Raw genomic sequence first — 56,993 nt, 5'->3', positions numbered from 1 at the left:
GCCCGACGAGGTGCCTCTGTCTGTCGTAGAAGAGATCACCTGACGCACTCCCGGCTTTTCCGGTTGGCAGCAAGAGTCCTGGCTGTACCACTGCGGCGATGGCGCGGCCTTCCTCGGTCCTGCCGGGTATCGCGAGCTTGAGGCCCACCCAGAGGTCCTCCCCATGCTCCGAAAAGATCACCAGCGTGACGGCTGGGCGCCAGCAGAAACCGAATAGTTCTTGTGGGGATTGGACCGGATTGGCGAGCCGACCGCCTACCTGTTCCGCTGCTTGCATTGCAACACGATTCTGGCGTCTTGGGACATCGGCTGACAGCAGCTTATTCCGTGCCGATGATCACGGCCATCGTCGGTCGTTCCCCGATGCTTCAGTCCCATCTTGTGGTGTGCGGGTCGGGTGTAGGACTCGCCGGTGGCGAACACGCTTCCGACGTCGCAGCGGGTGGCCGGGGTGAGCAGGATCGCGGCGGGTGAGGACGTCCCGCAGCGCCGCCTCGCCCTCCGGGCGGATCCCCCCGCTTCGTCCAGCGGATGCGCGCCCTCCTCTCGGTCAAGGCGCTGTCCATGAGGGGCCGCGTAGGGAGGCGCGCCCGATCGAGGCACGTGATTTTCGCGGGGGTTCGCCGTGTGCCGACGGCAGCCGGCACGGGCTCCGTAAATGAGCGGCGGATTCCCGGGGGCCCTTGCTACGGTGACCGGCATGAAGCGCGCTGCCATGATGACGACGTTGGAGAGTGTCCCGGCGCGCTGATAGACGACCTGATGCGAAGCCCCCGGGCAGGTGCCCCGGGGCTTCGTCACAGGCCCGGTCTCCTGCTCCGCCACCAGCGAGGGAGACCCCGATGACCACCGTGCACGACCACCGCAGCCTCGGCCGGGAACTGAACCTGTTCGACACCGACCCGCTGATCGGCGCGGGCCTGCCGTACTGGCTGCCCGACGGCGCCGTCGTGCGGCACACCCTGGAGGAGTACATCCGCGCCGCCGAGCGGCGAGCGGGCTACCGGCACGTGTACTCGCCGGTGCTCGGCAAGCGGGAGCTGTACGAGATCTCCGGGCACTGGGCGCACTACGGCGACGACATGTTCCCGCCGATGGAACTCGGCGGTGATCAGGTCGTCCTGCGGCCGAGTCTCTGTCCTCACCATGCGGTGATCTACCGTTCCCGTTCCCAGAGCTACCGCGAACTGCCCCTGCGGATGGCCGAGCTCGGCGGCATGTACCGTGCCGAGCTCTCCGGTGTGCTCGGCGGGCTGACCCGGGTCCGGGCCATCCAGCTCAACGACGCGCACATCTTCTGCACCCTGGACCAGGTCGCCGGCGAGGCGCAGGCGGCGCTGGAAATGATCCGCCGGGCCTACCAGGCGCTCGGCATCACCGCGACCCGCTACCGGCTCTCCCTCCCGGGCCCCGGCGGCAAGTACGTGGCCGCGCCCGAGAAGTGGCGACGGTCCATCGCCCTGCTGACCGACGTCCTCGACCGTTGCGGCCTGCCCTACGAGGCGGCCGAGGGGGAGGCCGCGTTCTACGGCCCCAAGATCGACGTCCAGGTCACCGACGGAGCCGGCCGGGAGTCCACCCTGTCCACCGTCCAGGCCGACTTCCACCAGCCCGAGGAGTTCGACCTGCCCTACCAGGCCGTCATCGGCGCCAGGGAAGCCGCCGACGACCTCGTCGCACTGCGCCTGCGGGACGGACGCCGGCTCGACCCGCGGCCGGCCGGCGACGTCCTGACCGGTGTCAGCGCCCTCGTCGCCGGCCACAGCACCGACCTGTGGCACGGCGCCGACTCATAGTGGGCGAACGCGACCAGGACGGCACGGATGAAACGATGCGCCGGTGAACTACTTCTCGTACTCCCGCATCGGTCCCGGCCACGACCGGCCGCGGCTCCCGAAGCCCAGGCCGGCCGAGCCCGGTGAGTGGCCGAAGCTGGAGGCCGCGCTCTCCGTGGTCAACCGCGACCTGACGGCGACCGTGCCGGGGCAGGAGCCGCTGATACTGATGGTCGACCCGGGAGAGAGCCTGCCCCCGGGTGGGATCGACCGGGGGCGGGTCCACGTGGCGATGCCCGACGGCCGTTGGCAGGGCAACCAGGTGAACGCGTACGACCCCGAGGAGGGCGATCCGCTGGAGCCGGACGACGAGATGACGGTGCTGAGGGTGGTCGCGGACGCGGCGCAGGAGACCGTTGTGGAGCTGCTCTGGCAGGTCTGGCCGGTCTGCGGGGAGCACAAGCTCGGCATGCACGCGCGTCCCGCGGGGACCGACGACGACTGGTAACGGGGGTGCGACGGACGCGGCCGGTCCGCCGGTGTGGTGGTGCCGGGGCGGCCGGGACGGAGTCTGCCACGACGTCGCCCCGGTGGGGGAGTTGGCCGCCACGCTGCCGGGGAAGCAGCGGCGCGAGTTGCGGCGCGCACTGCGGCGCGGCGAGCGCGGACGGGACGGACGCGGGTGACCGTCCCGCTTGGGGCGCCGCGATGGGCCGTCTGCCGTCTGCGGCGCCGTCGTGGCTGGTCGCGCAGTTCCCCGCGCCCCTTTCGGGGCGCTGTCGTCGTCGCCGGTTACGGCCTGCCCCGCGATTGATCGCAGGTGCTGCGCGCTGAGGGCCGCGGGCTAGGCTCGTGGCGAATCATCTCTACCGAACAGGGGGCCGCGGGATGAGCGGGACGGTAACGGCAGTCAGCAGCAACAGCGAGTACTCGTTCACCAAGCCCAACCAGGCCAGCATCGTATTGCTCGCCGGGCTCGGGGTGGAGGGGGACGTGCATGCCGGCGTCACGGTCAAGCACCGCTCGCGTGTCGCGCAGGACCCCACCCAGCCGAACCTGCGCCAAGTCCACCTTATTCACGAGGAACTCTTTACTGAGGTCGGCGAAGAGGGGTTCGACGTGGCGCCCGGCGAACTCGGCGAGAACATCACTACGAGCGGCATCGACCTGCTCGGCCTGCCCGTCGGGACACTGCTGCGCATCGGCGGCGAGGCGATCGTGGAGGTCACCGGCCTGCGTAATCCCTGCCTGCAGATCGACAACTTCCAGGACGGGTTGCTGAAGAAGGTCGTCGGCCGTGACGAGGCCGGGAACGTCGTGCGTAAGGCCGGAATCATGAGCGTCGTCCAGGTGGGCGGCGTGGTGCGTCCCGGAGACACGATCACGGTGGAGCTTCCGGACGAGCCGCATCGGCCCCTCGACCGGGTCTGACCTCCTTCGCGGGCAGGCCATGGCTCATCATGCCTCCCAGCGCGGCGCGAGCCCTTCTATCCACCGAGCCATCGCCAGCCTGGTCTCCGACCGCGCCGTCCTACGGACCTCCCGCCACCGGTCGAGCACCGAGTTGGTACACGTCCGCGCGGCGGCCGGCTGAATCACCCACCAGCCGAACTGCTGCCAGGCCAGCACGCCCCACCTCAATCGCGGGTCAGCCCGTTGGTAGCCGCCCCATCGGGGTGCTGCCCTCCCTGCCCCAGGAAGATCGGGTTGGTCAGTGCCGCCAAAGCACCCGGGACGGGCCCCGCTGCCGTTTCGTGGCGGATCTCGGCGCGGACGTAGGCGGCGTAGGAGGGGGTGGTCTGCCATTCGACCGTGCCCGAGCCGGCCACGGGGAGCGGGTCGCTGGTGAGCAGGACGCCCTCGTCGGTGATGAAGCGGACCGTGCAGCGGGGGACGCCGGAGGCCTCCAGGCGGACGGTGACCGGGGTGTCGGCGGCGACGGCCAGGCGTTCGCCGATGCCCGCCCGCTCGCCGCGGCCGCCCGTCGCCGTGAAGCTCAGCGTCACGTTCTTCGACTCGGCGATGTAGGAGCGGCCCGCGCGCAGCCCCGCCTGGATCGCCTCGCGGCTCAGGTCGTCGGCGAGGACGACGGTCTGGGGTGAGCCGACGGCGTCGGGATCGCGATGGGCGTCGCTGTTGCCCATGCCGGGCAGCCACTGCCGGTTGTTCCGTACCGACGCGACGAGCGTGGCGTCCCAGGCGGCGAGGGCGACCTCGTCGTCGGGGGTGTACGGCCCGTTCCAGACCTCGACGGCGTCGGCGTCCCCGAAACCGAACTTCCAGGCGCAGCCCACGCACGTGGCGTGCGGGTGCGCGGGTACGACCAGGCCGCCGGCCTTGTGGATCTGCTGGGCGAAGTGGCCGAAGCGGTTGTCCCGGGCCCGGTAGCGCCAGTCGACGAAGGTGCCCGGGTCGGTGCCGAGGGCGACGACGTGGCCGTTGCGCGTCGTGATCTCCTCGCCGAGCATGATCAGCAGGTCGTCGCCGGCCTGGTCCGCCCAGTGCGGGTGCGAGGAGTGCGTGTTGTGGTCCGAGGAGTTGATGAAGTCCAGGCCGGCGGCACGGGCGAGGGCCGCGATCTCGGCGGGGGTGCGGCGGCCGTCGGAGTACCAGGAGTGCAGGTGGCAGTCGCCGCGGTACCAGTCCCGGCCGCGGCCCTTGGCACGGGAGGGCGGGTACACCGGGCGGACGGGGGTGCCGGGTTCGCCGTACGTGAGGGTGATCGTCAGCTCGTACGACAGGCCCTGCGGGGCCACCGTGTAGGGGCCGAGGGCGACGAACCAGGTGCCGGGGCGGACCGGGCCGGGGATGTAGCCGGGGGTCGCGTCGTCGGCGCGGACGAAGAACTCCGTGCGGGCCCCGCCGGACCAGCCCCGGAAGCCCTTGCCGCCCAGCTCGGTGCCGTGCTGGTCGAAGAGGCCGATGTCGAGCGCGTTGCCCGTGGTGCCGGCCGGGACGCTCGGCCTGTCGTAGGTGTAGGAGACCTTGATCTCTCGTACGCCGGCGGGTACTTCGACCGGTACGTACACGAAGTCCGGGCAGCCGGGCGGCAGGGTGCCGCTCACGGTCCGGGTTTCCTGGTCCTGACCGTCGTCCGCCGCTGCGAAGCTCACGGGTCCCAACGTAAGGGCTGCCGCCGCGCCCGTCACGAACAGCGCGCGCCTGCCGATGCCGTGCGTGTCCTCACACATGCCGCCCACTCTCCCCTCCGGACGTGAACTCCCACGGAAGGACAGGGAATCCACAGGCATCCGTCTGTCATGCGCATAGCCGCGTGAAAGGCGGGACGCGTGATGCCGACCAGTCGGTATGGACATATCGAGCCACCCCCGGTACAGATGGGGCATGCGCATAGCCGTCACGATCTTCCTCACCGACGAGACCATCGCCCCCGTCCGGCTCGCCCGTGAGCTGGAGGCTCGCGGGTTCGCCGGGCTGTACCTGCCCGAGCACACGCACATCCCCGTCGAGCGGACCACTCCGTACCCGGCGGGCGGTGACCTGCCCCGCGAGTACGGCCGTACCCTCGACCCCTTCGTCGCCCTCGGCCAGGCCGCCGCCGTCACCGAGGGTCTCGGTCTCGGCACCGGCATCACCCTGGTCGCCCAGCACGACCCGATCGACCTCGCCAAGCAGATCGCCACCCTCGACCACCTCTCCGGCGGCCGCCTCACGCTCGGCGTCGGCTTCGGCTGGAACGTGGAGGAGGCCGCGGACCACGGGGTGCGCTGGCGGTCGCGGCGGGAGCTGACCCGGGACCGGATGGCCCTGATGCGGGCGCTGTGGGCGGACGAACCGACGGCCTACGAAGGGGAGTTCGGAAGCGTACGGGCGTCGTCCGCGTACCCCAAGCCGGTCCAGAAGCCGCGCGGGCCGGTGGCCGGGCCGCGCACGCTGGTCGGCGGGGCGGCGGGGCCGAAGCTGTTCGCGCACATCGCCGAGTACGCGGACGGGTGGATGCCGATCGGGGGGCGCGGGCTCACCGAGTCGCTGCCGGTGCTCCGCTCGGTGTGGGCCGACGGGGGGCGTGACCCGCAGGCGCTCCAGGTGGTGCCCTACGCCGTCTTCCCGACCCCGGGCAAGCTCGCGCACTACGCCGAGCTGGGCATCGAGGAGGTCGTGGTGCAGCTGCCTCCGGCGGGGGAGGCCGAAGTGCTGGGGGCGCTGGACGCGTACGGGGAGTACCTGTGAAGGAAGGGGTGCGTCGACTCGTCTGCGGGGCTGGGGCGGTGGACGGCCGCGGGTGAGCAGGGGGTTCTCGCGCGTTCCCCGCGCCCCTAAAAGAAGGGCGCTGCGGCGAGCGCCCCTTTAGGGGCGCTGGGGGTCCCCCCGGCCGAAGGCTGGGGGAGGAACTGCGCGACCAGCCGCAGCGCACCGGCACCCGACAGCGCACCGTACCCCCACAGCCCCCACCGAACCCGAACGTATGCTCAAGGAATGACGACTTCCGCGACCCCCGGAACCGGCCCCACCGACCGCCCCGGCGGAACCGGCCCCACCGAGAACTCCATGCGTCGCGCCCTCAAACGCGCCCGGGACGGCGTCGCCCTCGACGTCTCCGAGGCCGCCGTCCTGCTCCAGGCGCGCGGTGCGGACCTGGACGGCCTCGCCGCGTCCGCCGCCCGGGTCCGCGACGCCGGACTGGCGGAGGCCGGCCGGCCCGGTGTCATCACGTACTCGAAGAGCGTCTTCATCCCCCTCACCCGCCTGTGCCGCGACAAGTGCCACTACTGCACGTTCGTCACCGTCCCCGGCAAGCTCCGCCGGGCCGGGCACGGGATGTTCATGTCCCCGGACGAGGTCCTCGACGTCGCCCGCAAGGGCGCGGCCCTCGGCTGCAAGGAAGCCCTGATCACCCTCGGCGACAAGCCCGAGGACCGCTGGCCGGAGGCGCGCGAGTGGCTCGACGCGCACGGTTACGACGACACGATCGCCTACGTCCGCGCCATCTCCATCCGGATCCTGGAGGAGACCGGTCTGCTGCCGCACCTCAACCCCGGTGTGATGTCCTGGACGGACTTCCAGCGGCTGAAGCCGGTCGCGCCGAGCATGGGGATGATGCTGGAGACCACCGCGACCCGGCTGTGGTCCGAGCCCGGCGGCCCGCACCACGGCTCTCCGGACAAGGAACCCGCCGTCCGGCTGCGGGTCCTGGAGGACGCGGGCCGTTCCTCCGTCCCCTTCACCTCCGGCATCCTGATCGGCATCGGCGAGACGTACGAGGAGCGGGCCGAGTCCCTCTTCGCGCTCCGGCGCGTGGCCCGGTCGTACCACGGTGTCCAGGAACTGATCATCCAGAACTTCCGCGCCAAGCCGGACACGGCGATGCGCGGCATGCCGGACGCCGAGCTGGACGAGCTGGTCGCGGCCGTGGCGGTGGCGCGGCTGGTGATGGGCCCGGCGGGCAACATCCAGGCGCCGCCCAACCTCGTCGACAGCGAGTACGAGCGGCTGATCGCGGCCGGTATCGACGACTGGGGCGGGGTGTCGCCGCTCACCATCGACCATGTCAACCCCGAGCGGCCCTGGCCGCAGATCGAGGAACTGGCCGAGAAGTCGGCGGCCGCCGGCTTCGAGCTGCGGGAACGTCTCTGTGTGTACCCGGAGTTCGTCCGCCGCGGCGAGCCCTGGCTGGACCCGCGGCTGCGCCCGCACGTGGCCGCGCTGGCCGACCCGGTCACGGGCCTCGCGGTGCCGGACGCGGTGGTCGAGGGGCACCCCTGGCAGGAGCCGGAGGAGGTCTTCGTCGCCTCCGGCCGTACCGATCTGCACACCGCCATCGATTCCGAGGGTCGTACGGCCGACCGGCGCGACGACTTCGACGAGGTGTACGGCGACTGGGGCGCGCTGCGGGAGGCGGCCGCCCCCGGGATGGCGCCGGAGCGCATCGACACGGACGTGCGCGCGGCCCTGGCGACCGCGGCCGACGATCCCACGAAGCTGACGGACGCCGAGGCCCTCGCCCTGTTCCACGCGGACGGCGCGGCGCTGGACGCGCTGACGGGGATCGCCGACGACGTGCGGAAGTCGGCCGTCGGCGACGACGTCACCTACATCGTCACCCGCAACATCAACTTCACCAACGTCTGCTACACCGGCTGCCGCTTCTGCGCCTTCGCGCAGCGCCGCACGGACGCGGACGCCTACACGCTCTCCCTGGACCAGGTCGCCGACCGGGCGCAGCAGGCGTGGGACGTCGGCGCGGTCGAGGTCTGCATGCAGGGCGGCATCCATCCCGACCTGCCCGGCACGGCGTACTTCGACATCGCGAGGGCGGTCAAGGAACGCGTCCCCGGCATGCACGTGCACGCCTTCTCGCCGATGGAGGTGGTCAACGGCGCGACCCGCACCGGCCTGTCGATCCGCGAGTGGCTGACCGCGGCGAAGGAGGCGGGCCTCGACACCGTCCCCGGGACGGCCGCCGAGATCCTGGACGACGAGGTGCGGTGGGTGCTGACCAAGGGCAAGCTGCCCGCCGCCACCTGGATCGAGGTGATCACCACCGCGCACGAACTGGGCATCCGGTCCTCGTCCACCATGATGTACGGCCACGTCGACCAGCCCCGGCACTGGCTGGGCCACCTGCGCACCCTGGCCGGCATCCAGCAGCGCACCGGCGGCTTCACGGAGTTCGTGACGCTGCCCTTCATCCACACCAACGCGCCCGTCTACCTGGCGGGCATCTCCCGGCCGGGCCCGACGATGCGCGACAACCGGGCGGTGACGGCGATGGCCCGTCTCCTCCTCCACCCCTACATCCCGAACATCCAGACGAGCTGGGTGAAACTGGGCACGGAGGGTGCGGCGGAGATGCTCCGCTCGGGCGCGAACGACCTGGGCGGCACCCTGATGGAGGAGACGATCTCGCGGATGGCGGGGTCGTCGTACGGCTCGTACAAGTCGGTCCGCGACCTGGTCGCCGTGGCCGAGGCCGCCGGGCGCCCGGCGAAGCCGCGTACGACGCTGTACGGGCCGGTCTCCGAGGAGCGGCAGCGGGCGGCAAAGGCCTCCGACGGGCACCTGCCGGAGCTGCTGCCGGTGCTGGACTGAGCCGTCGGGCGGCCGGGCGGCGCACAGTACGATGATCCGACCCCTGTGCGAACAGGCAGGGGGCCTCAGAGCGCTCACAGCGGAGGAGATGCGTACCCGTGGCTGCCCGACTGCTGCCCTCCTGGGTGTGGGTCACCGGCCTGACGGCGGGGGCGACGGTGGCCGTCGTCCTCCTCGCCGTCCAGGCCGACAAGGGGCCGCACCCCACGGCCGCCGCGGTCCGCCCGTCGGCGAGCGCGTCGGCGGGCGCCCACGCCTCCGCGTCACCGGCGCCGGCGAAGGCCCCCGACGTACCGGCGGCCTCCGGCACCGGCCGCCGCATCGTCTACTCGCTCGGCGCCAAGCGGGTGTGGACGGTCGACGCGAGCGACAAGGCGACCCGCACGTTCACGGTCTGGCCGGGGACGGTCTCGCCCGACCCCGGCACCTACACGATCTCCAGGACCCTGGCGGCCACGACCGGCTCGGACGGCGTCCAGATCGAGCACATCCTCTACTTCGCGTCCAAGTCGGGCCTGTCGGTCGCCTTCTCCAACGCCGTCGACGGCTCCTCGCCGCCGCCCGCCGCCGGCAAGCAGACCAGCGGCATCCGGATGCACACGGCGGACGGCGCGGCCCTGTGGACCTTCGGGACGGAGCCGAACACCAAGGTGACGGTCGTCAAGTAGCCGCCGGGGCGGCGGTGGCCGGGCAGCCGTCAGGAGATGGCGCGCAGTCCCTGGAGCCGCCGGAGCCGCTGGGGCCGCCGGAGCCGCTCGACGGCGTCGGCCGTGTCCTCGTCGGCGGGCAGCAGGACGACCAGCTGCTGGGCGTCCTCGGTGATGTCGAGCGTCTCGCGCCGAAGCCGCAGCTCGTCTCCCGAAGGATGGCGCAGCCGCAGCACCCCACGGGCCGGAACCCGGTGCCGGTTCACCCGCCGGGTGAAGTCGGCTCCGGCGACGGGCGCCAGCTCCGCCGTGAACCACTCGCTGTTCTCCACCGAGGGCCCGAGCCACAGGTCGAAGGCCTGCTCGTCGGCGACGGCGTCCCAGTCGGCGAAGAGCTCCCGCGCGCGTTGGTCGGTGAAGACGTACCGGGTGAGGTTGGGCGCCTCGGCGTCCAGGAGCCCGGTGTCGCCCAGCACCGCGTCGTACGCGCCGGTGCGGGCGAGGATGTCGCCGAGCCGGTTGGTGACCAGGGCGAGGCCGGGTTCGAGGAGACGGAGGGTCTCCAGCACGGCCGGCCGCACCTCGCGCCGCGGCGGCGCCGGCCGCGGGTGCGCCACGCACTCACCGCCGGTGATCTTCGCGAGATAGCGCAGATGGGCCCGCTCCGCGGGATCGAGGCCGAGGGCGTCCGCGAGGGCGTTGACGACGGCCACCGACGGGTTGCGGTCCCGGCCCTGCTCGATGCGGGTCAGGTACTCCACGCTCACCCCGGCCCGGTGGGCGAGGTCGAGCCGCCGCAGCCCCGGCGACCGGCGCCGCCCACGCTCCGGCAGCCCCAGCGCCTCCGGCTGGATACTGTCCCGCTTCGCCCGGACGAAGTCCCCCAGCGGTGTCCCCATACGGTCGAGGATAGGCGGACCGAGGTGCGCTCAGCGTGGCCCTGCGGGGGCCAGTCTGAGCACGGTCTGGCTGCTCCGGTGACGCGATCGCAGGCTGACGGTCATGGACCACGACACGCACAAGCTGGTGATTCTGGTGGGCAGCGTCCGGGAGGGCCGGTTCGGCCCGGTGGTCGCCGACTGGGTGGCCGAACAGGCCGCCGCGCACGGCGCCTTCGACGTGGAGGTCGTGGACCTGGTGGCGTACGACATCCCGTTGACGTTGCCGGCCGAGTCACCGAAGCACGAGGGCGCCGCCTACCCCCGCCCGGCCGGAATGAGCGCCCTGACGAGGGCCCTGGCGGCGGCGGACGCGTTCGTCATCGTCACCCCCGAGTACAACCACAGCTACCCGGCCTCGCTGAAGGCGGCCGTCGACTGGCACTTCACGCAGTGGACGGCGAAACCGGTCGCGTTCGTCAGCTACGGCGGCGCGGCCGGCGGCCGGCACGCGGTGCTGCACCTGGAGAACGTGCTCACGGAGTTGCACGCGGTCACCGTCCGGGACGGCCTGGCCTTCCCGAACTACTTCACCGCGTGGCAGGACGGCCGCCCCCTCGATCCCGGGGCCCCCGGCTACGCCAGGCCCCTCCTCGACCAGTTGTCCTGGTGGGCGGCCACCCTCCGCGCGGGCCGCGAGGCCGCTCCTTATCCCTCCTGACCCGAAGGGCTCAACTGGACGACGACCAGCGCGACTCCGGTGAGCACCAGGACCCGGGTCGCGGCGTCCAGGCCGTTCCAGGTCTTGGACTGCCACATGGAGAACCACTCGCCGCCGATCCCGATGAACCCGGCGCCGAAGAGCAGGACGAGCATCAGCAGACCGTAGGTGGAGACGCGCCGCGCGCGGACGTTGTCGCGGCGTGCCCAGAGCCAGGTACCGGCGATCAGCACGAGCGCGGCCAGCGTCTCCCACACGATGATGAGGACGTAGGCGGTGTTCTCCAGCCCCTTGTCGGTGATGGCCCGCCACATCAGGTCGTCGTCCTTGAACGTGGTGTCCATGGCCAGCACATGCTGGACGAAGGCCTGGTTGGTGCCGAAGTCGGTGATGTTCCCGAAGGCGACGAGGGCGATGTAGAGAGCGACCGTGCCGGTGAGAACGGCAGCGGCGAGTGAGAGCGCACGAGGCGCGTGGGAGGTGGACATGTCACCGTCCTTCCCCAACTTCGTTGTTTACACCCCCTGTTCAGCAGTGATCGGGCGCCCCGGCGTCGTGCCGCGGCGGTGACCCTCTGGTGCGCGGGTACCGTGGTCGAAGTTCTGTGCGAAGCGTGAAGGGGGCCTCGTGTACGCGGACGACTTCGCGGAGTTGCGGGCGCGCGAGTTCGGCTACCTCGACGAGGGCGGACACACCTACCTCGACCACACCGGCGCGGGGCTCCCCCCGCGGTCCCTCGTCACGGGCAGCGCCCGGCGGATCACCGGCGGACTGTTCGGCAACCCGCACTCCGAGAGCCCGGCCTCCCGCGCCTCCGGGCTCCTGCTGGCCGAGGCCCGGCGGGCGGTGCTCCGCCATTTCAACGCCGACCCCGGCGAGTACGCCGTGATCTTCACCCCCAACGCGACCGGTGCCCTGCGGCTGGTCGGCGAGGCATACCCCTTCACCCGTGACAGCAGGCTCGTGATGTCGCTCGACAACCACAACTCGGTCAACGGCCTCCGGGAGTACGCACGGGCGCGGGGTGCCGCGACCGTGTACGTACCGGGCCTGCACATCGACGAGCGGCGGCTGCTCGCCGCCCTGGACCCGCCCGGCTCGGGCGAAGGCGCCGGTGGCCTGCTCGCCTATCCGGCGCAGAGCAACTTCACCGGCGTCCAGCACTCACTGGACTGGATCGCCGCCGCGCAGGCCCACGGTTACGACGTCCTGCTCGACGCGGCGGCCTTCGCCCCGACCAACGTCCTGGACCTGAGCCGCCACCACCCGGACTTCACCGCCGTCAGCTGGTACAAGGTCTTCGGGCACCCCACCGGCGTCGGCAGCCTGATCGCCCGCCGCGCGGCCCTCGCCAGGCTGCGCCGCCCCTGGTTCTCGGGCGGCACCATCTACGCCGTCAGCGCGCAGGCCCAGTGGCACGTCCTCGCCGCCGACGAGGCCGCCTTCGAGGACGGCACGGTCAACTTCCTGTCCCTGCCTGACGTGACCGCCGGACTCGCCTGGATCGACGGCATCGGCATGGACCGCGTACATGCCCATGTCACCACCCTCACCGGCCAACTCCTCAGCGGTCTGGAGGCGTTGCGGCACAGCGACGGCTCACCGCTGGTGCGCGTGTACGGCACCGACCGCGCCGGCGGGGCCCGCGGCGGCACCGTCGCGCTGAACGTGCTCGGCGCGGACGGCCGTGTCGTCGACGAACGCGTCGTCACGCGTGACAGCGCCGCCCACGGCATATCCCTGCGCACGGGCTGCTTCTGCAATCCGGGCGCCGGAGAGGAGGCGTTCGGTCTGCCCCTGACCCGGCTGCGCTCGGCGGCCGACGCGCAGGTGGGGTCACTGGACGAGTACCTGGAGCTCCTGGAGCTGCCGTCGGCGGGCGCCGTCCGGGTCTCCCTGGGCATCTCGTCCCAGCCCAGGGACATCGAGACGTTCCTGGCGTTCGTGACCGCCACCTACCGGGACCGGGTACCGACGGCGGCCGGGCTGGCCGCACGGGAGAGCTGCTGAACCCGCCCCACCGGGAACGCCGCACCACGGTCACCGCGCCGCGGCCACCTGCGTCCGTGATCAGCGCCCCGCCCGGCTCCGCGCCGCGCCGTCCCGGCACTTGCGGACCAGAACCACCCACGTCCAGGCCAGGAACACCAGCGCGAAGCCCGCCAGGATCATCCACCCGCGGCTCGCCGGGTGCCCGAACGAGTCCCCGTACGAAGCCAGCAGGGGCGGACCGAGCCGCGAGCCGCCGTCCCGCCACAGCGACTCCAGGCCGACCCCGTTGCCCAGCGCCTCGAACGCCCAGCGGTTGGTCATCGCCCAGCTGATCGCCCTCCCGGCCGCCGTCATCCGCGGCACCGGCACGAAGGCGCCCGAGAACAGCACCTGGGGGAAGCAGAGCAACGGCAGCATCAGCGTCGCCTGCCCCGGCTCCGACACCGCCGCCGACGCGAGCAGCCCCAGCGCGAGGGCGGCGGCCGAGGCCAGCACACTCGACACGAACAGCGAGCCGTACGTGCCCCGGTCAGCTGCGGGCAGCCGGTCGAGGGCGCGCAACACCGCCAGCAGCAGCGCGTCCGCGACCGCGAGCACCGGCAGCATGGTCGTCAGCTTCGAGGCGACGTAGGGCCCGAGCCGCAGCCCGGCGAGCCACTCACGGCGCAGCACCGGCAGCTCGGTGCAGATCTGGAGCAGGCCGTACGTCAGCCCGAAGAAGAACGCGCCGAACGCGATCCAGAACATGATCATCGCCGACGACCCCGGATCCGGTGCCGCCGGATCGAAGGCGCCGGCCCGGAACAGCACCGCGAACATCGCCACGATCATCACCGGCGAGCCCGCGAGGACGGCGACCGAGAGCCGGTCGTGCAGCATCAGCGCGGTACCGCGCCGGGTCAGCAGCGCCCACTGTCGCAGGGCGCCGACCCGCCCTGTCCGCACGGCCGGTGAGGGAGCGTCAGCAGGCCCGTCGTCCGCGGGTACGGCCCGTTCGACGCGGGCGCCGCCCGCCACCGCCTCGTACACCTCCTCCACCGTGCCGACCCCGAAGGCCTCGAACAGGGCGGCCGGGGCGCCCGCGTACGCGACCCCGCCGGTGCCGGAGAGGAACACGACATGGTCGGCGCGGAGCAGATCGGCGAGGACGTGCGTGGTCAGCACGACGGTGGTGCCGTCCTCGGCGAGCGCCCGCAGGGTGCGCAGCAGGACCGCGCCGGTGACCGGGTCGAGCCCGGACGTCGGCTCGTCGAGGAAGAGCACCCGGGGGCGGGTGAGCAACTCGACCGCGATACTGGCCCGTTTGCGTTCACCGCCGCTCAGCGCGCGCACGGGGGTCTCGGCCCGCTCCGCCAGGCCGAGCGTGTCCAGCACCCGGTCGACGGTGTCCCGCACCGTCCCGGCAGCCGTGCCCGGAGGCATGCGCAGACCCGCCGCGTACACCAGCGTGCGGCGCAGCGGCAGCTCGCGGTGGATGATGTCCTCCTGCGGAACGAACCCGAAGTCCGGCCCCGGCGGACCGGGCCGCGCCCCGTCGTGCAGCACCTCGCCCCCGGTCGGCGCGCTCAGCCCGGCCAGCGTCTGCAGCAGCACGGTCTTGCCCGCCCCGCTGCTTCCGGCGATCATCGTGAGCTGCCCCGGAGCGACCTCGACGGATATGTCGTCCAGTATCCGCCCGCCCCCGCGCACCTCCCGGCTCACCCGACGCGCGCGCAGGCGAAGGCCGTTGACGGAGGGGCCGGGGGCCCCGACGGACGCGTGCGGGTGCGGGGTCGGTGTCGACATGGGGGCAGCATGTCAGGTGGGTCCGCTACAGGGAGGGGCTCGGCGCGGAGCCGTGCACCGGCCGTCGTCGGATGGTGAGCAACAGTGCGGGTCCGGCGCCGAGGACGAGCAGGCCGACGGCCAGCACCGGCCACGGGTCGAGCAGGCCCTCGGTGCAACTGCTGCCGCCGGCCGAGGTGGTGCAGTAGGTGCCGGGGCCGTGCCGATTGAGGTAGGCGAGCAGGAACAGCGGGAGGCTCGCGCCGGACAGCAGGCCGGGCAGGCCCCGGGAACCGTCCCGGCGCGTGGCCAGCACGACCGTCCCGGCCACGGCGATCGGCAGGACGAAGAGTCCGATCGACAGCACGGTGAGCAGGGCGAGCAGGTAGCAGGCTCCGGTCAGGAGCCATCCGGCGAAGAGCAGCCAGGCACGTCTGTTGCTGGTCATGCCGCCTTCTTTCGTTTGAGCAGTCGCTCAAAAAGTAGAAGCGGCAGGAGCCCCCCGGCAAGGGGCCAAAACCGGCCAGTGATCCACACCTCGTGGAGTCAGCCGCGGCGGTGGCTCCGTCCGGCCAGGTGGTCTCTGCCAGACTCACTGTGGGCCGACTGCGGGGGAGGCGCGGATGGGACCGACACGGCCGTCGATGCAGGAGCTGATCGGGCGGCGCCGGAGGGCCGGGTTCGTCGGGCGGGTCGAGGAGCGGGCCGCGTTCCGGCGGAACCTCCAGCTGGCGCCGGAGGACGAGCGGCACCGGTTCCTGTTCCATGTGCACGGTGCGGCGGGCGTCGGGAAGACCCGTCTGGTCAGGGAGTTGGAGCAGATCGCCCGGGAGGCCGGAGCGCTGACCGCGTACGTCGACGAGGGCGTGGCCGGGGTGCCCGAGGCGATGGCGGCCCTGGCCCGTCAGTTCGCGGCGCAGGGGCGGCGGGTCAAGGAACTGGAGCGGTTGCTGGCCGTCCACAGGGAGCGGCGGCACGAGGTGGAGTCCGCTCTGGTGCTGGGCGGCGCGGAGGAGCGGGAGGGGCCGTCGGCGGGGAGTCTGGCGGTGGCGCGGGCGGCACAGGTGGGGCTGGGGATGGTCCCGGTGGCCGGCGCGTTCGCCGTCGCCCTGGACGCCGACCGGCTCGCCCAGGGTGCCGACCGGCTCCGGGCCCGCTTCCGCAGCCAGGAGGACGTCCAGCTGGTGCTGTCCCCCGAGCGGGTGCTCACCCCCCTGCTGCTGACGGAACTGGCGGGCGTCGCCGACACCGCCCCCTGGATCGTCCTCCTCCTCGACACCTACGAGCGCACCGGCCCCTTCCTGGACCCCTGGCTGCACGACGTGATGACCACGGACCGGTACGGCGCCCTGCCCGCCAACGTCGTCGTGGTCACCTCCGGCCAGCGCCCCTTCGACACGGCCCGCTGGGGCAGCTTCGCGGACTTCAGGACCGACCTGCCGCTCCGCCCGTTCACGGAGGCGGAGGCCCGAGGGCTGCTCGCCGACAAGGGGGTGCGGGACGAGCCGGTGGTCGCGGAGGTGCTGCGGCTGACGGGCGGGCTGCCGGTGCTCGTCTCCACCCTGGCCGAGTCCGGGCCCGTCGGCCCCGCGGAGGTCGGCGATCCCAGCGCCACGGCGGTCGACCGCTTCCTCAAGTGGGAGCGGGACCCCGTACGCAGAGCCGCCGCGCTGGCGGGCGCGCTGCCCCGACAGCTCGACGAGGACCTGTTCCGCTCCGTCGTGGAAGGCTCCGAGGACCAGACCGACGCACTCTTCGCCTGGCTGAGGGGCATGCCGTTCGTCGACGAGCGCGGGGGCCGGATGCGCTACCACGGCGTCGTCCGGGCGCCGATGCTCCGGCTGCAGCGGCTGCGCTCGCCTAGGGGTTGGGCAGCACGGCACACCCGGCTCGCCGAGGCGTACGGCAGACGGCGCGCGGAGGCCGAAGCCGACGTGCGGCCCGAGGAGCCCTGGACGGACGAGGAATGGCGGGAGCTGCGGCTCGGCGAGTCGTACCACCTGCTGTGCGCGCGGCCGCGCTCCGCGCTGCCGACCGTCCTCGCGGACCTCGTCACCGCCTGCGCCCACGGCGACGACGCGGTACGGCCCTGGGTGCGGCTCCTGGCCGAGGCAGGCCAGGACGCGGACGCCGAGGCCGTACGGACCTGGGGCGCCGACCTCTCCGAGGCGCTCGCCGGGGGCGGGCTCGCCGGACTGCTCCGGCTGCTGCTCGACCGCACCCGGGGCGAGGAGCCGTGGCGGGCGACGGCCTGGGCGCTGCGCGCCGACGCGCTCGCCAGGGACGGCGCGCACGAGCAGGCCCTGGAGGACTACGGCCGCGCCCTCGCCCTGGACCCGGCCCTGGTGCGAGCCCACCGTGGCCGGGCCGTCACCCGGGGCGGGGCGGGCGACTACGAGGGCGCGCTCGCCGACCTCGACCGGGTTCTGGAACTGGAGCCGGACAACCCGTGGAACGTCATCCTGCGCGGCGAGCACCACCGGCTGGCCCGCCACCACGACGAAGCGGTCGCCGACCTCAGCGAGGGGGTCAGACGCAACCCCACCAGCGAGTTCGCCTGGGCCTCCCGCGGCGCCGCCCACGAACGCCACGGCGACCTCGACGCGGCCCTCGCCGACTTCGACCGCGCGCTGGCCCTCAAGCCGGACTACGCCTGGGCCCTGGCCCGCCGCTCCCGCGTCTGGCGCGGACTCGGCGACCCGGGCCGGCGCCTCGCCGACCTCGACCGCGCCCTCGCCCTGCAGCCCGCCTGGGCCTGGGGCCGCTGCGAGCGCGGCGACGCGCTGCGCCTCGCCGGCCGCGACGAGGAGGCCCTGGCCGACTACGACCGCGCCCTCGAACTCGACCCCGAGTACGCGTACGCCTACGCGAGCCGAGGCGTCTCCCTGTCCAACCTGGGCCGCCACGAAGAGGGCCTCGCCGACCTGGACCACGCCATCGCGCTGCAACCCGACTACCCCTGGGCCCTGGAACACCGGGCCGCGATCCGGCAGCGCATCATCCTTTGAACACCGGCCGGCTCCTGGAGCTCGTATCAATGGTCTTTGTGGGCAGGTCTGTTCCGCCCGGGCGCTGTGCATCCGTGGAAGCGCGCTGTGCCGTCCCGGTCATCGGCCGATGCCGTGTGCAAGGAGACTCTCGGCGGTCTCGGCGATGGTGTCCTCGATCGGACGGGCCCGCCACCCCAGGAGCCGCTCGGCCTTGGCGCTGGTGGCGTCGAGATCGCGGCCGAGCTGGTGCCTGAGCAGTCGCAGTTCCGGGTTCACGGCACCCAGCGCGCGGGTGAGCCAGACGGGCAGTTCGCGGGTCGGGGCCTTCGCGGCGCGCTCACCCAGGCGGTCACGCAGTATGCGGGCTATCTCGACGACGCGCAGGCTGTGCCCGGCGACGGCAAGGAAGCGCTCGCCGGCGGCTGCCGGATCGGTCATCGCGCGCACGTGCAGGTCGGCGACGTCGCGCACATCCACGTAGCCCATGGCGAAGGGCGGGCACGCCGGAACCCGTCCCTCGAGCATTCTGCGCACCAGACGCAGGGACGGCGGGTCGTCCGGGCCGAGCAGGGGGCCGAAGACGCCCACGGGATGCACCGCTGTCATCTCCAGACCATCACCTTCCTCTTCGACGAACTGCCAGGCGGCGCGCTCGGCCAGGGTCTTGGAGCGCTGGTAGGGCGGGATGTCGCTGTCGAGGTCGGTCCAGTCCTCCTCGGTGAACGGCGTCGAGCGCGGCGGGTGCCCGATCCCGATGGCGCCGAAGGCACTGGTGAGGACGACCCGGCGGACTTTGGCGTCACGGGCGGCGCGCAGCACTCGTACGACGCCCTCCCGTGCCGGGACGACCAGGTCGTCGTCGTTCGCCGGGGTGTGACGCAGGGTCGGGGAGGCGACGTGCAGGACGTGGTCGCAGTCGGCGACGGCGTCGTCCCAGTCCTCGGGGTGTTCGAGGTCGGCGCGTACGACCGTGAGGCGGTCGTCGTCGAACGGACCGGCCGCGTGGAGCCAGGAGCGCAGTGCCGGTTCCCGCCGCAGGTCGCGGACCGTGGTGCGTACGGTGTGTCCGGCTTCGAGCAGGGTCAGGACGCACCAGCTGCCGATGAATCCTGTTCCTCCGGTGACCAGTACCGGTGTCATCTGTGTCTCCTCAGCGCGCGACTTGCGCATCGAACGGGGGCAGCGGGCGCGTCGCGTGACGACGCGGGGCGGAAGCGGCCAGGCCGCTTCCGAGGAGGGCGTGGCCGATCATGATCGGGTAGATCACGGCACGCTCGAACATGCCGACGTTCCACATCCAGCCGGTGAGGACGTCGGCCATGAAGAGCGGGAACGCGATCAGTCCGAAGGTGCCGAGTGCGACGCTCGCGACCGACCGGCCCCTGCCGAGACCGGCGCGGGCTCCGTTGGCTCCGACGACGATCGCCATGGTGTTGCCGGCGATCATGACGGTCTGCGCGCCGAGGGTGTGGAACGCGATGAGGCCGTTGTCGACGTTGGCGTTGGAGCCCTGGACGGTGCCGACGAGTGCGACTCCGATGCCGGCGAGGACGGCGAGAGCCAGGACGACGACCGGGCGGGTGCCCCTGCGTGGGTCGAACACGAGGAACGAGCCGACGATCAGGAGGATGCCGTAGAGGACCCAGCCGGTGTCCATGACGGCTCCGAGGGGGGAGTTCGCGACCTGCCCGAACGCGGTCTGGGCCGGACCGGTCAGGCCGAGGTGACTGACCCAGTTGTAGAGGGGTGAGTACGGCGGGTCCTGCCAGGCGGCGGCGGTGACGAACTCGGCGAGCCAGGACACGAGCGGGCCGAGGAGGATGAGGAGTGCTCCGGCGTGGGCGGCGGTGTCGGAGCGGACGATGGGCTTCATGGGCTTCATGACAGGGCCATTCCGGGGACGCGCCGGCGGATGGCCTCCATCTCGTCCTCGTCCGAGACACCCTGCCAGTCGTACCGCGGCGTGTACGGGGCCTCCAGGGCGCGCACCTCGTCGTCGGTGAGCCCGACGTCCAGGGAGGCCACCGCCTCGTCGATCTGCCGGATCGAGCCGGCGCCGACCAGCGGTGCGGTGACGACCGGCTGACGTCGCAACCAGGCGAGTGCGACCTGCGCACGGGTGACGCCGCGCGCGTCCGCCACCTGCCCGACCGCGTCGACGATCGCCTTGTTGGATGCCTCCTGCTCGGGCGAGTAGAGCAGGTCCGCGTATGCTCCGTCCGTCTCTGCGCGCGCCGTGGCGCGGGCGTCGTCCCATGCGCGGGCCAGGCGTCCGCGCGCCAGGGGCGACCAGATGACCGTGCCGACACCCTCGTCCAGGCACAGCGGGATCATTTCGCGCTCCTCCTCGCGGGCGAGGAGGTTGTAGTGGTTCTGCATCGACACGAAGCGCGCCCAGCCGTGCTGCTTCTGCAGGTGCAGGGCCTTCGCGAACTCCCATGCGTGCATGGACGAGGCGCCGAGGTAGCGGAGCTTGCCGGCCTTCACGAGGTCGTTGAGCGCTTCGAGCGTCTCCTCCCAGGGGGTGGAGTGGTCGTTGCGGTGGATCTGGTAGAGGTCGATGTGGTCCGTTCCCAGGCGGCGCAGGGAGTGGTCGACCTCCGTCATGATCGCCTTGCGGGACAGTCCCCGCCCGTTCGGCCCGAGGCGCATCGGGTGGCGCAGCTTCGTGGCGATGACCACGGCGTCGCGGTCGGCGTAGTCCTTCAGCGCACGGCCGAGGATTTCCTCGCTGGAACCGTTGGAGTACATGTTCGCGGTGTCGAAGAAGTTGATCCCCGCCTCCACCGCGTGCCGGATGAGCGGCCGGGCCTCCTGCTCGCCCTTCGACCAGACGGGGTGTCCGCGGTCGGGCTCGCCGTAGGTCATCGCGCCGATCGCGATCGGTGACACGTCAAGGCCTGTGGTGCCGAGCTTGATGTAGTGCATGACGCCCCTCTAAAGTAAGTGGAGAGCTCTCCGAATAACGTAGTGGAGAGTTCTCCACTTAGCAAGGTGAGGTCCCGTGGTCCGTTCAGACGCTCGCGAGAACCGGGCACGCATCCTCGCGGCCGCCCGCGAGGCGTTCAGCGAGGACGGCAACGCCTCGATGAACCAGGTGGCCCAGCGCGCCGGAGTCGGGGCGGGCACGCTGTACCGCAACTTCCCCACCCGCGAGGCCCTGGTGCTGGCCGTCTACCAGGACGAGGTGGCACGCATCACCGGCACCGTGCCGGACCTGCTGGCCGAGATGCCGCCGCTGGAAGCGCTGCGCCGATGGACCACAGACCTCGTCGAAGCCATGCGCAAGAAGCACGGCCTGGGGGACGCCCTCAGCGCTGGAGCGCACCAGGCGATCGCCGAGGAGAGCTACGGCCCCGTCATCGCCGCCCTCACCCAGCTCCTGGACGCCGGCAAGAAGGACGGCACCATCCGCCAGGACGCCGACCCGGCCGATTTCCTCCAGCTCACCGGGGCACTCTGGCGTGCCGCGGCCACCCCTGAAGACCGGGCCCCCCGCATGCTCGGGCTCATCCTCGACGGCCTGAGCACGCACCGGTAGACACCTGAGCGCGCGGGTGCGGCGCGACAGGCCGCCGTTTTGCCGGACCGGCAACAGAAGTGGCAGACCAGGACCCCGCTGGGCGACGGTGGGCCCGTGGCCGACAACGACATCGCAGAAGAGTCACCCGCGTCCGACACCCCCGGGCCTGCCGACGGATACCTCGGGGACCCCTCGGTGCGGGCGGAATGGGACAACCGGTACTCCGAACGACAGCAGTTGTGGAGCGGCCGCCCCAACGGCGCGCTCGTGACCGAGGTCGCCGGGCTCACCCCCGGCCGGGTACTCGACGTGGGCTGCGGCGAGGGCGCGGACGCCATCTGGCTCGCGCGGCACGGCTGGGACGTGACCGCGCTGGAGGTCTCCGGCGTGGCACTGGAGCGGGCGGCAGGCCACGCGCGGGACGCCGGCCTCGCCATTGACTGGGTGCACGCCGCGCTGACCGACGCGATGCTCCCGCCGGCCTCCTTCGATCTGGTGTCGGCGCAGTACCCGGCCCTGCTGCGCACCCCCGACGCCGCGGCAGAGCGAGCGCTGCTCGCCGCCGTCGCGCCGGGCGGCATCCTGCTGGTCGTGCACCACGCGGGGATGGAGACCCGGCAGGCGCACGACAGCGACTTCGACCCGGCCGACTATGTGTGGCCCTCGACGGTCGTCGACCTCCTCGACGACGACTGGGAGGCAGAGGTGCACGAACAACGCCCCCGCGTGGCACCCGACGGCGGCGTCGGCGCCCACCACACAGACGACCTGGTACTGCGCGTACGCCGACTGCGCTGAGGGACGGTCCACCACGGCCGGGCCGTCAGCCGCGAGGGGCGCGTCGGGGCGGTCCGCCGTTCACCTGGTGTCCTGTGAGGAGGCCCCGGCGTTCACGCCGGGGAGAATCGCATCCCGTGACAGCGACGCGGAGCGTCGCCGTATCGGGCCTGTGGGCGCGGAGGAGCGCCTTGCAGCCGAGCCGGCTGCGCCGGGACAGGACTCCGTGAAGGTCGGCAGGCCCCTCGACCGAGAGGGAGGGCTGCGTGAGTTCGACATCCTGGGTGGTCGGGGGTTCATCAGCTTCCTGCCCGTGCCCCGCCACGAGTGCGTCTACGTCTGCGACGTCACCTGGTACGGCTGACCCCTTTCTCCGCGTCCGGCCTGGCCGAAAGCCGACCACTCGGGACCACACGACCCACACTTCGCATAGCTAACTGTCCCCTGAACGGACCGTTCCCGGTCGATTACAGTGCTGGGCGCGCGTATGTACGGACGGTACCCGTGAGGAGGTCATGGTGGTGAGTGCGACGTTGGGTGCCGTCTGGGGCCGGGTCGAGCAGCAGGACTTCCGGAGCCGGGTGCGCGGGACGCTCCTCGGTGCGGCCGTGGGGGACGCGCTCGGCGGGCCCGTGGACGGGCTGACGCTGGAGGAGATACGGGCCGCCTACGGGCCCGAGGGGCTGGTCGACCTCGGGTTCGGGTACGGGCGGCGCGGAACCGTCACCCATCACACGCAGCTGACCCTCTTCACCGTGGACGGGTTGATAAGAGCCCAGGTGCGGAGGGACACCGGGGCCTGGCATCCGCCCACCGACCTGCATCGGGCCTATCTGCGGTGGGCGGCCACCCAGCGGGACTGGGGGCCGGACGAGCGGCGGACGGAGGACGGGTGGCTGGCGCGGGAGGAGTGGCTGTACGCGCGGCGGGAGCCGACCCGGTCGCTGCTGCTCGGTCTCGGGGACGAGCGGATGGGGACGCTGGAGGCGCCCAAGAACCCGGATGACATGGGGCCCGAGGCCGTCGCCAGATCCGCCCCCTTCGGGCTGCTCGTCGGCTGGGAGCCGCAGCTCGTCGTACAGCTCGCCGTGGAGTGCTCGGCGCAGACGCACGGGCATCCGACCGCCTGCCTGTCGGCCGGCGCGTACGCGGTGATCGTGCACGGACTGGCGCGCGGCCAGTCCCTGGACGGGTCGGTCCAGCAGGCCCTCGCCCTGCTCGCCGCCCGGCCCGGCCACCAGTCCGTCTCCGATGCGCTCCAGCACGCGCTCGGTGCCGTACGGCAGGGCATGCCCACCCCGGCCCGGGTCGAGGAGCTGACCGGGGACGGGGCGGCGGACGGGATGCTGGCCGCGGCCGTGTACTGCGCGCTCGTGGGGGAGGACGTACGGCACGGCCTGACTCTCGCCGTCAACCAGGCCGGACCCTCCGCCGTCGCCGGCGCCCTCACCGGCGGCCTCCTCGGCGCCCTGCACGGCGAGACGGCCCTCCCGCCGGCCTGGGTGGCCGAACTGGAGGGCCGCCAGACCATCCTCGAACTCGCCGACGACTTCGCGATGGAGATGACCCAGGGGCCGGCGCTGCACAACCCGGCGGGTGCTGCTCCGGGGTGGCTCGCGCGGTATCCGAGGGGCGGCTGAGCCTCCCCCCGGTACCCCTACGGTGCCGGCACGCCCTCCCCGGCTCCCGCTCCGGCCCCGGCGGGCACCGCGGCGGCGGCCGCACCGTCCCCGTCCGTGTTCAGGCTCTCGATGATCGCGAGGCGTTCCGGGGTGTCCTCCGGCTTCAGGTAGCCGATGAGGATGTAGAGGAGCAGGGAGACGGCTAGCGGGACCGAGACCTGGTACTGGAGCGGGACGCCGCCGTCGACGTTCCAGTTGATCGGGTAGTTGACCAGCCAGAAGGCGAGCAGACCCGCCGCCCAGCTGGTGAGTGCGGCCGTCGGGCCGGAGCGCCGGAAGGGGCGGAGCAGGCCCAGCATCATCGGGATCGCGATCGGGCCCATCAGGCCGGCCACCCACTTGATGACGATGGTGATGATGTCCTTGAAGGTGGGGGAGTTGACCTGGGTGGCCACCGTCATGGACAGGCCGAGGAAGACGACCGTGGTGATGCGGGCCGCGACCAGGCCCGAGCGTTCGTTCCAGGCCCGCGCCCGCTGCGAGAGGACCGGGGCCACGTCACGGGTGAAGACGGCCGCGATCGCGTTGGCGTCGGAGGAGCACATCGCCATCGTGTGGGAGAAGAAGCCGACGACGACCAGGCCCAGCAGGCCGTGCGGGAGGAGCTGTTCGGTCATCAGGCCGTAGGAGTCGGAGCCGTCCGGCTTCTGGGCGTGGACCAGCAGGGGCGACATCCACATGGGGAAGAACAGGACCACCGGCCAGACCAGCCAGAGGGCGGCGGACAGGCGGGCGCCGCGCTCGGCCTCCCGCGGGCTGCCCGTCGCCATGTAGCGCTGGGCCTGGTTGAGCATGCCGCCGTTGTACTCGAAGAGCTTGATGAAGAGGAAGGCGAGCAGGAAGACGGTCCCGTAGGGGCCGACCAGCGGCTTGTCGTGGCCGTGCAGGGCGGGCTGGTTCCAGGCGTCGAAGAAGCCGATGCCCTTGTCGTTGAGCTTCAGCACGACGGCGACGAACATCGAGATGCCGGCCAGCAGCTGGATGGCGAACTGGCCCAGTTCGGTGAGCGCGTCCGCCCACAGGCCGCCGATCGTGCAGTAGACGGCGGTGATCGCGCCGGTGATCAGGATGCCCTGGTTCAGGGTCACCCCGGTGAAGACGGACAGCAGGGTCGCGATCGCCGCCCACTTCGCGGCCACGTCCACGATCTTCAGCAGCATGCCGGACCAGGCCAGCGCCTGCTGGGTGGAGAGGTTGTACCGGTTCTTCAGGTACTCCAGCGGGGACGCCACGTGCAGGCGGGAGCGGAGGCGGTTGATGCGCGGGGCGAAGAGTTTCGAGCCGATCGCGATGCCGAGCGCGATCGGGAAGGACCAGGTGATGAACGACGTCACGCCGTAGGTGTAGGCGATGCCCGCGTACCCGGTGAACATCACCGCGCTGTAGCCCGACATGTGGTGCGAGATGCCGGACAGCCACCAGGGCATCTTGCCGCCCGCGGTGAAGAAGTCACTGACGTTGTCCACGCGTTTGTGCGACCAGACGCCGATCGCGACCATCACACCGAAGTAGCCGATGAGCACGGCCCAGTCGAGCCCGTTCATGCGCCCCCCTTCCAGGGTCCGCCTACTGAACTCCGCTCAGCTGGCTGGCACTTCGCATAAGCGGAGTGGGGACGGGGAAGGCCGCGAAGTGCCCGCTCATCGTGGGTTCCGTTACGCGGGCACGACAAGCGGGCGTAAGGTCAAGGCGAAGTAAAATCGTTCGTCTTGCTGACCTTGATTCACGAGTATGAACGTTATGGCAGTCCGGAAACGGCCCCTCAGTGCATCAGCTCCCCCGCGTTGACCAGGAGCGACTGGCCCGTGATGGCCCGCGCCCGGTCCGACGCCAGGAACACCGCCGCGTCCGCCACGTCCCCGTCCGTCGCCAGCTCCGGCAGTGCCATCCGCCCGGTCAGCCGGCCCAGCACCTCGTCCTCCGGCACCCCTTCCGTGTGTGCGGTGAACTGGACGTAGGCCTGCACCGGCGGCCCCCACATCCAGCCCGGCAGCACGGTGTTGACGCGGATCCGGTACGGTCCCAGCTCCCGCGCCAGCGAGTACATCGCGCTGGTCAGGGCGCCCTTGGAGGCGGCGTACGCGGCCTGCTTCACCTGGGAGGGCGCGGCGACGGCGGACTGGGTGCCGATGAAGACGACCGAGCCGCCCCCCGCGGCCTTCAGCCCCGGCAGGCACGCCCGGGTCATCCGCAGCGTCCCCAGCAGGTTCACGTCGATCACCGAGGCCCAGGTCGCGAAGTCGGCGTCCTCGACCCCGCCGAAGTAGGAGTCCCAGGCGGCGACATGGACCACCGCGTCGATCCCGCCGAACCGCTCGCGGGCCAGCGCGGCCAGCGCCTCGCACTGGGCCTCGTCGGTGATGTCGGTGGGCAGGTACGCGGTCCGGGTGCCCTCCGGATCGATCCCGGCCGCGCTCTTCGCGAGGTTCGCCTCGGTCCGTGCACCCAGTACCGCGTTCCCGCCGTCCCGTACGACGGCCGCGGCGACCTGGTGCCCGAGCCCGGCGCCGACTCCCGAGACGACGACGGTCTTGCCCGTGAGCAGCGACATCGATGACCTCCGGTTCACCCACCTGTGTCTGACGGACCGTCAGCGTAAGGGCGGGGGCGGGAGGGTGGAAGGGGGCCGGGGCGGCGGGGCCGTAACGGCGACGGCTCCGCCCTGGGGGCGGAGCCGTCGGATGTTCAGGTGGCCTCGGGTGAGGCTCAGGACTTGCGGGTCCGGCGGGTGGCGAAGAGCGTGCCGGCGCCGAGCGCGATCACCAGGGCGGCGCCGCCGGCGATCAGGGGCGTCGAGGAACTGGCGCCGGTCTCGGCCAGCGGCGGGGTGCTGGTGCTGGGGGAGGGTGCCGGGGTGGTGGGCGGCGGCGTCTTCATCGGGGGGACGTGGGACGTGGTGGGCGGGGTGGAGGAGGAGGCCGGCGGGGTGGACGCGGGGGTGGAGGGCGTCGGGGTGGCCGGTGCGGAGCTCTCCGGGGCGGGCGGCTGGCTGGCCGGTGTCGACGCGGAGGGCGTGGGGGACTCCGGCTGGTCGGGGGTGCACGGCTTGTCGCCGCCGTTCCAGGCGGCTATGAGGTGGTACGGGGTGACGACGTTGCCGGGCTCGTAGGGTGCGGGGCCGTGCCCGTCCCCCGACTTGCCGTCATAGACGACGTCGTCGCCGTACAGGTCGATCTGCCCGTAGCAGTCGGGGCTCTTCACGGCCAGCTTCTGCCAGGTCCGCTTGGCGTCGTCGCTGCCCGCGACGTCGTCGGCGGTGAGGTACACCGTGGCGTGGTCGACGAGCGTCTGGTGGCCGGAGGTGTACCAGTTGGAGCCCTCGGTGGTGTACTCGGCCAGCGACACCGGGTACGTGCAGCCGGCGCCGACGTTCTGCCCGGGGGCGAGACGCACCTCGACCGTGCCAGGGGCGGAGTCCCACTGGTGGAAGCCGCCCTGGGAGGTCCAGTCGGCGCCGACCGGGTTTCCGTCGGCGTCGACGATGCGGTACTGCACGGTGGCCGTCTGGCAGTCACTCGCGGTGGTGGCGCTCGCGGTCGTGGCCCCGGCGAGGGGCGCGGCGGCGAGGAAGGCCGTCGCGGCGAGGGTGGCCGACGTCCTGGAGCGTGAGAAGCGCGTCACGGTGTGCCCTTGCGGAAGCTAGGTGTGGGAGGTGGTCGTGCGTGAGGGGTGTGCACAGGCCAACGGAAGACGGCGTGGCTCGACCCCGCGTCACTGCACTCGCTCTGGTCACAGCGAGGTGATCCGCATTCTCGCCAGCTCCGACAACGCGCGTCAATTTCTTGTCAGTTAAACAATGTCTTCACATCGTCAACCGGCCCGGCCCCCGAGAGGTCATCGCAACTCGTCCACGTAGCGGTCCGTCCCGGGCACCGTGGGGACGAACGGTGCGACGAACTGCACGTCGCCCAGCCCCGAAGCCGTCACTGCCGTGTCGAGGTCCGCGAAGTGCTCGTGCCAGCCGTCTCGGGGGTCGCGGTCGAGGAACCACAGCAGGGTCAGCCGGGTTCCGACCCCTTCGACCTGCTTGACGTAGGTCATGCGGTCCAGGGGCAGGGGCGTCGGCGTGAAGAGGGTCACCATGGCCGCCGGGGAGCCCGCCAGCCGTTTCGGGAGGTGGTCGTCGCGCAGCCAGGCGAGCAGTGCCGCGCGCCGGTCGGGGGAGTCGGTGTCGACGACCTGGACGACGAGACCGGCGTAGGGGTGGTCGAGGGCGTGGATGTCGCGAGGGCCCTCGTCGCCGTCGCGGTAGACCGTCGCCGCGTGGTCCTGGAAGGCCGTGAAGACATGCGTGCGGTCCTGGAAGACGCGGTGGTCGCGGTTGAGGCGTTTGTTGATGCCGACGGTCCATCGCATGTGGTCGGCGTAGCGGCCGGCGGTCATCCAGTAGACGGATATGTAGCAGCCGGCCGTCACCGGCTGCGCCACGGCGGACTTCTCGGGGTAGCGCAGCAGTTGCAGGCCCCGCGGGGCGACCCAGCGGCGCCCCGCGTACATCCACGGCATGGCCATCGCGCCGGCGATGAAGTGGTCGTCCTCGTACCAGCGGTTGTACGCGCGCTCCCGGCCGGGGTGCGGCTCGACCATGGTGATGAGCGCGTGCCCGAGATCGGCACCGTAGGGGCCGACGGCGGCCAGTTCGGCGTACAGGTCGCTGCGGGTCTCGTCTGCTTGCGTCGTGTCGTCTGCCATGGGTCCGGTTTAGCTGACGATGCGTCAGATGCGGAAGGGGGTCGGCGCGAACCGGTCGCTGCCGTGGCCGGGCCGTGCCCCCCTGCAACGCGGTGGCGTTCGCGGGCGCCCTGACGACGACCTGACGTCATAGGCCGACGGATCGGACCGTCACTCAGGTGCGCGGACTGGTCACTTCAGCTCGTCCGGGCAGGGCGTGCCCCGCGGCAGCTGGTACGGCGCCGCCAGCCGGTAGGTCCCGGCCTTCGGGGCCAGCAGCATCGTCCACTTGTCCCCCTTGGCGTCCTCCGGCGTCTCCATCAGGCAGCCGTTGACGTTGGCGTACGACTTCGGCACGCCGTCGGCCCGGTGCTTGGAGGCCTCGGTCTCCTGGGGCGCCTTGAGGCTCTTGCCGTCCGCGCCGACGATGCTCAGCCACGGCGAGTACGGGATCCGGATCAGGATCCGCCCGGCCCGGCGGACCTCGATGGTCAGCTCGCCCTGCTCCGCGCTGTCCACCACCGCGTTCGGCTCGGCCAGCGGCACCGGGTCGGTCACCCGGAACAGCTGCCAGTTGGCGTCGCCCCAGATCTGCTTCAGGTACGGCATCCCGCGCTGCACCAGCGCCCGCTCCCGCTCCCCGCCGCCGTCGCCGTCGGGCTGGTCCTTCGGTACGACGACGAAGTGCACGGCCCAGCGCTGCAGCCACTCGTGGTAGTTCGCGGAGTTGAGGGTGTCGTCGTAGAAGAGCGGGTTGCGCTCCATGTCGGCCTGGCGGTTCCAGCCGCGGGCCAGGTTGACGTACGGCGCGAGCGCGGAGGCCTCGCGGTGCGAGCGGGCCGGGACCACCTCGACGCGTCCCTTCTCGGCGCCGACCTGCTGGAGCTGGTGGACGAGCGGGGCGAGCTCGCGGGCCCAGGACGCGGCCGGGGTCGTGTGGACGATGTCGTCGACCGACTTGAAGCCGATCCAGCCGCAGACGCCGAGGAAGGCGAGGACCACCGTGTAGTACCTGCGCGAGCGCGGCACCGTGTACGGGAGGGCCGCGATCAGCGTCGCCCCCGCGAACAGCATCGGCAGCCGCGAGATGTTGGAGCCGATCTGCGAGCTGACCAGCCACACCAGCACCACGCCGACGCTGTACACGGCCGCGGTCAGCCGGACCGTCCGCCACTCCTTCGGTACGAGGAAGAGACAGAGCAGCCCGTACGTGAACGGCATGATCACCGAGCCGAAGCCCATCGGCTGCGTGCCGGAGAACGGGAACAGCCAGGCCGAGACCGCCACCACGGCCGCGGGCGCCAGGCCGAGCGCCCAGGCGCCCGGCCGCCGCTTCTGCAGGAACAGCGCGACCGCGACCAGGCCGACGAAGAGCCCGGCCACGGGCGAGGACATGGTGGCGAGCGCGGCGAGCGGCGCGGCGACGAGCGCCTTCGCCCACCGTTTGTACCGCCAGCGGTACGGCCAGCAGAACACCGCCCCGACCGAGGCCAGCGCGAACATCGTGCCGAGCCCGAAGGTGACCCGCCCGGACAGCGCGTTGCAGATCAGCGCGAACACCCCGGCGAGCGCCGCCCACAGGGGGTTCTTCACCGCGCGGCTGCGGATGAGGAGCAGGGTCAGCAGGCCTGCCGAGACGGTGCCGGCGAGCATCATCGTCGTACGGACGCCGATCAGCGACATCAGGTACGGCGAGACCACGCTGTACGACACCGGGTGCATGCCGCCGTACCAGGCGAGATTGTACGCCGAGTCCGGGTGCCGGCCGACGAACTCGGCCCAGGCGTCCTGCGCGGCGAGATCCCCGCCGCTGTTCGCGAACGTGAAGAACCAGATGATGTGCAGGATGCCGGCGAGGGCGGTGACCGACAGCACCGGATGGCGCAGCAGCCGTCCGCGCAGCGGCTCGGCGGCGCGCAGCAGCCGGTTGCCGGTCTTACGCTCCGTGCCGTCCGCGCCTGCCGTCGGCAGGGCTATTCGCGGACCCGCTGCCGGGCCCGGATCGGCGTTGTCGGCGCGTGTCGGCTCCGCTGTGGCCACCTGAAGGCACTCCCCGTGTCCCGTCTTCTGTTACCGGCCGCGTTCCACGGTGTTGGCGGCCGCTTTCCGTCCAGTTCGCGGCCGTGTCCCGGCGACCGGCGACCTGCCCCGATTCGTGACGCTAGCACGCACCCCGCCGCGGGGCCCTGGGGTGGGCCGCCATCGGCGGGGTGCGGTGACGGAATGCCGGTTATGGGTCAGCCGAGGCGGGTCAGCCTGCTCGCGAACCCGGGCTCGGCCAGGTCCTTCCCCAGGGCGACCGGGACCTGGACGGCGGAACCGGAGCCGTCACCCACGGTGAGGGTGCCGACCTTGGTCCCGGCCTTCGCGGTGTGCGGCACGTCGTCCGGGGCGAACGACAGCCTCACCTTCAGCCCGGACCAGCCGACGGCCGTCACGTCCTCGGTCGCCACCACCGGGGTACGGCCGCCGAGCCCGTCGTCCACGTATCCGACGACGTCGCCCTTCTTGTAGATCGTCGCCCCCTTCAGCGCGCCCTGGGCGGCCCGGATCAGCGCGTCGCCGGCGTTGAGGGCGGCCTTGAGGATGCTGTTGCCGTTGCTGGCGTTGGCCGGCTGCCGGATCACCGCGCCGATGACCGTGCGGGTCTCGCCGCCGACCGTCTTCGTCGCGGCGAAGACCAGGTTGCCGAGGGCGGAGGTGGTGGTGCCGGTCTTGATGCCGACGACGTCGTCGTGGCCGACCAGCTGGTTCCAGTTGCCGTGGTTGACGCCCTTGTAGTCGTCGTACGACATCATCGCGGCGACCTCGCGGAAGGACGGCTCGCTCGCCATCGCGGCCTTCGCCAGCTTCACCTGGTCCACGGCGGTGGACACGGTGGAGTTCGTGAGCCCGGACGGGTCCGTGTACGTCGTGTTGGTCATGCCGAGCTTCTTCGCGGTGGCGTTCATCTTCGCCACGAACGCCTTCTCGGAGCCGGCGTCCCAACGGGCCAGCAGCCGGGCCACGTTGTTGGCCGAGGCGATCAGGATGGACTCCAGGGCCTCGCGCTGGGTGATCGAGTCGCCTGCCGTCACGTCGACGGTCGACTCCTGGCCGGCGTTCGCCTGGTCCTGGGCCGCCTGGTCGATCTTTATCTTCGGGCCCGCGGCGCCGCTCTTCAGGGGGTGGTCGCGCAGGATGATGTACGCGGTCATCACCTTGGCGACGCTCGCGATCGGCACCGGCTTCTGGTCGCCGGAGGAGCCGAACGTGCCGATGCCCTGGACGTCGAGGGCGGCCTGGCCGTCGGCCGGCCAGGGCATGTCCGTCGTGCCGCCGGCGAAGGTGTACGTGTCCTTCGCGGTGAGGTCGAGGGTGGGCTGGGGGAGCGGACGCAGGGTCTGTACGACCGCAAAGACGATCAGCAGGACGATGACGAGTGGCGTCCAGATCTTGACCCGGCGGAAGAGGGTCCGGACCGGTGTCTCCGGCGGCGGAGGGGTGTTGGTCAGCTCGGCGAGCAGGTCCAGCGGGGGCTTCGGAGGAAGCGGCTGCTGGGTGGTGCGCTCGGGGCCGACCTGGGGGAGGACGGTGGTGCGGGTGGTCGAGGCCGGCTCCGGCCCGGCGTCCGGCTTCGGGCCCTGCTTCATGTCCGACTTGAGCGCGACGAACTTGCTGGTGCGTTCGGCTTCGGACTCGGGCGACCTGGGCTCGGGCCTCGCGCCGCCGCCCAGCTTGAGCATGGCGGTGGGCTGGTCGACCTGCGGGGGGCGGGGGGCCTTGAGCATGGTCGTGGGCTGATCGACGCCGGGCTCGGCGTCGCCGTCGTCCGCTTCCTCGCCCGCACCACCCGTGCGGCCATCGTTGTCAGGCGCGGGTCGCCCCTTCGGCGCCTCCTCGCCGCCGACGCCCTCGGGTCCGGCGCTCGCCTCGGGTTTGGCGTCCTCGGGTTCGGTGGTCGCCTCGGGCTTGTCGGCGGGTTTGGCGTCCTCGGGTTCGGTGGTCGCCTCGGGATGGTCGTCCGGTGCGGCGTCCTCGGGGGACTCGGGGGTCGCCGTGGTTGCCGACTTGCCCTCGGGCTGGGCGTCTTGGGGTTCGTCGGGGGTCGCCGACTTGTCCCCGGGGGCGGCGTCCTCGGGCTCGTCGGCGGGCTCGGGCTCGGTGGTCGCCTCGGGCTTGTCCTCCGGTGCGGCGTCCTCGGGGGACTCGGTGGTTGCCGACGCGGCCTCGGGCTCGGCGTCTTGGGGTTCGGCGGCGGCCGTGGGTGCCGACTCGGCGTGGGGCGTGGCGTCTTCGGGCTCGGCCGGGGTGTCCTCGGTCGTCGCCTCGGGCGCCGTAGCGGTGTTGTCGGCGTTCTCCGGGCGCTCCTGCGCCTCCTGCGCCCGTTCGGCGCCCTCGGGCGGCTCGGGGCCCTCCTCGGCCTCCGTGGGCGCCTCAGGGGCCGCCGCGTCCTCGGCCGGCTCGCCCGTGCGCACCCACGCCGCCACCGCGTCGCGGAGCTTCGAGTCGGTCTCGCCGGTCTCGCCGGTCTCGCCGGTCTCGTCGGTCTTCTTCAGGTCCCGTACCGAGAAGATCCGGGTCGCGGTGTCCACACCGCCGGCGGTCTCCTTCTCGGCGGCCACCGCCAGTCGTGGGTCGCGTGCTTCGGGAACCGTTTCCGCGCTCCCCGACGTCGGTTCTGCCGACGACTCGCGCTGCTTCGACCTGTCGGGGGACTCGCCCGCCACCGATGCCTCCTCCACGCTCCGCACGTTGCCGTGCGCTGTCCGAACCATGTACCAGTGTCCTGTGTGCGGGCTTAGCCCCTGCGGTAGACGAGAACGACATACCTGCCGGTTCCCTCACGAACCGGTCACGCACCCTCGACAGACCAATGTGAGAGGGGTCACCCTGTCATTCATCCACGCGGGGAGGCATGGATGGGCAGGAGCCGCAGAACAATTCCGGAGGAGCTTCTGCTGCTGGCACTGGACCCGGCCACGGGTACCACTGCACAGCCGCAGTCGCTCGACCTCGGTCTGGCCGGAGCACAGCTAGTAGAGCTGGCGCTGGCCGGACGGATAGCCCCAGACGGGGATCGTATCGCCGTGGTGCAGCCACGGCCGACTGGAGATCCGACTTTGGACTGTGCGTTGGAGTTGCTGCGAAGGCGCGGCGCTCCCGTACGGGCTGTTCACTGGATCGGCGGGCCACGTCTCGGCCTTCGCCAGGTCTATCTCGCGCATCTCGAACGGTGCGGCATGGTCGCCGCCGTGGCGGGCCAGATGTGCGGGGTGCTGCCGACCACTCGCTACCAGGCGACGGACAACGCCGTCACCCGGGAGATCCGTGGCCGGCTGGATTCGGCGATCCGCACCGGCGTACCGCCGGACCCGCGGACCGCGGCGCTCGCCGCCCTGGCCCACGCGGTCGGTCTCGGCAAGCACCTGTACCCGGGGAACGAGGGCCGCTCCTCGCGTTCCCGGTTGCGTGACCTGATCCGGCACGACCCGATGGGCGGGCTCGTGGCCCACGCCGTCATGGACGTGCAGAACGGCGCGGCCGCCCAGCCACGCCGCAGCCCGGCCCCGGCGCAGGCCGGACCGGGCGTCAGGTCAGCCGCGTCGGAACCCGCACGCGGTGTTCCGATGCAACCGCGCCGAGGCGCGGGCGCGATGGCGAGGGCAGTGGTGCACTGAGCCGCTGTTCCACGGCAGCAGGAGCCGGCGGCAGCCGGCGCAGCACCCCTGAGACCCGGTTCGGGAGCCGCTGGTCCGAGCGGGGCGGTGAGGCGTACACGGCAGTACGCGCCTCGCCGCCCCGCTCGGCCGTCTTCCGCCCCCGAGTCCGGAGAATCCGGAACGTGCCCGAACTGACGCGTACGCGCCGCATATCCGCTGTTTCCCAGCGGTGGGAAGCACCTTGGTGGCAGTCTGCTGAACAGCAGATACGCAAAGTGGTAGTTACAGGCAGGCAGCCGGAGGTGCACGTCCCGTGGCGTCCAATGTCAATCCCACCGTCAGGCGACGCCGGCTGGGCCAGGAGCTGCGCAGGCTCCGCGAGCTCAAGGGCATGACGGCGGAGGAGGTGGCGGAGCGGCTGCTCGTCTCCCAGTCGAAGATCAGCCGGCTGGAGAACGGGCGCCGGAGCATCAGTCAGCGCGACGTCCGCGACCTGTGCGGGGTGTACGAGGTCGAGGACCAGCGGGTCGTCGAGTCCCTGATGGAGATGGCCAGGGATTCGCGGCAGCAAGGCTGGTGGCACGCGTTCGGGGACATCCCGTACAGCGTCTACATCGGCCTGGAGACCGACGCCGAGTCGCTGCGGGTGTACGAACCCCAGCTGGTCACCGGGCTGTTGCAGACCCGGGCGTACGCCGAGGCCCTGGTGCAGGGCGCGTTGCCGGAGACCTCCGCCGCCGACATCGAGAAGCGGGTCCAGGTCCGGATGCGGCGACAGGAACGTATCACCGCCGAGCACAACCCCCTCCGTCTGTGGGTGGTGCTGGACGAGGCGGCGCTGCGCCGCCTCGTCGGCAGCAGGCTGGTGATGCGCGAGCAGCTGGAGTACCTGATCGAGATGTCCCAGCAGCCGCACATCACCGTCCAGGTACTGCCCTTCGAGTGCGGCGCGCATCCCGGCCTCAACGGTCAGTACGCGATCCTGGAGTTCGCCGACGCGGCCGACTCCAGCGTCGTCTACCTGGAGGGCGTGACCAGCGACCTGTACCTGGAGAAGGCCCACGACGTGCAGAAGTACGCCGTGATGTACGAGCACCTGCGCGCCCAGTCGCTGAACGTCGAGCAGTCCCGGCAGTTCATCGCCGACGCGGCCAAGGAGTACGCCCGCTGAGCCCGCCGGGGCGCCCGCCCGGCGCCCCCCGGACGGAGGGCGCCGGATCTTACACCGGCGTAACGCTCCCACGGAAGTCTCCTCTGGAATATGCCATCCAGACGAGTGAACGGGTACTCCAGGCGAGGAAGTTGGCTAGTAGCGTCATTCACGCCAACCGATCAGCAAGGTTGGCGTGAATCGCACTACAGCAAGCACCACAGCAACTCGCTACAGGAGTGGACATGGCACTGCTTCAGGGCGCCACGGAGACATGGACGAAGTCCTCCTATTCGGCAGGGAACGGGGCGTGCGTCGAGGTCAAGTCGCCGACGACCGCGGGACTCGCCGTACGCGACTCCAAGGTCGAGGAGGGCCCGGTCCTCGCATTCCCGGCTGGCGCGTGGAACACCTTCGTGGCCTCGGTCAAGGCGTAAGGGGGCAATCGCTGACCCACCGCTTCACGCTCCCGACGAAAAACAACTGCACAAGCGTCACACAGAGCCCTCTCGACCAGCCCGCCGTCCTTGCCGAGGGGGCTCGGCTTGTGCCCGCCGCCACCGGGCGGCCCTCACCGCACGGGGAACGCGACGTCGCACACCGGGTCCTCCGGTCCGGCCGCGTCCCAGTCCGCGAAGTAGACCTCCCGGCACGGGCCGTCGTACGCCAGGCCCTCCCGCCCGGCGACCCACCGCTCCACCGCCTCGAAGGCCGCCAGGATCTGCGGATGCGCCACCTGCGCCCTGCTGATCCTCGTGTACGCCAGCGTGCACGCCGGCTCGACGCGCACCGACGTCTCCCAGGGCCGCCCGTGCCGCTCGGCCCAGGCTCGGGCCGCCGCCTCGTCCGCCACCGGGACACAGGCCTCGGCGGGCCCGTCGCTCTCCATGGACACCTCGGCGTGGTAGACGACGAACGGCGCCCCGGTCACGCCCCCGCACTCCCGGGCCGCCGCCTCCAGCCGGCCCAGCGAGGCGCCGATCCAGGCCGGCAGCTCGTCCGCCAGGGTGTGCCGCTTCTCGGTGATCACCACCTGCGCCGGCACCTCGACCGTCTCCACCGCGAACGTCCCGTACATCTCCGTACTCCCTCCGGACAGCCTTCCACGGAGGTATGCGGCGAGCGTCCGCTGCCCGGCGACCCGTCGCTCGACGTCCGCCCAGTACGCGGCGAGCAGCCCGGCGGCCGTCTCCCCGTCCGGGTCGGCGTCCGCCGCCTCGACCACCTCGGCGATCCTCGCCAGCGGCATGTCCAGCTGGCGCAGCAGCGCCACCAGCCGGGCCCGCTCGACCTGGCCGGCGCGGTAGTACCGGTAGCCGGTCACCTCGTCGACGTGCGCCGGGGCCAGCAGCCCGAGCCGGTCGTAGAGGCGCAGGGCCTTCGCCGAGAGCCGGGAGCGCGCCGCGAACGCGCCGATCGTGAGCAGCTCCTCGTCCACGGCGTCCACCACGTCCTCCACGGCCGCATCCTCCGTCACCGGGCGGATCCGTTCCGCCCGGTGACCAGGAGGCTCGTCCCTGCCCCAGGGGCAAGGTCAACCCGGGGTCAGGCGAGGGCGGCCTCCACCGCCGCCACGACCTCGGCCGACTCCGGCTCGGTCGGCGGCGCGAACCGGGCGAGGACCTGTCCGTCCCGGCCGACCAGGAACTTCTCGAAGTTCCAGCGGATGTCCCCGGTGTACCCCTCGGCGTCGGCGAACCCGACCAGACCGTCGTAGAGCGGGTGCCGGCCCTCGCCGTTCACCTCGACCTTCTCGGTCATCGGGAAGGTCACCCCGTACGTCGCCGAGCAGAACTCCGCGATCTCCTCGGCGCTGCCCGGCTCCTGGCCCATGAACTGGTTGCAGGGCACCCCGAGCACGGTGAAGCCCTGCGCCGCGTACCGCTCCTGGAGCTTCTCCAGGCCGTTGTACTGCGGGGTCAGACCGCACTTGGAGGCCACGTTGACAATGAGCACGGCCTTGCCGCCGTAGCCCGGCAGACCGGCCGAGCCGCCCTGCAGCGCACCGATCTCCACGTCGAGCACGGACCCGTTGTTCTCAGTAGTCGTCATAGGCGGATGCTAACTCCGCGAGGTGGCGGTCCGGGTTCCGGCCTCCACGAGCACGTCCCCGGCCGCCGTCCGCGAGTACAGCACCGACCGCCCGGCCCGCCGCCGCTCCACCAGCCCGGCGTCGAGCAGCACCCGCAGATGCCTGCCGACCGAGCCCAGGCCCTGCCCGGTCACCGCCGTGAGGTGGGTCGTGCTCAGGGGCGCGTCGAGCAGCACCAGCACCCCGGCGCGGGCGCCGCCCAGCAGGGCCTCCAGACCGGCCGGGACCGCCCGCTCCGAGGGGTCGGAGAGCGCGCCGGCGCAGGGGTAGACCAGCGCGTACCGGTCCGGTTCCTCCCAGGAGACCCAGCCGGACTTCGGCGTCACCGGGACGAGCAGGAGGTCGGCGCCGGAGATCTCGCGGGGCGGGTACTCGTGCAGGTTGACCTGGAGCCGGTTGGAGCCCAGCCAGCGGGTCCGCCCCGGCCGCACCGAGTCCAGCACCTCCGCCCAGCCGCCTCGGCTGACCTGCGCGGTCCGGGCGACCACGTCCGCCTCCAGGATCCGCCGCCGGCGCTCCCAGGACGGCCGTACGGCCGCCTCCCACACGTACGTCAGCAGGTCGGCCGCGCGGCCGGGCAGGTCGTCGCGGTCCAGGGCGGCGGGGAGGGGGCCGCCGAGGGAGAGCCGCAGGTGCGCGCGGGCGTCGTCGGGGCGCACCGCCCGCACCCGGGCGATGGCGGCCTCGGCGCTCTCCCCGTCCCTGGGCGTGGGGGTGAGGAAGTCGGCGGTCCACACCCGGCCGAGACCGGCGCGGACGAGCAGGGCGGTGACGGGATCGGCGGCGAGCCGCGCCCGGTAGCCGGGCAGTTGCTCCTCCAGCCAGCGCCGCTCACCGGGATGCGCGGCGGTGCCGCCGTGCAGCAACCTGAGGCTCGCGAAGGTCTCGGCGAAGGGGGAGAGCACGAAGCGGCTCCGGGCGAGCGTGTCCGCGTTGAGCTGCCACCAACCCAAGAGACCTCCCCGCTGTCGGAGCCGCTGCTCTCGGAGCCGCCGCCGCAACCTTTCGCGCCTGTGCGAAACAATAACGCCCCCCGTCGGCGCCCCCGAGACTCCCGGCCATGCCCACCAGCTATCGATCCCTCTTCCGCACCCCCGAGTTCACCCCGCTCTTCCTCGGCGCGGCCGCCCAGAACGCGGCGGGTACCGTCGGCGGGCTCGCCCTCGGCACGCTCGTCTACCGGACCACCGGCTCGCCCCTGCTCTCGGCGCTGAGCATGTTCGGTCCCTCGCTGGCGCAGGTGCTGGGCGCGACCTTCCTGCTCTCCGGCGCCGACCGGCTGCCCCCGCGCACCACCCTCGCCGCGATCTCGCTCAGCTTCGCCGTCGCCACCGCGGCCCTCGCGCTGCCCGGTCTCCCGGCCGGTGCGCTGCTCGCCGTGGTCCTCCTGCTGGGTCTCGTCGCCTCGCTCGGCGGCGGGGTGCGCTGGGGGCTGCTGAACGAGATCCTCGACAAGGACCGTTATCTGCCGGGGCGTTCGCTGTTCAACATGATGAGCGGGCTGGTGCAGATCGCCGGTTACGCCACCGGCGGCGTACTGCTGGCCGCGGTGTCCCCGCGCATCTGTCTGCTGCTCGCCGCGGCCCTGTACCTGGCATCCGCCCTGGCCTTCCGCCTCGGCCTGAGCGCCCGCCCGCCCCGGGCCGCCGGCCGCCCCTCCGTCGCCGCGACCTGGCGCACCAACGCCCTGCTGTGGTCGTCCCGCCCGCGCCGGCTGACCTATCTCGGGCTGTGGCTGCCCAACGGGCTGGTCGTCGGCTGCGAGTCGCTGTACGTGTCGTACGCCCCGGAGTCGGCCGGCACCCTGTTCGCCTGCGCGGCCCTCGGCATGCTGGCCGGTGACGTGACCGTCGGCCGGCTGCTGCCGCCCGCCGTCCGCGCCCGCACGGCCACCCCGCTGCTGCTCCTCCTGGCCACGCCCTACCTGGTCTTCTTCCTGCACCCGCCCCTGGTGCTCGCCGCCGCCTGCGCGGGCACGGCCTCCGTCGGCTTCGGCGCGAGCCTGGTGCAGCAGGAGCGGCTGATGAAGCTGACCCCGGACGAACTCGGCGGCCATGCCCTCGGCCTGCACTCGGCCGGCATGCTGACCCTCCAGGGGCTGAGCGCCACGCTGGCGGGCTCGGTCGCGCAACTCACCTCGCCCGCCGTCGCGATGACGCTCATGGCGCTCGCGTCACTGACCGTGACGCTGACGCTGGCTACTGCCGCTCGACGGGAGCGGACGGCTCCGCTGCCGGTTCCCTCGGCGCGGTGAGCTCCCCGGCCGGCCCGAACTTGTCGGCGACGGCCGCGATCTGCTCGATCCCGGCCTTGAGCGCGGCCGACCCGTCCGGCCCGTCCAGCTCGCGCTCGTTCTTCTCGACCTCCTGGTCGAGCCGCTTGGTCGCCCGTTCGAAGTAGCGCAGCAGCTCGACCGGGAAGGGCATCACGAGCGTGGAGTTCTTCTCGGCGGCGACCTCGACGACGGTCTGCAGCAGGCGCAGCTGCATCGCCTCCGGGGTCTCCGACATGATCCGGGAGGCGTTGGCGAGCTGCTGCGCGGCCTGGAACTCACCGTCGGCGGTGATGACCCGGGCCCGCCGCTCCCGCTCCGCCTCGGCCTGCCGGGACATGGACCGCTTCAGCGACTCCGGGAGCTGTACGTCCTTGATCTCGACGCGGTCGATGTGGATGCCCCACTCGGCGGCCGGGCTGTCGATCATCAGGGCGAGCCCCTCGTGCAGCCGCTCCCGGTCGGTCAGCAGGTCGTCCAGGTCGCTCTTGCCGATGATGGAGCGGAGCGAGGACTGGGCGACCTGGCCGACGGCGAAGACGTAGTCCTGCACCTCGATGGCCGCGCGGACCGGGTCGGTGACCCGGAAGTAGACGACGGCGTCCACCTTCACCGACACGTTGTCCTTGGTGATGCCCTCCTGCGTGGGCACCGGCATGGTGACCACCTGCACGTTCACCTTGCGCATCCGGTCGGCGAACGGGATGAGGAAGGTGATCCCCGGCCGCCGGAAGTCCGGCAGCGCCTTGCCCAAGCGGAACACGACCCCACGCTCGACCTGGTTGACCACCCGCATCCCGCTGCGCAGCACGAGCAGGGCCGCCACGACCACCAGTACGACCCCTACGACGGCGCCGTCCATGGGCACACACTCCATTCTCGACGTGATCCGGACAGGAATCCGGACAAGGATGAGGACACTTCGGAGCCGTCCCGGGATGCGGGTGCCGGCGTCAGGAGTGCGTAAAGAAAACCGGCCCCCGCGGCCCGCGGACTTCGCGACCGGGTCGCCGTCCGGCGCGGGCACACCTCACCCGCATGGGCTATGATCAATTCAGAGCTGGTCGGCCCGATCCGGTCCGTCCGCCGTTGCGTTGGTGGTCCAAGGAAAGACGCCCCGCTTCCTGCGGGGAAATGCAGGTGCAAGGCCTGCCCGGCGCTCCATCCCGAGGCCCGTCCACACACTGGACGGGCCTCGTGCGTTGCCCGGCACCCGAGCGACCACGGCCACCCGGGGCCGTCACGTCTCCGGCCCCCACCACTCCGGCCCGCCGCCCCGCCAGTCGATCCACGGCACCCGCGCCACCTCCGCCGGGTCGATCTCCAGCCCGGCCCGGCGGAGGAACTCGGCGACGTCGGTCACGTTGTGCGCCAGCCCCAGGATCTCGCCGTCCACGCGCACGCGCCGGCCACCCGTCGGCGACGGCGGATGCACGATCACCCGTATCGGTCCGGACATGCCTTCAGGATCATCCGGGACGTACGGTCCCGCACTCCAGCCCGCCATCCGAGCCCCCTCAGCTTCCGGCCCGGTCCGACCACCCCAGGTCCCGCAACTCCCGCCACGCGGCGGGGCTCGGCCGCCGTTGCCCCCAGTAGGGATGGAAGAACACCTCCGCCGACAGCCGGTACAGCCGCCGCCGCAACTCGGTACGCCCGGGCCGCGCGGCGAGCTGCCGGTAGGTGGCGCTCCATTCCTGCTGCGCCCGGGCCAGGTCCACGGGAAACGATCGCATGCCCGAATTCAAGCACGTGTTCGATTTTCGAGTCCATCGGGAGCTTCGGCGCCCCCGAAGGGGCACTGGGGGACCCCCGCCCGAAGGCTGGGGGAGGAACTGCGCGACTAGCCACCACGGCGCCGCGGTCGACTGACGGCAGACGCCACATCGCGGGACTTCCAGCAGCGCGCCGAGCCCGGGCCCGCCTCCGTGTCGGCGGGCTGTCGGTGATCCGTAGGCGATGTGTCGGACGCCACTGGAACCGTTGGTGCCGGGCCGCCCTGCCGGGCGGCCGCAGCCGCCCTCGAACGCAAGGGAGCCCCTCCGCCATGTCGTCCACGCCCTCCACCCCGCCCTGGGACGTCCGACGGCTCCCGCGTGCCGACGGCAGCGTCTTCCTGGTCACCGGCGGCAACGCCGGCATCGGGTACTTCGTCGCGGAGCAGTTGTCCGCGACCGGGGCCACCGTCGTCCTGGGCAGCCGGAACCCCGCGAAGGCCGAAGCCGCCACGGCCTCGATCCGCTCACGCGTCCACGGCGCCCGGGTGCGGGCCGTAGGGCTGGACCTCGCCGACCTCCCGTCGCTCCGGACGGCGGTGGAGTCACTGGACGTGGACCACCTCGACGCGGTGGTCCACAACGCCGGCGTCGCGCTCGACGCCCCGCCCCGCCGGGAGACCGGGGACGGTCACGAGCTCATGTTCGGGACGAACCACCTCGGGCACTTCGCGCTGACCCACTGGCTGCTGCCCCTGCTGTCGGCCGCACCGGCGGCCCGTGTCGTGACCATGGGCAGCTTCGCGGCCAAGTCCGAGCGGCTCGACCTCGACGACCTGCAGTCCCGGGAGGACTACCGGCCCAAGCGCACCTACGGACGCTCCAAGCTGGCGCAGATGTACTTCGGCCTCGAACTGGACCGGCGGCTGCGCGCGGCCGGCAGCCCGGTGGCGAGCGTGGTGGTCCATCCCGGGGGCGCGCTGGACTCGCTGACCCCGTCACGGCCGCCGGTCCACGTGCGGACCGCCGGTGCACGGCTTCGCGGTGCACCGGCCGCCCTTCTCGTCCAGGGCAAGCACGCCGGCGCCCGGCCCGCGGTCCGGGCCGTGCTCGACCCCGCCGTGCGCGGGGGGCAGTTGTGGGGACCGCGGGTCTTCGGCCTGCGGGGCAGCCCCCGGAACGAACCGCTGTGGAACCACCTCACCGACACCTGCGCGGCGGCCCGACTGTGGGACGCCAGCCGCAACCTGACCGGCGTCGACCCCAGCCCAGGGCAGCGCCCCCGAAGGGGCGCTGGGGGTACCCCCGGCCGGAGGCTGGGGGAGGAACTGCGCGACCGGCCACGACGGCGCCGCAGCCGGCTGACGGCCTGCCGCGGCGCTTCCAGAAGCGGCGTCGATCCCGGCACCGGGCTGGGGCGTTGCCCCCGAAGGGGCGCTGGGGGTACCCCCGGCCGGAGGCTGGGGGAGGAACTGCGCGACCGGCCACGATGGCGCCGCAGCCGGCTGACGGCCTGCCGCGGCGCCTACAGAAGTCCCGGCGCTTCCAGCGGAGCGCTCAGTCGACGTCCACCGGACCGTCGTCCGACTTCCGCCCCTTCCCGGTGGGCAGCTGGAGCAGGCTGCTGCCGTTGCCCTCGCTCTCCCCGGAGCGGCGGCCCTCAGGACGCTGTCCGTCGGGGCGCCGGCCGTCGGAGTCCTGGCCACCCAGGTTCTGCCGGACCGAGTCGAGGATCGTCAGGCCCTGGGAGACCAGGCCGGCCGCGATCTCGCCGAGGCCGTCCGCGCCGTTGAGGACGTTGACGTTGGCACCGGCGAGGCCGCCGGCGGCCTCCTTGACGATCTGCGGGAGCTGGTCGATCAGCATCCGGTCCAGCGCGACCCGGTCGTACGACGCGGCCGCCTCCGCCTGGATCTTCATCCGCTGCGCCTCGGCGGCCGCCAGGATCCTGACCCGCTCGGCCTCGGCCTCGGCGGGCCTGACGACCTCGGCCACCAGCTGCTCCTGCCGCAGCTTGGCCTGGCGCTGGGCCAGCTCCGTCTGGGCGGCGAGCACCTCCTGCTGGGCGTGGGCCTGCGCCAGCGGCCCGGCCTGGCCGGCCTGCGCCTGGGCGCGGTCCACCTCGGCCGAGTACTCGGCCTTGACGATGGCGGTCTGCCGGGCGTACTCGGCCTGCTTGCGGGCCGCCGCCTGCTCCGCCTCGACGGCGGCCTGGGTGGCCTGGGCCTGCGCGATCTGCGCCTGTCGCTGGATGGCGGCCTTGTGCGGCGCGGACATCGCGTCGATGTAACCGGTGTCGCCGTCGTCGATGGACTGGATCTGCAGCGAGTCGACGATCAGGCCGATCTTCGCCATCTCCGTCTTCGAGGTGTCCAGCACCTCCGCGGCGAGCTTCTGCCGCTCGGTGACGATCTCCTCGACCGTCATGGAGCCGATGATGGCCCGCAGGTGACCGGCGAAGATCCGGCCGGTCAGCACCGACATCTGCTCCTGGTCGGAGAGGAACCGCTGGCCCGCGTTGATGATGCTCTCGTGGTCGTTGCCGACCTTGAAGGCGATGACCGCGCGGACGTGCAGCGAGATGCCCTGTCTGGTCACACAGGTCTCGGTGACCTCCGACTCGCACATGGACAGGGTGAGGAAACGGACCTTCCGTAGGACCGGCAGCACGAACTTGCCGTGCCCCGTCACCACTCGGAACGGCGCGCCCCCCAGTCCCCGCCTGCCCCCCGAGATCAACATCGCCTCGTCGGGAGCGGGTACGCGGTATCCGAACATTCCTGTCTCTCCTCAGCCGGCCTCGGCGATGTCGCCGAGCGCGTCCAATGGATCCACCCACTCGATGACGCCGACCTCCCGGCATCCCCGTGATTCGATCACGAGCACCGTCGCGCCGACCGGCAGGGGCTCCTCCGACCAGGCGAGGAAGGTCTCCGAACCGCCCCTGACCCGTACCAGGACCTCGCCGGGCCCGGTGGCACCGCGCGTTCCGATGAGCACCTTCCCCGTGCAGCCGATCACGGCCTCGTCCTGCGGCATCACCGGCCGTCCTCCTCCTCCTGGCCTCATGATTGACGATAGACCCGATCGGTGCGGGACCCAACGGTCGGGAGGGCCCGTCCTGTCCGGCCGTCCGGTCGCCGTCCGCCCGTGCGGCACCGGAACCGGATCGGAAGCGGTTCGAGGGTGCCGGCGGAAGCGGCCGGGGTGGTCTCGTGGACTGCGGTGAGGCCGGGCGAAGCGGCGCGAGGCGCGGACGGCGGACGGTGCCGCGAAGGGGGAACGGTCAGATGCGGAGCAGCCCGCCGGCCCGGGGGACACGTCCGGGCCGCCGCCCGGTCTCACCTTCGCCGTCAGTCGGCCGCGCGCAGGCCGAGCACCAGGTCCTCGAAGCGCTGCTCCACCGGGGTCAGGTCGGTCCGGGCCAGCTCCTGGGGCAGGATGACGATCCGGAGTTCGGGGGTCAGGGCGGGATAGCGGCGGCAGGCCTCGATGAACGAGTCCACGATCAGGGCGGCCAGCTGGCCCCGGTCCAGGTCGGTGACCCGGGCCAGGCCGGAGCCGATGAGCGGGACGGCGACCGGCTTGAACAGGCCGTTGACCGCCACCGAGGCCCACAGGCTCTCCAGGCTGAGCCGCAGGTCGGCGTGGTTGGACCTGGCCACCAGGTCGTTGCCGAGCCGCGAGTAGGCCGTGGCGAACACCCGGCGGCCCTCGACGGGCACCACCACGGTGGTGCCCACCGGGTAACGGACCCGGCGGCCCAGCGGCTTGGCCCGCACGGTCTCGGTGGCCACGGCCTTCACCGCCCGCAGCCCCGCCCGCAGCCGGTCGTCGAGCGGGCGCCGCTTCCCGGCGAAGAGCCGGTCGACGAGCTGGCTCTGCAGGCTCTCCCGGCTGATCACGAGATCCTCGGCGGTCTCCGTGTCGAAGGTGTCGGAGAACCCGATCACCAGGTTGCAGTCCGCCTGGTCGAACAGGTCGCCGCGCACCAGCACCACATCGGCCCGCTGGCCGGGCAACGGCACCCGGTGGCGCAGCAGTTCGGCCCCGTGCCGGGCGCGCAGCTCCGCGCGCAGGGCGTCCAGGACCCGCGCGGCCTCGGCGTCGTCGGGATGCTCGTGGGTGATCAGTTCGGCGACGGGCAGGGCGAGTTCGGGCCGTCCCAGGTCGGTCTGCACGCGCACCAGTTCCCGGCGGGCCGCGTCCTGGAGGGCGGTCAGGCGGCGGACGAAGGGCACCGCGAACCCCTCTCCGTTGACCTCGGCCAGCGGCCGGCCGCGCACCAGGGACAGCGCCTCGGAGAGCCGGTGCGCGGCGGTGGCCGGGGGCGCCAGCAGGGCGTCGTTCACGATCGCGGTGAACCGTGCGCTGTCCAGTTCCTCGGGCCGCAGCACCAGGCGGTAGGCGGTCTCCGGGCCCTGCACGGTGACCTGCTGTTCGGTGCGCAGGACCTGTGTGCCCGCGCTGTCCTGGCCGGGTGCGCCGGTTGTGCCGGGGGCGAGCGCCCGGCGCAGCTCCAGGACCCGTTTCTGGACCTCGTTGCGGTTGCGCTGGTCCAGGTGGCGCGGCTCGTCCGCGAGCCCCCACACGTCGCGGCGGAGCTGCCGTACCGGCACCGCCTCACCGCCGGCCGCCACCAGGCGGACCAGCAGCCGTACGGTCAGCGGCGTCAGCCGGACCGGAGCCCCGTCGACCTCGAGCTGGACCGGGCCCAGTACCTTCACCCGGATATGTGCTCTCGCACCGGCCATCCGCGTCGCCCCCCGGCGGTTCAGCGTCACTCTGCGTCAGCCTCAGTGACTGAAAGATTATCATGATGCCTTGGGGAATCCATGAGTTCGGGTGATTCGGGCCGACTGGCCCCGATGGACCCGATACGGCCCCGGAACGCCTTCCTGCGTGGTACAAGGCGCGCCCGGCAGGTCTTCGTGCGCGACACCATGGTGGCGTTCGGCGGGCTGTCCGCCGTGTCCCAGGTCGTGGGCCCGTTCGTGCCGCACAGCGCTTCCGGCGCGGTCGTCGGACTGTCGGTGGGCGCCTGTCTGGGCTGGGGGCTGCTGCGGTCCCGTCCCGCGGCCCGGGTACGGCAGGTGTTCCGGCGGCCCGACATGACGGTGGTCGTCGAGACCGGTGACCTGTTCGACCAGCCGGCCCACCTGGTCGTCGGCTTCTGCGACACCTTCGACACCCTGTCGGCCGGCGGCCGGGTCATCAACGGCGACAGCGTGCAGGCACAGCTCCTCGACCGCCGGTACGGCGGCGACGTCGCCCGCCTGGACGCGGAGCTGGGCGCGGCGCTCGCCCCGGCCGAGCCGGTCGCGCGGGAGGAGCGGGCGGACAAGCCGCTCGGCAAGCTCGACCGCTACCCGGTCGGCACGGTGGCGGTGCTCGGCGCCCGGCCGCGGCTGGTGTTCGGCGTGGCCTACAGCCGGATCGGCAACGACTACGTGGCCTCCTCCGGCGTGGAGGACCTGTGGCGGGGCCTGGCCGGACTGTGGGACGCGCTGCGCGCGCACGCCCAACTGGAGCGGGTGGCCATGCCGTTGACCGGATCCGGGCTGGCCCGCCTCGGCCACCTCGACCGGGACAGCCTGCTGAGGCTGATCCTGATGTCCTTCGTGGCCCGCTCCCGGGAGGCCCCGATCTGCCGTGAACTGCGCGTCGTCGTACGGCCCGAGGAGCTGGAGGGCATCGACATGCGCGAGCTGGCCGCGTTCCTGGCCGCCCTGGCGTCGGGCCCGCAGGGGTAGTGCACAAGGAGGAGGGGGCGGGGGCCCGCGGCCCCCGCCCCCTCCTGCGGCTGGTCAGGCCAGCCGGCGGTAGGCCGCCAGGTTCTCGAAGTACGACGTGTCACGCCAGTCCGGCCGGGTGTCGTCCAGGTCGCACTCGGCCCCCTTGAGCCGTTCGACGATCTTCGAGACGGCGGTCTCGGAGCCGTCGAAGCGGATCACGTTGCGGCCCCCGAGATCCGCGGCGGGCCGCACCTGGCCGACCTCCACGATGATCGTCCGCTCCGGGTAGGCCATCAGCGCCATGCCGAGCTCGATCAGCACGTTCTGGCGGGGCTGGCCGGTCAACTGGGTCTCGTAGGGGGGCTCGTTGTCGCCCAGCAGATGCGGATGGAGCTTGGCGACGTCGTCCGGGGTGAGCAGCACGAGCGCCGCCTGCGCCTGCGACAGCGCCTTCTCGATGACCTCGCCGAGGAACGGCGCGGTCCCCCCGGTGTTCCGTACCAGCCGCTCCCACTCCAGCGGGCGCAGGTCGAGCCGGCGCAGCAGCCCGAACATCGCCGTGCGGACCTCCTCGTCGCGGCCGTGCACGACGAAGACGCTGCGGCTGCGGCCGTAGTCCGCGCGCGCCTGGGCGGCGCGCGCCGCCTCCTCCTCGGCCGACCGCTCGTCCTGCGGCGGGGTGTTGTAGACGTTGTACCCGAAGCCGCTGTTCCGGCCGCCGACGATGTTCTGGCTCTTCTCGCCGAAGGTGTGGCCCTGGCTCATGGTCACTTACCTGCCTTTCAGGCCGAACCGCCCGTCGGCGGCTGGTAGTTGTACCCGAAGTTGCTGTTCTCGCCGCCGAAGATGTTCTGGCTGTTGTCGCCCAGCAGGATGTTGGTCTGCGCCCGGTCGTGCTCGGCGAGGTCCACGTCGTGCTCGTCGAGGAACGCGCGGATGTTCTTGAGCAGCCGGCGCTCGACGACCTGCATGTACTTCACCGCGTCGGCCTGCTGGAAGAAGTGGTGGTACGTCTCGCTGGTGGCCAGCTCCCGGACGCTCGCGAACGCACCGCAGTTGACCCAGCGGTTGACGTAACGGCCCAACCGGAACTCGCTGGTGTCCTCCACCCGGTCCGACAGCAGCAGCTCGGCCGCGGCCCGCCTGGCCCTCCTGGCCCGCCAGGGCCGGGTCCAGCGGACCGCCCACCCCGGCAGGAACCGCTCCGGGACCAGCAGGAGCGGCCACATCCACAGCGTCACCCACCAGCGCACCAGGGACGTGAACAAGTCCCACGCCACGCGCACCGCCAGCCGCCCGTCGACGGCGGCGGGCAACTGGTCCACCAGGTGGAAGTCACCCACGAGCGGCCCGAGCACGTAGGTGTAGAACTCGGTGTGCAGCGTGTTGCCCTTGATGTCGAACCCGACGAAGATCGAGGTCACCAGCTCCTCGTTCCACGACCCGACCCGCACGCACAGGTACTCGCGGGCCGCGTCGTAGTCCTCCCGCCAGTGGATGCCGGGCAGGTCGTCCAGGCCGGGCAGCTGGGACCAGCCCGCGCCCTGGGTGCGGTCGTTGGTGCGGATCGCGGTGGTGAAGCGGCGCTGCTCGACGGTCAGCCCGTCGATCCGCTCCTCGGGGCGGGTCTCGTCGCGCAGGTCGGCGGCCAGCCGCGCGGCGACCTGGCTGGTGATCTCGTGCACGGTGAACGGAACGACCTGCCTGCGCTCGACGGTGTCGAGGTCGGGCGGGGTGCCGTCCGCGCTCTTGCGCGCCATGATCCGGGTCTTCGGGGCGCCGAGCAGCAACTGCGCGTTGGACCAGTCGCGCAGCGGCAGGCCCGCGCCGACGAAGGGCCGGTAGCCGCCGTAGAAGACCAGTCCGCTGCGGCTCGCCTGCTCGTGGTCGATCTTGCGGGCGAGGGCGTCGGTCAGCTTGGCGTGCGCCGGGCTGGCGCCGTCGAAGCCGCCGTCCGGGCCGCTCTCCCGTACCCGGGTCATCAGGATGTGCAGGGTGGCGATCCGGCGCAGATAGGCCGCCGCCCACGGCACCCAGCACAGCAGGACGACACCTATGAACGGGTTGAGCACCCCGTTGCTGAGCAGCAGGAGGACCGCGAAGTCCACGCCGGCCGCGACCGCCCACTGGATGCGGCGCAGCCGGCGCGCGGCGAGGGCGTGGGCGAGGACCGAGACGGCGTCGTAGCCGTAGGAGGGCGCGACGACCCGGAACCTTCTGCGCAGCAGTTCCCGGATGACGGCCCGCCGGTAGCCGGTGTGCAGGTAGGTGCCGGCGGACAGCAGCCGGGTGGCCCGGGTGCGCGCGTACGCACGGTGCTCCGGCGGCTCCTGCGGTGCCGGGCCGGGAGGACTGGGGTCGAGTATCTGTGTGGCCATGGTGGTTCAGCGCTCCGCTCGTGCGGGCGCACCCCTCCGGGCACGCCCCGAAGTGGGTGTCAGCCGGTCTGGGTGGCCGTGCCGCTGGTGATCACGCCGTCCTGGACGGTGTAGGTGGCGTCGTACGACTTCGTCGTGCCGTCGGTCTGGAGGGCCTCGATGGTCACCTCCACCTCGTCGCCCGCCACGGCCACGACGGCGACGGTGTCCTGCTCGGTGGTGGCATAACCGGAGACGAAGCTGTCGTAGCTGGAGTCGAGGTTCTTGCCGCCGAGGGACCAGGCGGTCCGGTAGTCGTGGGAGCTGATCGCCGCGAAGTAGGCGGTGACGACGTCGCCGGGGCCACCGCTCGCGGTCGCGGCCGGGGTGGCGGCGGTGGCGGTGTCCGTCGGGTCGCCGTAGTAGCCGTCGCTCGCGGTCGCCTCGGGAGTGGCGGAGTCGCCGTACGGCCATGCGGACGCCGTCGTCGGGTCGGCATAGGCCGGCTGGTCGTCCGTACCGGCCGTACCGGCGCTGCCCGAGCCGGAGGTGTCCGAGCCTGTGGTGCCCGAGCCGAAGAAGCCGGCGTCGGAGCCGGAGCCGGAAGCCCCGGACGAGGACCCGGACGACCCTCCGGCCAGGCCGCCGATCAGGGCCAGGAGCAGGGCGAGCAGCAGGGGCGTGGCGATGACCACGAGCCCCCAGGTGCGGGCGGGGCCGCCCGGCGGTATCAGCCCCGGGGCCTGGTAGGAGGGCGGCGCGCGATGGGCGGAGAGCGGGTCGGGACGCCCGGCGGGCGGCGTCGGCTCTGCATCGGTCATGGGGTTCTCCAGCGGTGACGGCAGTGCACCGCGCCCGCCCCGGCCGTCCGGAGCGGACGGTGAACAGCGGGGCAGAGCAAGGCGGTTGACGCCTACGAGGTGACCAGCGCCACCGCTTCCGTGGCCAGAACCGAGCTGCTTCCGATCCGCTTCCGGCCCGCTCCGCAGCCCTTCGGGGCGCCCGTCCCCGCCGTCCGCGTCCCAGACACGCCACGGCGTCCCGCCAGGGCCGCCGGAACAGCACCGGGATCCGGCCACCGCCGCGCGCGGCACCGCCCGGCAACGTGGAAGAGCCGGGCGCCGCGGGTGCCGTACCCGTGCCGCCCGGCTCTTCCGGGGAGGTTCGCCGCCGGGTGTCAGCCCAGCGGTCCGGTCTGCCGGGTGCCCTCCTGCCCGGTCTCCTCGTGGGTGAGGTAGAGGTCGAAGCCGTCCCGTCCCGCGCCGTCCAGCCGGAGCGGGGCGGCCACCGGCGGGTAGCCGGAGGCGACCACCGTGTACTCGGTGCCGGGCAGGTCGGGGAAGGCGTACTCGCCGTCCTCGCCGGTGGTGCGGGCGGCGACCACGTTGCCGGCCGAGTCCAGCAGGGCCACCCGGGCGTCGGTCAGGGGCGAGCCGTTCCGGCCGCGGACGGTGCCGCGGACCGCGGCGGCCGGAGCGAGGAGGATGTCCTGGGCGGCCCCGGTGTCCCCGACGGTCACCGCGACGGCGGTGGGCCGGTGGCCCTCGGCGCTCACGGTCAGGACGTACTCGCCGGCGACCAGCTCGCCGAGACGGTAGCCGCCGTCGGCACCGGTGACCGTGGAGTCGGCCACCTCGCCGAAGACGTCGGTGGCGACCACCAGGGCTCCGGCCACCGGGAGGCCGCCGGAGCGGACGCTGCCGGTCAGACCGGTGGTGCCGGCCAGCACCAGGTTGTACTCGACCGGGGAGCCGCCCACCGTGAGGGTGGCCACCTGCGGCTGGCGCCCGGCGGCGGAGCCGACCAGGACGTACGGGCCCGGGGCCGGGACGGCCACCGCGTAGTGGCCGGCGGCGTCGGCGACGGCGTGGCCGAGCTGCCGGCCCGTCGGGTCGATCAGCGTGACCACGGCGCCCGGTGCAGGCACACCGCCGCCGGCCGCCAGGACCCGGCCGCTCACCAGCAGGCCGTCCGGGTCCGGCCGGTCCATGCCGGTCGCGGTCCGCGGCTGGACCAGGGGCACGGCCTCGGTCCCGGTCGCGCCGTGCTCCTCGAAGGCGGCGCGGGGGGCGCTGTCCACGGTCTGCGCCTGGGCCGTCGGGCTGCCCTTGCGGTAGAGCACCGCCGCGAGGACGGCCGCCACGACGAAGAAGCCGGCCGCCCACCAGTAGGCGGTGGCGTAGCTGTGCAGCGCGGCGTTGGCCTTCACCAGCGAGGTCACCGGCTGGTGGTCCCTGACGTAGTCGGTGGCCGAGGTCGCCGCCAGGGTGGAGAACAGCGCGGTGCCGATGGAACCGCCGACCTGCTGCATGGTGTTGGTGGTCGCCGAGGCGACGCCCTGGTCCTGCGGGGCTACACCGAGGGTGGCCAGGCTCATCGCGGGCGGCATCACCATGCCGATACCGGCGCCCATGATCAGCAGCGGCCCCAGCACGTCGGAGGTGTAGGCCGAGTGCAGGTCGAGCCGGGTGAGCCAGACCATGCCGGCGGCCGCGAGGAGCGCGCCGACCGGGACGATCGGCTTGGCGCCTATCCGGGGCACCGCGACGATGGTGGCCAGCTGCGCGAAGACCATCAGCGCCCCGATCATCGGCAGGAAGGCCAGACCGGTCTTGACCGGCGAGTAGTGCAGCGTCTCCTGGAGGTAGTAGGTCAGGAACAGGAAGATCCCGAACATGCCCGCGCCTGTGACGAACACCGAGAGGTAGGCGGCCGCACGGTTGCGGTCGGCCAGTACCCGCAGCGGCAGCAGCGGATGGCCGGTCCGGGTCTCCCAGAACGTGAAGAGAGCCAGCAGCACGCCACCGGCGGCCAGGAACGCCCAGACCATCCAGTTGCCCCACGGGTGGGTCTCGGCGTTGGCGAAGCCGTACACCAGCGAGAACATGCCGCCCGCGGCGAGGACCGTGCCCAGCGTGTCCAGCCGGGGACGCTGGGCCTTCGCGGGCCGGCGGACGAAGACCACCGTGCCGATCACCGCGACGACCGCGATCGGCAGGTTGACGTAGAGGGTGTACCGCCAGTTCAGGTGTTCGGTCAGCAGACCGCCCAGCAGCAGGCCGATGGCACCGCCGCTGCCCGCGATCGCACCGTAGACGCCGAACGCCTTGGCGCGTTCCTTGGCATCGGTGAAGGTCGTGGTCAGCAGGGACAGCGCGGCGGGCGCGAGCAGCGCGCCGAACACGCCCTGGACCGCCCGGCCGACGATCAGCATCGTCAGGTTCTGCGAGGCGCCGGCCATCGCGGAGGCGCCGGCGAACCCGATCAGGCCGATCAGCAAGGTGGTCTTGCGGCCGAAGAAGTCCGCGAGTCTGCCGCCGAGCAGCAGCAGGGAGCCGAACGCCAGCGAGTAGGCGGTGACCACCCACTGCCGACCGTCGTTGGAGAAGCCCAGGTCGTGCTGGGCGGACGGCAGGGCGATGTTCACGATCGTCGAGTCGAGCACCACCATCAGCTGGGCGAGGCCGATCACGGCCAGCACCATCCACCGGTGCGGTGCCTGGTGCCTGGCGCCGTGGGCCGACGAGGACTGGGCCGGTGCGACGCCGGCGTGCGCGTCGACGGAGCCGACGGAAGCGGATGACATGAGGGGGCTCTCTCCGCGGGCCGTCGGCCCACTAACTGATCGAAACCGTTTCGTACACTTGGAGGCTAGGCATTCCGCGAGCGAAATGCAAAGCATTTGGCCGACGTCACATTCGGCGCTGATCAGCACGGTGACGGCGCCCGGTCACCCCTTTGCTAGTGCTTTGCTCTTCCCTTGCTACTCCAGGAGCGAAGGTGCGAAGGAGTGAAAGGGCGAAGGAGTGAAGGGGCGAAGGAGTGAAGGGGCGGCTTTGGCGGTCTCTCTCGACGCCCCTGCGGCGCCGCCGTCGTCATCGTGGCCGGCATGCGCTCCTGGACCCTGCTGAGCCGCCTCGGCCATCCGCCGCCCCTCCAGGCGGGCAAGGGCTACAGCTTCTCGGTCGACCTGGACCCGGCGCCTCGGCACACGCTCTACTTCGGCGAGCGCCGGGCCGTCGCCTCGCCGATCGGCACCACCACACGCATCGGCGGCACGACGGAGCTCAGCGGCAACAACAACCGCCTCGACTGGCGTCGCGTCGTCGCCCGTCGCCCTCGCCAGCCGGCACTACCTGGGCCGCTGGTCCGAAGACCCCGACGACCCCGACGGCCTGGTCGGCCTGATCCGCGACCCCTGGGTCGGCGGGCGGCCCTTCCTCCCCGACGGCCTCCCGGTCATCGACCGCGTCCCGGGCCACGACAACGCCTACGCGGCTACCGGCCACGGCATGCTCGGCATCACCCTGGGACCGGTCACCGGCCCCCACCTCACCCGCTACGTCCTCACCGGCCGCCGCCCGGAGGCCCCGATCCCCTTCCGCTTCGACCGGCTCCGTCGCTGAACTCCGCGCCAGAGGAGAGCGGTCGGGCCGTACACGGTGTACGGCCCGTACCGCCTGTACGTCAGGACGGCGGCTGGAGAACCTGGTCGATGACGTAGATGGTGGCGTTCGCGGCCTGGATGTTGCCGCAGATGATGGAGGCCTTGCCGTTGACCTTGAAGTCGGTGCCCGATCCCGACGTGGTCAGTTTGCCGCCCTCCAGCGTCTTGAAGGAGCCGTGGGAGAGCTCGTCCGGGGTGATGCGCTGGTCCACGACGTGGTAGGTCAGCACCTTCTTCAACTGCCCCTGGTCGGCGAGGAACGAGGCGAACTGCGCGACGGTCACCGCCTGGAAGGCCTGGTCGTTCGGGGCGAAGACGGTGATGTCGGGTTTCTGGTCGAGGCTGCCGTTCAGATGCGCCCTGACCGCGGCGGAGACCAGATGGCTGAGTTGCGGATACGCGGCCGCGGCCTCCACGACCTTGTCCTTGGCCGTGCCGACCTTCTGGGCGAGCCCCGCGCAGCCGTTGCCGAACGTGCCGGAGGGGCTGGGAGACGCGTCCTGTGCGTGGCTCTGCGAAGCCGTACCTGCCAGCGCCGACGCGACGACGACCAGGGCCGCCGCCGCGGCCTTTGCTGTGCGCGTGCGCATGCGAGTGAACCTCATCGCAACCTTCCTCCCGTGGAGGCGTGAACACTGCAGAGGTCTGGACTGCGGAATTCTTCGTTTCCGGGGGCGGGACGGGGCGGCTGCTGCGCCATGGCCTCGGGGCATCGGCACCCGGCCACTCAGCGAGCGTAGCCAGCAGCAGCCGATGCCCGCATCTCGAAAGCACGGCCGCGGCGACGCGCCGTCGCCGGGTGGCGGCCGGAGCCGCCGTGTGCTGGGAACGAGGCGTATTCCCTGGTCAGTACTGTGCGGTTGGGCGCTCGGCTCGTCCCGTGGAGCCCTCCGCGACAACCGTGCCCGACGGCGCCCCGCCGACGACCGCCGTGTCCGCGGCCACGCCCCCACACCCCCGCTGCACGCCCCCTCTCCCGGCGTGCACGGCTCTCCGGTGCCCGGTTCGGGTTTCTCGAAAGTCCCCGAAACCCGCCCCGAATCTGTAGCGATCATGACAATTTCGGGTAGGCATGCCCACATGCCTTCACGTCGATTACGTCGATTACGTCGAGCACGTTCGCGAACCCGGCGCCTCGCCGCGCTCGCCGCCGCCGCGGCGCTGATCCTGGTGGGCTGCGACAGCGGCGGCACACCGCACTCGTCCGACGGCCGGCAGCGGCTGACCGTGGCGGCACTGCCGCTCACCGACTCCGCCGCCCTCTACCTGGCCCGGGACCGCGGGCTGTTCGCCAAGGAGGGCCTGGACGTGCGCGTCCAGACCGTCCAGCAGAGCATCCAGGCGCTGCCCGCGCTGCTCAAGGGCCAGGTGGACGTCATCGCCAGCGCGAACTACGTCACCTATTTCCAGGCGTACGAGAAGGGCACCCTGGACCTGCGCATCCTCGCCGAGGGCGTGCGCATCTCCCCGCACATGATGGACGTCCTCGTGCCGAAGGACTCCGCCCTGAAGTCGCCCGCGGACCTCGCCGGCAAGAAGATCGCCGTCGCCGTCCTGAACAACATCCAGTCCCTGACCCTGAACGCGATCCTCGACGCCCGGCACGCCGGCCGGCCCGTCTACCGGCAGATCCTGTTCCCGCAGATGGGCCCCGCCCTGCAGCGGGGCCAGGTGGACGCCGTGCACGCGGTGGAGCCCTTCGACACGGCCATCCAGGGCGAACTGGGCGCGAGGGTGCTGCTCGACGGCGGTTCCGGGCCGGCGAACGGCCTGCCCGCCAGCGGGTACATCACCACGGCCGCCTTCGTGAAGAAGAACCCGAAGGCGGCGGCGGGCTTCCGGCGCGCCGTCGAGGCGGCGTCCCGGCTGGCCGCCCGGGACCCGGCGGCGGTGCGCACCGAACTGCCCGAGTACACCAAGGTGACCGCGGACCAGGCCGGGTCGATCCACCTCCCGGCCTACCCGCCGACCGCCGACCCGGCCGCCCTGCGCCGGCTCGTCCGGCTCATGCGCGCCCAGGGACTGCTGGCGAAGGACATCGACCCGGCACCCCTGCTGGTCAAATGACCAGGCGTGAAGTGAGCAGGCGCCAGGAGTTCCTGCTGGGCCTGCTCGGCGCGGCGGCCGCCTTCGGGATCTGTGAGGCGCTGTCCCGCGCCGGGATCGTCCGGCGCACCTATCTGCCGCCCGCTTCCGAAGTCCTCGTCCGCGCCGCGCGGTTGGCGGGCGACCCGGCCTTTCTCGACGGGGTCGGAGTGACCCTGCGGGCGTGGGCGCTGGGGCTCGGCCTCGCCTGCGCGCTCGCGGTGCCGCTGGGACTCCTGCTGGGCACGGTGCCGGTCGTGGAGGCCGCCGCCCGGGCCGTGATCGAGTTCCTGCGGCCCCTGCCGTCCGTCGCGCTGATCCCGCTGGTGTCCCTGCTGCTCGGCGCGGGCACGGAGACGGAGGTGACGCTGATCACGTACGCCTCGCTGTGGCCGGTGCTGTTCAACACCGTCTACGGCCTCGGCGAGACCGACCCGCTGGCCCGGGACACCCTGCGCGCCTTCGGGTTCGGCCGGCTCGCGGTGCTGCTGCGGGTGGACCTCCCGGCGACCGCCCCCTTCATCGCCGCCGGCGTGCGCATCTCGGCCGCGGTCGCCCTGATCCTCGCCGTCGCGTCGGAGATCCTCGCCGGCTTCGGCCAGGGCCTCGGCATCTTCATCGCCCAGGCCCAGACCGGGACCGACGGCACGCGGGACGTGCTGGCCGGGGTGGTGTGGGCGGGCGTCATCGGGCTGGTGGTCAACGGTGTACTCGTCGGCACGGAGCGCCGCTTGTTCGCCTGGGCCAGGGACCCCCACCCACAGGCGGGCAAGTCGCAGCGGAGCCGCCCATGACGCAGCAGGAGCCGCAGCAGGAGCAGGAGCAGGAGCCGCAGCTGAAGCCGCAGCCGGAGCCGCAGCTGGAGCCACCGCCGGAACGGGAGCAGAAGCCGCAGCCGAAGGAGGAGCCGCAGCCGAAGGAGGAGCCGCAGCCGAAGCCGCAGCCCCAGCTGCAGCCCCAGCCCCAGTCGCAGCCGGAGCCGCAGCCGAAGGAGGAGCCGCAGCCCCAGTCGCAGCCGGAGCCGCAGC

49 protein-coding genes and 3 pseudogenes (1 of these 52 running past the window's edge) are annotated in these 56,993 nt (G+C 72.2%); 24 read left to right on the top strand and 28 right to left on the bottom strand.

Going from position 1 to position 56,993, the window contains the following annotated elements; translation table 11 throughout:
- The 4 genes and pseudogenes from JF597_RS55560 to JF597_RS16980 all read left to right on the top strand — a co-directional run.
- Positions 1-217: pseudogene (locus tag JF597_RS55560) on the top strand (CbrC family protein) (it extends 467 nt beyond the left edge of the window).
- A gap of 634 nt (positions 218-851) precedes the next feature.
- A complete protein-coding gene (locus JF597_RS16990; protein WP_293995309.1) occupies positions 852-1,796 on the top strand; it encodes an aminoacyl--tRNA ligase-related protein in 945 nt (314 codons plus the stop codon).
- Between the two features lie 43 nt (positions 1,797-1,839).
- Complete coding sequence (locus JF597_RS16985) at positions 1,840-2,283, top strand: hypothetical protein (RefSeq protein WP_293995240.1); 444 nt, start codon at positions 1,840-1,842, stop codon at positions 2,281-2,283.
- A gap of 380 nt (positions 2,284-2,663) precedes the next feature.
- Complete coding sequence (locus JF597_RS16980; RefSeq protein WP_293995305.1) at positions 2,664-3,206, top strand: MOSC domain-containing protein; 543 nt, start codon at positions 2,664-2,666, stop codon at positions 3,204-3,206.
- Positions 3,207-3,412: 206 nt separating this feature from the next.
- Here the strand turns inward: JF597_RS16980 and JF597_RS16975 are convergent, their stop codons facing one another.
- A complete protein-coding gene (locus JF597_RS16975) occupies positions 3,413-4,966 on the bottom strand; it encodes a CehA/McbA family metallohydrolase (RefSeq protein WP_293995238.1) in 1,554 nt (517 codons plus the stop codon).
- 154 nt (positions 4,967-5,120) lie between these two features.
- Here JF597_RS16975 and JF597_RS16970 point away from each other — a divergent pair, with 154 nt between their 5' ends.
- From JF597_RS16970 to JF597_RS16960, 3 genes are all read left to right on the top strand, one after another.
- Complete coding sequence (locus JF597_RS16970) at positions 5,121-5,966, top strand: LLM class F420-dependent oxidoreductase (RefSeq protein WP_293995236.1); 846 nt, start codon at positions 5,121-5,123, stop codon at positions 5,964-5,966.
- Between the two features lie 246 nt (positions 5,967-6,212).
- Positions 6,213-8,825: a bifunctional FO biosynthesis protein CofGH gene (locus tag JF597_RS16965; protein ID WP_293995233.1), complete on the top strand. Its 2,613-nt coding sequence runs from the start codon at positions 6,213-6,215 to the stop codon at positions 8,823-8,825.
- Positions 8,826-8,923: 98 nt separating this feature from the next.
- Positions 8,924-9,493 (top strand): hypothetical protein, encoded by a 570-nt coding sequence (locus tag JF597_RS16960; protein ID WP_293995230.1) that lies wholly within the window; start codon positions 8,924-8,926, stop codon positions 9,491-9,493.
- A gap of 29 nt (positions 9,494-9,522) precedes the next feature.
- Here JF597_RS16960 and JF597_RS16955 read toward each other — a convergent pair whose 3' ends face one another.
- Positions 9,523-10,371: a helix-turn-helix transcriptional regulator gene (locus JF597_RS16955; protein ID WP_293995227.1), complete on the bottom strand. Its 849-nt coding sequence runs from the start codon at positions 10,369-10,371 to the stop codon at positions 9,523-9,525.
- Positions 10,372-10,474: 103 nt separating this feature from the next.
- Between JF597_RS16955 and JF597_RS16950 the strand changes: the two genes are divergently transcribed.
- Entirely contained in the window at positions 10,475-11,071 is a 597-nt protein-coding gene (locus tag JF597_RS16950; RefSeq protein ID WP_293995224.1) for an NAD(P)H-dependent oxidoreductase, read from the top strand.
- On the opposite strand, the gene JF597_RS16945 is transcribed toward JF597_RS16950, so the two are convergent.
- A complete protein-coding gene (locus tag JF597_RS16945) occupies positions 11,059-11,559 on the bottom strand; it encodes a DUF2165 domain-containing protein (RefSeq protein WP_293995222.1) in 501 nt (166 codons plus the stop codon). The two genes, JF597_RS16950 and JF597_RS16945, sit on opposite strands and share 13 nt — an antisense overlap.
- 139 nt (positions 11,560-11,698) lie before the next feature.
- Here JF597_RS16945 and JF597_RS16940 point away from each other — a divergent pair, with 139 nt between their 5' ends.
- Complete coding sequence (locus tag JF597_RS16940; protein WP_293995219.1) at positions 11,699-13,081, top strand: aminotransferase class V-fold PLP-dependent enzyme; 1,383 nt, start codon at positions 11,699-11,701, stop codon at positions 13,079-13,081.
- Positions 13,082-13,141: 60 nt separating this feature from the next.
- On the opposite strand, the gene JF597_RS16935 is transcribed toward JF597_RS16940, so the two are convergent.
- Both JF597_RS16935 and JF597_RS16930 read right to left on the bottom strand, forming a co-directional pair.
- Positions 13,142-14,848, bottom strand: coding sequence for an ATP-binding cassette domain-containing protein (locus tag JF597_RS16935; RefSeq protein WP_293995216.1), 1,707 nt, complete (start codon positions 14,846-14,848; stop codon positions 13,142-13,144).
- A gap of 25 nt (positions 14,849-14,873) precedes the next feature.
- Positions 14,874-15,275, bottom strand: coding sequence for a hypothetical protein (locus JF597_RS16930; RefSeq protein ID WP_293995213.1), 402 nt, complete (start codon positions 15,273-15,275; stop codon positions 14,874-14,876).
- Positions 15,276-15,450: 175 nt separating this feature from the next.
- Between JF597_RS16930 and JF597_RS16925 the strand changes: the two genes are divergently transcribed.
- A complete protein-coding gene (locus JF597_RS16925) occupies positions 15,451-17,835 on the top strand; it encodes a tetratricopeptide repeat protein (RefSeq protein WP_293995210.1) in 2,385 nt (794 codons plus the stop codon).
- A gap of 99 nt (positions 17,836-17,934) precedes the next feature.
- On the opposite strand, the gene JF597_RS16920 is transcribed toward JF597_RS16925, so the two are convergent.
- Genes JF597_RS16920 through JF597_RS16910 form a run of 3 tightly spaced genes read right to left on the bottom strand, consistent with a single transcriptional unit; the run spans position 17,935 to position 20,745 of the window.
- The gene (locus tag JF597_RS16920) at positions 17,935-18,957 is read right to left on the bottom strand and encodes an aldehyde reductase (protein ID WP_293995207.1); all 1,023 of its coding nucleotides are present in this window, start codon (positions 18,955-18,957) and stop codon (positions 17,935-17,937) included.
- Positions 18,958-18,967: 10 nt separating this feature from the next.
- Entirely contained in the window at positions 18,968-19,690 is a 723-nt protein-coding gene (locus tag JF597_RS16915; protein WP_293995204.1) for a DUF998 domain-containing protein, read from the bottom strand.
- 5 nt (positions 19,691-19,695) lie between these two features.
- A complete protein-coding gene (locus tag JF597_RS16910) occupies positions 19,696-20,745 on the bottom strand; it encodes an aldo/keto reductase (protein ID WP_293995200.1) in 1,050 nt (349 codons plus the stop codon).
- A gap of 76 nt (positions 20,746-20,821) precedes the next feature.
- Here JF597_RS16910 and JF597_RS16905 point away from each other — a divergent pair, with 76 nt between their 5' ends.
- From JF597_RS16905 to JF597_RS16890, 4 genes are all read left to right on the top strand, one after another.
- The gene (locus tag JF597_RS16905; RefSeq protein WP_293995198.1) at positions 20,822-21,358 is read left to right on the top strand and encodes a TetR/AcrR family transcriptional regulator; all 537 of its coding nucleotides are present in this window, start codon (positions 20,822-20,824) and stop codon (positions 21,356-21,358) included.
- Between the two features lie 111 nt (positions 21,359-21,469).
- On the top strand, positions 21,470-22,138 hold the full coding sequence (locus tag JF597_RS16900) for a class I SAM-dependent methyltransferase (RefSeq protein WP_293995302.1): 669 nt from the start codon (positions 21,470-21,472) through the stop codon (positions 22,136-22,138).
- A gap of 205 nt (positions 22,139-22,343) precedes the next feature.
- On the top strand, positions 22,344-22,481 hold the full coding sequence (locus tag JF597_RS16895; RefSeq protein WP_293995195.1) for a hypothetical protein: 138 nt from the start codon (positions 22,344-22,346) through the stop codon (positions 22,479-22,481).
- Between the two features lie 157 nt (positions 22,482-22,638).
- Positions 22,639-23,757, top strand: coding sequence for an ADP-ribosylglycohydrolase family protein (locus tag JF597_RS16890; RefSeq protein ID WP_293995192.1), 1,119 nt, complete (start codon positions 22,639-22,641; stop codon positions 23,755-23,757).
- A gap of 17 nt (positions 23,758-23,774) precedes the next feature.
- Here the strand turns inward: JF597_RS16890 and JF597_RS16885 are convergent, their stop codons facing one another.
- The 6 genes from JF597_RS16885 to JF597_RS16860 all read right to left on the bottom strand — a co-directional run bounded on the left by JF597_RS16885 (position 23,775) and on the right by JF597_RS16860 (position 33,227).
- Complete coding sequence (locus JF597_RS16885) at positions 23,775-25,343, bottom strand: sodium:solute symporter family protein (protein WP_293995190.1); 1,569 nt, start codon at positions 25,341-25,343, stop codon at positions 23,775-23,777.
- Positions 25,344-25,561: 218 nt separating this feature from the next.
- A complete protein-coding gene (locus JF597_RS16880) occupies positions 25,562-26,350 on the bottom strand; it encodes an SDR family oxidoreductase (protein ID WP_293995188.1) in 789 nt (262 codons plus the stop codon).
- Between the two features lie 155 nt (positions 26,351-26,505).
- Positions 26,506-27,420: an LAETG motif-containing sortase-dependent surface protein gene (locus tag JF597_RS16875; protein ID WP_293995186.1), complete on the bottom strand. Its 915-nt coding sequence runs from the start codon at positions 27,418-27,420 to the stop codon at positions 26,506-26,508.
- A 213-nt stretch (positions 27,421-27,633) separates the two neighbouring features.
- Positions 27,634-28,491: a hypothetical protein gene (locus JF597_RS16870; protein ID WP_293995184.1), complete on the bottom strand. Its 858-nt coding sequence runs from the start codon at positions 28,489-28,491 to the stop codon at positions 27,634-27,636.
- A gap of 171 nt (positions 28,492-28,662) precedes the next feature.
- Positions 28,663-30,510 carry an MFS transporter gene (locus tag JF597_RS16865; RefSeq protein ID WP_293995183.1) on the bottom strand — a complete coding sequence of 616 codons (1,848 nt, stop codon included), beginning with the start codon at positions 30,508-30,510 and terminating at the stop codon, positions 28,663-28,665.
- Positions 30,511-30,707: 197 nt separating this feature from the next.
- Positions 30,708-33,227, bottom strand: a complete 2,520-nt coding sequence (locus JF597_RS16860) for a serine hydrolase (RefSeq protein WP_293995180.1) — start codon at positions 33,225-33,227, stop codon at positions 30,708-30,710.
- Between the two features lie 144 nt (positions 33,228-33,371).
- On the opposite strand from JF597_RS16860, the gene JF597_RS16855 reads away from it, so the two are divergent.
- The 3 genes from JF597_RS16855 to JF597_RS16845 all read left to right on the top strand — a co-directional run bounded on the left by JF597_RS16855 (position 33,372) and on the right by JF597_RS16845 (position 35,699).
- Positions 33,372-34,130, top strand: coding sequence for a GPP34 family phosphoprotein (locus tag JF597_RS16855; protein WP_293995177.1), 759 nt, complete (start codon positions 33,372-33,374; stop codon positions 34,128-34,130).
- A gap of 295 nt (positions 34,131-34,425) precedes the next feature.
- Positions 34,426-35,283, top strand: coding sequence for a helix-turn-helix transcriptional regulator (locus JF597_RS16850; RefSeq protein WP_093501737.1), 858 nt, complete (start codon positions 34,426-34,428; stop codon positions 35,281-35,283).
- 224 nt (positions 35,284-35,507) lie between these two features.
- Positions 35,508-35,699, top strand: coding sequence for a DUF397 domain-containing protein (locus tag JF597_RS16845; RefSeq protein WP_293995171.1), 192 nt, complete (start codon positions 35,508-35,510; stop codon positions 35,697-35,699).
- 134 nt (positions 35,700-35,833) lie between these two features.
- Here JF597_RS16845 and JF597_RS16840 read toward each other — a convergent pair whose 3' ends face one another.
- The 3 genes from JF597_RS16840 to JF597_RS16830 all read right to left on the bottom strand — a co-directional run bounded on the left by JF597_RS16840 (position 35,834) and on the right by JF597_RS16830 (position 38,307).
- Entirely contained in the window at positions 35,834-36,739 is a 906-nt protein-coding gene (locus JF597_RS16840; protein WP_293995168.1) for a MerR family transcriptional regulator, read from the bottom strand.
- Between the two features lie 68 nt (positions 36,740-36,807).
- Positions 36,808-37,314 carry a glutathione peroxidase gene (locus tag JF597_RS16835; protein ID WP_293995166.1) on the bottom strand — a complete coding sequence of 169 codons (507 nt, stop codon included), beginning with the start codon at positions 37,312-37,314 and terminating at the stop codon, positions 36,808-36,810.
- 9 nt (positions 37,315-37,323) lie between these two features.
- The gene (locus JF597_RS16830) at positions 37,324-38,307 is read right to left on the bottom strand and encodes a winged helix-turn-helix domain-containing protein (RefSeq protein WP_293995162.1); all 984 of its coding nucleotides are present in this window, start codon (positions 38,305-38,307) and stop codon (positions 37,324-37,326) included.
- A gap of 107 nt (positions 38,308-38,414) precedes the next feature.
- Between JF597_RS16830 and JF597_RS16825 the strand changes: the two genes are divergently transcribed.
- Positions 38,415-39,608 carry an MFS transporter gene (locus tag JF597_RS16825; protein ID WP_293995159.1) on the top strand — a complete coding sequence of 398 codons (1,194 nt, stop codon included), beginning with the start codon at positions 38,415-38,417 and terminating at the stop codon, positions 39,606-39,608.
- Here the strand turns inward: JF597_RS16825 and JF597_RS16820 are convergent.
- The 3 genes from JF597_RS16820 to JF597_RS16810 all read right to left on the bottom strand — a co-directional run bounded on the left by JF597_RS16820 (position 39,553) and on the right by JF597_RS16810 (position 41,362).
- Positions 39,553-40,488 (bottom strand): slipin family protein, encoded by a 936-nt coding sequence (locus JF597_RS16820; RefSeq protein WP_293995157.1) that lies wholly within the window; start codon positions 40,486-40,488, stop codon positions 39,553-39,555. The genes JF597_RS16825 and JF597_RS16820 overlap by 56 nt on opposite strands.
- A gap of 378 nt (positions 40,489-40,866) precedes the next feature.
- Positions 40,867-41,085 (bottom strand): hypothetical protein, encoded by a 219-nt coding sequence (locus JF597_RS16815; RefSeq protein ID WP_293995154.1) that lies wholly within the window; start codon positions 41,083-41,085, stop codon positions 40,867-40,869.
- Between the two features lie 58 nt (positions 41,086-41,143).
- Positions 41,144-41,362, bottom strand: a complete 219-nt coding sequence (locus JF597_RS16810) for a hypothetical protein (protein ID WP_293995151.1) — start codon at positions 41,360-41,362, stop codon at positions 41,144-41,146.
- A gap of 311 nt (positions 41,363-41,673) precedes the next feature.
- On the opposite strand from JF597_RS16810, the pseudogene JF597_RS16805 reads away from it, so the two are divergent.
- Positions 41,674-42,606, top strand: a pseudogene (locus JF597_RS16805) (SDR family NAD(P)-dependent oxidoreductase); the annotation flags it as partial.
- A gap of 292 nt (positions 42,607-42,898) precedes the next feature.
- On the opposite strand, the gene JF597_RS16800 reads toward JF597_RS16805, so the two are convergent.
- The 3 genes from JF597_RS16800 to JF597_RS16790 form a co-directional block, all read right to left on the bottom strand.
- Complete coding sequence (locus JF597_RS16800; RefSeq protein WP_293995148.1) at positions 42,899-44,119, bottom strand: flotillin family protein; 1,221 nt, start codon at positions 44,117-44,119, stop codon at positions 42,899-42,901.
- Positions 44,120-44,131: 12 nt separating this feature from the next.
- Positions 44,132-44,380, bottom strand: a complete 249-nt coding sequence (locus tag JF597_RS16795) for a hypothetical protein (RefSeq protein ID WP_293995145.1) — start codon at positions 44,378-44,380, stop codon at positions 44,132-44,134.
- 314 nt (positions 44,381-44,694) lie between these two features.
- Positions 44,695-46,068, bottom strand: coding sequence for a macro domain-containing protein (locus JF597_RS16790; protein WP_293995143.1), 1,374 nt, complete (start codon positions 46,066-46,068; stop codon positions 44,695-44,697).
- 141 nt (positions 46,069-46,209) lie between these two features.
- Here JF597_RS16790 and JF597_RS16785 point away from each other — a divergent pair, with 141 nt between their 5' ends.
- Positions 46,210-47,094, top strand: a complete 885-nt coding sequence (locus JF597_RS16785) for a macro domain-containing protein (RefSeq protein WP_293995140.1) — start codon at positions 46,210-46,212, stop codon at positions 47,092-47,094.
- Between the two features lie 54 nt (positions 47,095-47,148).
- Here JF597_RS16785 and JF597_RS16780 read toward each other — a convergent pair whose 3' ends face one another.
- From JF597_RS16780 to JF597_RS16765, 4 genes are all read right to left on the bottom strand, one after another.
- The gene (locus tag JF597_RS16780; RefSeq protein WP_293995137.1) at positions 47,149-47,841 is read right to left on the bottom strand and encodes a nucleotide-binding protein; all 693 of its coding nucleotides are present in this window, start codon (positions 47,839-47,841) and stop codon (positions 47,149-47,151) included.
- A 17-nt stretch (positions 47,842-47,858) separates the two neighbouring features.
- A complete protein-coding gene (locus JF597_RS16775; RefSeq protein WP_293995135.1) occupies positions 47,859-49,454 on the bottom strand; it encodes a hypothetical protein in 1,596 nt (531 codons plus the stop codon).
- A 59-nt stretch (positions 49,455-49,513) separates the two neighbouring features.
- Positions 49,514-50,254 (bottom strand): hypothetical protein, encoded by a 741-nt coding sequence (locus JF597_RS16770; RefSeq protein WP_293995132.1) that lies wholly within the window; start codon positions 50,252-50,254, stop codon positions 49,514-49,516.
- Between the two features lie 356 nt (positions 50,255-50,610).
- Positions 50,611-53,019 carry an MFS transporter gene (locus tag JF597_RS16765; protein ID WP_293995129.1) on the bottom strand — a complete coding sequence of 803 codons (2,409 nt, stop codon included), beginning with the start codon at positions 53,017-53,019 and terminating at the stop codon, positions 50,611-50,613.
- Between the two features lie 337 nt (positions 53,020-53,356).
- Here JF597_RS16765 and JF597_RS55555 point away from each other — a divergent pair.
- Positions 53,357-53,710 (top strand): annotated as a pseudogene (locus JF597_RS55555) (hypothetical protein); the annotation flags it as partial.
- Positions 53,711-53,900: 190 nt separating this feature from the next.
- On the opposite strand, the gene JF597_RS16755 reads toward JF597_RS55555, so the two are convergent.
- Positions 53,901-54,470 (bottom strand): fasciclin domain-containing protein, encoded by a 570-nt coding sequence (locus JF597_RS16755; RefSeq protein ID WP_293995127.1) that lies wholly within the window; start codon positions 54,468-54,470, stop codon positions 53,901-53,903.
- Positions 54,471-54,960: 490 nt separating this feature from the next.
- Here JF597_RS16755 and JF597_RS16750 point away from each other — a divergent pair, with 490 nt between their 5' ends.
- The 3 genes from JF597_RS16750 to JF597_RS16740 form a co-directional block, all read left to right on the top strand.
- Positions 54,961-55,947, top strand: coding sequence for an ABC transporter substrate-binding protein (locus JF597_RS16750; RefSeq protein WP_293995124.1), 987 nt, complete (start codon positions 54,961-54,963; stop codon positions 55,945-55,947).
- Entirely contained in the window at positions 55,944-56,759 is an 816-nt protein-coding gene (locus JF597_RS16745) for an ABC transporter permease subunit (protein ID WP_293995122.1), read from the top strand. The genes JF597_RS16750 and JF597_RS16745 overlap by 4 nt, the downstream gene beginning before the upstream one ends.
- The coding region (locus JF597_RS16740) for a hypothetical protein (RefSeq protein ID WP_293995119.1) at positions 56,756-56,993 on the top strand (238 nt) is incomplete at its 3' end. The genes JF597_RS16745 and JF597_RS16740, both read left to right, overlap by 4 nt.

The sequence above is a fragment of the Streptomyces sp. genome, from assembly GCF_019510245.1.
Taxonomy (GTDB): domain Bacteria; phylum Actinomycetota; class Actinomycetes; order Streptomycetales; family Streptomycetaceae; genus Streptomyces.
This window is presented reverse-complemented; position numbering and strand designations above follow the sequence as displayed.

Coding starts and splice junctions, on each gene's coding strand:
- JF597_RS16980 (WP_293995305.1), top strand. CDS start 2,664: ATGAGCGGGACGGTAACGGCAGTCAGCAGCAACAGCGAGTACTCGTTC.
- JF597_RS16975 (WP_293995238.1), bottom strand. CDS start 4,966: ATGTGTGAGGACACGCACGGCATCGGCAGGCGCGCGCTGTTCGTGACG.
- JF597_RS16970 (WP_293995236.1), top strand. CDS start 5,121: ATGCGCATAGCCGTCACGATCTTCCTCACCGACGAGACCATCGCCCCC.
- JF597_RS16965 (WP_293995233.1), top strand. CDS start 6,213: ATGACGACTTCCGCGACCCCCGGAACCGGCCCCACCGACCGCCCCGGC.
- JF597_RS16955 (WP_293995227.1), bottom strand. CDS start 10,371: ATGGGGACACCGCTGGGGGACTTCGTCCGGGCGAAGCGGGACAGTATC.
- JF597_RS16950 (WP_293995224.1), top strand. CDS start 10,475: ATGGACCACGACACGCACAAGCTGGTGATTCTGGTGGGCAGCGTCCGG.
- JF597_RS16945 (WP_293995222.1), bottom strand. CDS start 11,559: ATGTCCACCTCCCACGCGCCTCGTGCGCTCTCACTCGCCGCTGCCGTT.
- JF597_RS16935 (WP_293995216.1), bottom strand. CDS start 14,848: ATGTCGACACCGACCCCGCACCCGCACGCGTCCGTCGGGGCCCCCGGC.
- JF597_RS16930 (WP_293995213.1), bottom strand. CDS start 15,275: ATGACCAGCAACAGACGTGCCTGGCTGCTCTTCGCCGGATGGCTCCTG.
- JF597_RS16925 (WP_293995210.1), top strand. CDS start 15,451: ATGGGACCGACACGGCCGTCGATGCAGGAGCTGATCGGGCGGCGCCGG.
- JF597_RS16920 (WP_293995207.1), bottom strand. CDS start 18,957: ATGACACCGGTACTGGTCACCGGAGGAACAGGATTCATCGGCAGCTGG.
- JF597_RS16915 (WP_293995204.1), bottom strand. CDS start 19,690: ATGAAGCCCATCGTCCGCTCCGACACCGCCGCCCACGCCGGAGCACTC.
- JF597_RS16910 (WP_293995200.1), bottom strand. CDS start 20,745: ATGCACTACATCAAGCTCGGCACCACAGGCCTTGACGTGTCACCGATC.
- JF597_RS16885 (WP_293995190.1), bottom strand. CDS start 25,343: ATGAACGGGCTCGACTGGGCCGTGCTCATCGGCTACTTCGGTGTGATG.
- JF597_RS16880 (WP_293995188.1), bottom strand. CDS start 26,350: ATGTCGCTGCTCACGGGCAAGACCGTCGTCGTCTCGGGAGTCGGCGCC.
- JF597_RS16870 (WP_293995184.1), bottom strand. CDS start 28,491: ATGGCAGACGACACGACGCAAGCAGACGAGACCCGCAGCGACCTGTAC.
- JF597_RS16860 (WP_293995180.1), bottom strand. CDS start 33,227: ATGGTTCGGACAGCGCACGGCAACGTGCGGAGCGTGGAGGAGGCATCG.
- JF597_RS16855 (WP_293995177.1), top strand. CDS start 33,372: ATGGGCAGGAGCCGCAGAACAATTCCGGAGGAGCTTCTGCTGCTGGCA.
- JF597_RS16845 (WP_293995171.1), top strand. CDS start 35,508: ATGGCACTGCTTCAGGGCGCCACGGAGACATGGACGAAGTCCTCCTAT.
- JF597_RS16835 (WP_293995166.1), bottom strand. CDS start 37,314: ATGACGACTACTGAGAACAACGGGTCCGTGCTCGACGTGGAGATCGGT.
- JF597_RS16825 (WP_293995159.1), top strand. CDS start 38,415: ATGCCCACCAGCTATCGATCCCTCTTCCGCACCCCCGAGTTCACCCCG.
- JF597_RS16820 (WP_293995157.1), bottom strand. CDS start 40,488: ATGGACGGCGCCGTCGTAGGGGTCGTACTGGTGGTCGTGGCGGCCCTG.
- JF597_RS16815 (WP_293995154.1), bottom strand. CDS start 41,085: ATGTCCGGACCGATACGGGTGATCGTGCATCCGCCGTCGCCGACGGGT.
- JF597_RS16810 (WP_293995151.1), bottom strand. CDS start 41,362: ATGCGATCGTTTCCCGTGGACCTGGCCCGGGCGCAGCAGGAATGGAGC.
- JF597_RS16800 (WP_293995148.1), bottom strand. CDS start 44,119: ATGTTCGGATACCGCGTACCCGCTCCCGACGAGGCGATGTTGATCTCG.
- JF597_RS16795 (WP_293995145.1), bottom strand. CDS start 44,380: ATGCCGCAGGACGAGGCCGTGATCGGCTGCACGGGGAAGGTGCTCATC.
- JF597_RS16785 (WP_293995140.1), top strand. CDS start 46,210: ATGGACCCGATACGGCCCCGGAACGCCTTCCTGCGTGGTACAAGGCGC.
- JF597_RS16780 (WP_293995137.1), bottom strand. CDS start 47,841: ATGAGCCAGGGCCACACCTTCGGCGAGAAGAGCCAGAACATCGTCGGC.
- JF597_RS16775 (WP_293995135.1), bottom strand. CDS start 49,454: ATGGCCACACAGATACTCGACCCCAGTCCTCCCGGCCCGGCACCGCAG.
- JF597_RS16770 (WP_293995132.1), bottom strand. CDS start 50,254: ATGACCGATGCAGAGCCGACGCCGCCCGCCGGGCGTCCCGACCCGCTC.
- JF597_RS16765 (WP_293995129.1), bottom strand. CDS start 53,019: ATGTCATCCGCTTCCGTCGGCTCCGTCGACGCGCACGCCGGCGTCGCA.
- JF597_RS16755 (WP_293995127.1), bottom strand. CDS start 54,470: ATGCGCACGCGCACAGCAAAGGCCGCGGCGGCGGCCCTGGTCGTCGTC.
- JF597_RS16750 (WP_293995124.1), top strand. CDS start 54,961: ATGCCTTCACGTCGATTACGTCGATTACGTCGAGCACGTTCGCGAACC.
- JF597_RS16745 (WP_293995122.1), top strand. CDS start 55,944: ATGACCAGGCGTGAAGTGAGCAGGCGCCAGGAGTTCCTGCTGGGCCTG.